53 protein-coding genes and 1 pseudogene (1 of these 54 cut by a window edge) are annotated in these 56,395 nt (G+C 66.5%); 19 read left to right on the top strand and 35 right to left on the bottom strand.

Annotated features, from left to right (window positions below):
• From BFD71_RS30550 to BFD71_RS30565, 4 genes are all read right to left on the bottom strand, one after another.
• The coding region (locus BFD71_RS30550; protein WP_069268045.1) for an electron transfer flavoprotein-ubiquinone oxidoreductase at window positions 1-1,526 on the bottom strand (1,526 nt) is incomplete at its 3' end.
• A gap of 47 nt (window positions 1,527-1,573) precedes the next feature.
• Window positions 1,574-3,364 carry an acyl-CoA dehydrogenase gene (locus BFD71_RS30555; RefSeq protein ID WP_069268046.1) on the bottom strand — a complete coding sequence of 597 codons (1,791 nt, stop codon included), beginning with the start codon at window positions 3,362-3,364 and terminating at the stop codon, window positions 1,574-1,576.
• Between the two features lie 242 nt (window positions 3,365-3,606).
• Window positions 3,607-4,611, bottom strand: coding sequence for an AraC family transcriptional regulator (locus BFD71_RS30560; RefSeq protein WP_069268047.1), 1,005 nt, complete (start codon window positions 4,609-4,611; stop codon window positions 3,607-3,609).
• 79 nt (window positions 4,612-4,690) lie between these two features.
• Complete coding sequence (locus tag BFD71_RS30565; protein WP_069268048.1) at window positions 4,691-6,685, bottom strand: acetoacetate--CoA ligase; 1,995 nt, start codon at window positions 6,683-6,685, stop codon at window positions 4,691-4,693.
• Between the two features lie 720 nt (window positions 6,686-7,405).
• Here BFD71_RS30565 and arcD point away from each other — a divergent pair.
• The 4 genes from arcD to arcC all read left to right on the top strand — a co-directional run bounded on the left by arcD (window position 7,406) and on the right by arcC (window position 12,152).
• The gene (gene arcD, locus BFD71_RS30570) at window positions 7,406-8,773 is read left to right on the top strand and encodes an arginine-ornithine antiporter (protein WP_069268125.1); all 1,368 of its coding nucleotides are present in this window, start codon (window positions 7,406-7,408) and stop codon (window positions 8,771-8,773) included.
• Window positions 8,774-8,786: 13 nt separating this feature from the next.
• Window positions 8,787-10,046: an arginine deiminase gene (gene arcA / locus BFD71_RS30575; protein WP_370684327.1), complete on the top strand. Its 1,260-nt coding sequence runs from the start codon at window positions 8,787-8,789 to the stop codon at window positions 10,044-10,046.
• Between the two features lie 59 nt (window positions 10,047-10,105).
• Window positions 10,106-11,116 (top strand): ornithine carbamoyltransferase, encoded by a 1,011-nt coding sequence (locus BFD71_RS30580; protein ID WP_069268049.1) that lies wholly within the window; start codon window positions 10,106-10,108, stop codon window positions 11,114-11,116.
• Between the two features lie 106 nt (window positions 11,117-11,222).
• Window positions 11,223-12,152, top strand: a complete 930-nt coding sequence (gene arcC / locus BFD71_RS30585; protein WP_069268050.1) for a carbamate kinase — start codon at window positions 11,223-11,225, stop codon at window positions 12,150-12,152.
• A 113-nt stretch (window positions 12,153-12,265) separates the two neighbouring features.
• On the opposite strand, the gene BFD71_RS30590 is transcribed toward arcC, so the two are convergent.
• The 5 genes from BFD71_RS30590 to BFD71_RS30610 form a co-directional block, all read right to left on the bottom strand.
• Window positions 12,266-12,520, bottom strand: a complete 255-nt coding sequence (locus tag BFD71_RS30590; protein WP_069268051.1) for a hypothetical protein — start codon at window positions 12,518-12,520, stop codon at window positions 12,266-12,268.
• Window positions 12,521-12,609: 89 nt separating this feature from the next.
• The gene (gene ppk2, locus BFD71_RS30595; protein WP_069268052.1) at window positions 12,610-13,431 is read right to left on the bottom strand and encodes a polyphosphate kinase 2; all 822 of its coding nucleotides are present in this window, start codon (window positions 13,429-13,431) and stop codon (window positions 12,610-12,612) included.
• 137 nt (window positions 13,432-13,568) lie between these two features.
• Complete coding sequence (locus tag BFD71_RS30600) at window positions 13,569-14,012, bottom strand: PRC-barrel domain-containing protein (protein WP_256094983.1); 444 nt, start codon at window positions 14,010-14,012, stop codon at window positions 13,569-13,571.
• A gap of 70 nt (window positions 14,013-14,082) precedes the next feature.
• On the bottom strand, window positions 14,083-14,655 hold the full coding sequence (locus BFD71_RS30605) for a cupin (RefSeq protein WP_069268054.1): 573 nt from the start codon (window positions 14,653-14,655) through the stop codon (window positions 14,083-14,085).
• A gap of 4 nt (window positions 14,656-14,659) precedes the next feature.
• Entirely contained in the window at window positions 14,660-14,992 is a 333-nt protein-coding gene (locus tag BFD71_RS30610; RefSeq protein ID WP_069268055.1) for a hypothetical protein, read from the bottom strand.
• Window positions 14,993-15,499: 507 nt separating this feature from the next.
• On the opposite strand from BFD71_RS30610, the pseudogene BFD71_RS30615 reads away from it, so the two are divergent.
• A pseudogene (locus tag BFD71_RS30615) lies at window positions 15,500-15,637 on the top strand (thioesterase); the annotation flags it as partial.
• A gap of 12 nt (window positions 15,638-15,649) precedes the next feature.
• Here the strand turns inward: BFD71_RS30615 and BFD71_RS30620 are convergent.
• The 3 genes from BFD71_RS30620 to BFD71_RS30630 all read right to left on the bottom strand — a co-directional run bounded on the left by BFD71_RS30620 (window position 15,650) and on the right by BFD71_RS30630 (window position 18,083).
• Window positions 15,650-15,967, bottom strand: coding sequence for a YnfA family protein (locus BFD71_RS30620; RefSeq protein ID WP_069268057.1), 318 nt, complete (start codon window positions 15,965-15,967; stop codon window positions 15,650-15,652).
• A 97-nt stretch (window positions 15,968-16,064) separates the two neighbouring features.
• Window positions 16,065-16,868 (bottom strand): phosphonoacetaldehyde hydrolase, encoded by an 804-nt coding sequence (gene phnX / locus BFD71_RS30625; RefSeq protein ID WP_069268058.1) that lies wholly within the window; start codon window positions 16,866-16,868, stop codon window positions 16,065-16,067.
• A gap of 54 nt (window positions 16,869-16,922) precedes the next feature.
• Window positions 16,923-18,083 (bottom strand): 2-aminoethylphosphonate--pyruvate transaminase, encoded by a 1,161-nt coding sequence (locus BFD71_RS30630; protein ID WP_083245558.1) that lies wholly within the window; start codon window positions 18,081-18,083, stop codon window positions 16,923-16,925.
• A gap of 137 nt (window positions 18,084-18,220) precedes the next feature.
• On the opposite strand from BFD71_RS30630, the gene BFD71_RS30635 reads away from it, so the two are divergent.
• The gene (locus BFD71_RS30635; protein ID WP_069268060.1) at window positions 18,221-19,078 is read left to right on the top strand and encodes a LysR substrate-binding domain-containing protein; all 858 of its coding nucleotides are present in this window, start codon (window positions 18,221-18,223) and stop codon (window positions 19,076-19,078) included.
• Between the two features lie 15 nt (window positions 19,079-19,093).
• On the opposite strand, the gene BFD71_RS30640 is transcribed toward BFD71_RS30635, so the two are convergent.
• Window positions 19,094-19,315, bottom strand: coding sequence for a hypothetical protein (locus BFD71_RS30640; RefSeq protein ID WP_069268061.1), 222 nt, complete (start codon window positions 19,313-19,315; stop codon window positions 19,094-19,096).
• A 268-nt stretch (window positions 19,316-19,583) separates the two neighbouring features.
• On the opposite strand from BFD71_RS30640, the gene BFD71_RS30645 reads away from it, so the two are divergent.
• Window positions 19,584-20,255, top strand: a complete 672-nt coding sequence (locus BFD71_RS30645; RefSeq protein WP_069268062.1) for a phosphoribosyltransferase — start codon at window positions 19,584-19,586, stop codon at window positions 20,253-20,255.
• Between the two features lie 34 nt (window positions 20,256-20,289).
• Here BFD71_RS30645 and BFD71_RS30650 read toward each other — a convergent pair whose 3' ends face one another.
• Window positions 20,290-20,586 (bottom strand): YciI-like protein, encoded by a 297-nt coding sequence (locus BFD71_RS30650; RefSeq protein WP_069268063.1) that lies wholly within the window; start codon window positions 20,584-20,586, stop codon window positions 20,290-20,292.
• A gap of 204 nt (window positions 20,587-20,790) precedes the next feature.
• Here BFD71_RS30650 and BFD71_RS30655 point away from each other — a divergent pair, with 204 nt between their 5' ends.
• The 3 genes from BFD71_RS30655 (at window position 20,791) to BFD71_RS30665 (ending at window position 22,581) form a co-directional block, all read left to right on the top strand.
• A complete protein-coding gene (locus BFD71_RS30655; RefSeq protein WP_069268064.1) occupies window positions 20,791-21,111 on the top strand; it encodes a PsiF family protein in 321 nt (106 codons plus the stop codon).
• 311 nt (window positions 21,112-21,422) lie between these two features.
• Window positions 21,423-21,866, top strand: a complete 444-nt coding sequence (locus BFD71_RS30660) for a hypothetical protein (protein ID WP_069268065.1) — start codon at window positions 21,423-21,425, stop codon at window positions 21,864-21,866.
• A gap of 127 nt (window positions 21,867-21,993) precedes the next feature.
• Window positions 21,994-22,581, top strand: coding sequence for a BPSL1445 family SYLF domain-containing lipoprotein (locus BFD71_RS30665; RefSeq protein WP_069268066.1), 588 nt, complete (start codon window positions 21,994-21,996; stop codon window positions 22,579-22,581).
• A 23-nt stretch (window positions 22,582-22,604) separates the two neighbouring features.
• Here the strand turns inward: BFD71_RS30665 and BFD71_RS30670 are convergent, their stop codons facing one another.
• The 10 genes from BFD71_RS30670 to mltG form a co-directional block, all read right to left on the bottom strand.
• Entirely contained in the window at window positions 22,605-23,672 is a 1,068-nt protein-coding gene (locus tag BFD71_RS30670; protein WP_069268067.1) for a glycosyltransferase family 4 protein, read from the bottom strand.
• Between the two features lie 190 nt (window positions 23,673-23,862).
• Window positions 23,863-25,029: an AAA family ATPase gene (locus tag BFD71_RS30675; protein ID WP_069268068.1), complete on the bottom strand. Its 1,167-nt coding sequence runs from the start codon at window positions 25,027-25,029 to the stop codon at window positions 23,863-23,865.
• Between the two features lie 103 nt (window positions 25,030-25,132).
• Window positions 25,133-26,539, bottom strand: a complete 1,407-nt coding sequence (gene otsA / locus BFD71_RS30680) for an alpha,alpha-trehalose-phosphate synthase (UDP-forming) (RefSeq protein WP_069268069.1) — start codon at window positions 26,537-26,539, stop codon at window positions 25,133-25,135.
• Between the two features lie 45 nt (window positions 26,540-26,584).
• Window positions 26,585-27,892, bottom strand: a complete 1,308-nt coding sequence (locus BFD71_RS30685) for a mechanosensitive ion channel family protein (protein WP_083245559.1) — start codon at window positions 27,890-27,892, stop codon at window positions 26,585-26,587.
• 205 nt (window positions 27,893-28,097) lie between these two features.
• Window positions 28,098-28,460, bottom strand: coding sequence for a Rap1a/Tai family immunity protein (locus BFD71_RS30690; RefSeq protein ID WP_069268070.1), 363 nt, complete (start codon window positions 28,458-28,460; stop codon window positions 28,098-28,100).
• A gap of 84 nt (window positions 28,461-28,544) precedes the next feature.
• Window positions 28,545-29,270: an ankyrin repeat domain-containing protein gene (locus tag BFD71_RS30695; RefSeq protein ID WP_069268071.1), complete on the bottom strand. Its 726-nt coding sequence runs from the start codon at window positions 29,268-29,270 to the stop codon at window positions 28,545-28,547.
• A gap of 67 nt (window positions 29,271-29,337) precedes the next feature.
• On the bottom strand, window positions 29,338-30,123 hold the full coding sequence (locus tag BFD71_RS30700) for a TatD family hydrolase (RefSeq protein WP_069268072.1): 786 nt from the start codon (window positions 30,121-30,123) through the stop codon (window positions 29,338-29,340).
• Between the two features lie 51 nt (window positions 30,124-30,174).
• Window positions 30,175-31,209 (bottom strand): DNA polymerase III subunit delta', encoded by a 1,035-nt coding sequence (locus BFD71_RS30705; protein WP_069268073.1) that lies wholly within the window; start codon window positions 31,207-31,209, stop codon window positions 30,175-30,177.
• Between the two features lie 87 nt (window positions 31,210-31,296).
• On the bottom strand, window positions 31,297-31,917 hold the full coding sequence (gene tmk, locus BFD71_RS30710) for a dTMP kinase (protein WP_069268074.1): 621 nt from the start codon (window positions 31,915-31,917) through the stop codon (window positions 31,297-31,299).
• On the bottom strand, window positions 31,918-32,928 hold the full coding sequence (gene mltG, locus BFD71_RS30715; RefSeq protein WP_069268075.1) for an endolytic transglycosylase MltG: 1,011 nt from the start codon (window positions 32,926-32,928) through the stop codon (window positions 31,918-31,920).
• Between the two features lie 77 nt (window positions 32,929-33,005).
• On the opposite strand from mltG, the gene ygfZ reads away from it, so the two are divergent.
• Window positions 33,006-34,025 (top strand): CAF17-like 4Fe-4S cluster assembly/insertion protein YgfZ, encoded by a 1,020-nt coding sequence (gene ygfZ / locus BFD71_RS30720; RefSeq protein WP_069268076.1) that lies wholly within the window; start codon window positions 33,006-33,008, stop codon window positions 34,023-34,025.
• A gap of 91 nt (window positions 34,026-34,116) precedes the next feature.
• Window positions 34,117-34,971 (top strand): NRDE family protein, encoded by an 855-nt coding sequence (locus tag BFD71_RS30725; RefSeq protein ID WP_069268077.1) that lies wholly within the window; start codon window positions 34,117-34,119, stop codon window positions 34,969-34,971.
• Between the two features lie 7 nt (window positions 34,972-34,978).
• Here the strand turns inward: BFD71_RS30725 and BFD71_RS42355 are convergent, their stop codons facing one another.
• From BFD71_RS42355 to BFD71_RS30765, 9 genes are all read right to left on the bottom strand, one after another.
• Complete coding sequence (locus tag BFD71_RS42355; protein WP_256094984.1) at window positions 34,979-35,110, bottom strand: hypothetical protein; 132 nt, start codon at window positions 35,108-35,110, stop codon at window positions 34,979-34,981.
• Window positions 35,111-35,118: 8 nt separating this feature from the next.
• On the bottom strand, window positions 35,119-36,000 hold the full coding sequence (locus BFD71_RS30730; protein ID WP_069268078.1) for an SDR family oxidoreductase: 882 nt from the start codon (window positions 35,998-36,000) through the stop codon (window positions 35,119-35,121).
• An 89-nt stretch (window positions 36,001-36,089) separates the two neighbouring features.
• Window positions 36,090-37,088: an NADP-dependent oxidoreductase gene (locus tag BFD71_RS30735; protein ID WP_069268079.1), complete on the bottom strand. Its 999-nt coding sequence runs from the start codon at window positions 37,086-37,088 to the stop codon at window positions 36,090-36,092.
• 110 nt (window positions 37,089-37,198) lie between these two features.
• Complete coding sequence (locus tag BFD71_RS30740; protein WP_083245560.1) at window positions 37,199-37,726, bottom strand: PaaI family thioesterase; 528 nt, start codon at window positions 37,724-37,726, stop codon at window positions 37,199-37,201.
• 8 nt (window positions 37,727-37,734) lie between these two features.
• On the bottom strand, window positions 37,735-38,037 hold the full coding sequence (locus BFD71_RS30745; RefSeq protein WP_069268127.1) for a Dabb family protein: 303 nt from the start codon (window positions 38,035-38,037) through the stop codon (window positions 37,735-37,737).
• A 176-nt stretch (window positions 38,038-38,213) separates the two neighbouring features.
• A complete protein-coding gene (locus tag BFD71_RS30750; RefSeq protein ID WP_069268080.1) occupies window positions 38,214-39,392 on the bottom strand; it encodes an acetyl-CoA C-acyltransferase in 1,179 nt (392 codons plus the stop codon).
• Window positions 39,393-39,445: 53 nt separating this feature from the next.
• A complete protein-coding gene (gene pncA, locus BFD71_RS30755; protein ID WP_069268081.1) occupies window positions 39,446-40,081 on the bottom strand; it encodes a bifunctional nicotinamidase/pyrazinamidase in 636 nt (211 codons plus the stop codon).
• Between the two features lie 46 nt (window positions 40,082-40,127).
• On the bottom strand, window positions 40,128-42,209 hold the full coding sequence (locus tag BFD71_RS30760) for a 3-hydroxyacyl-CoA dehydrogenase NAD-binding domain-containing protein (protein ID WP_069268082.1): 2,082 nt from the start codon (window positions 42,207-42,209) through the stop codon (window positions 40,128-40,130).
• A gap of 243 nt (window positions 42,210-42,452) precedes the next feature.
• Entirely contained in the window at window positions 42,453-44,141 is a 1,689-nt protein-coding gene (locus BFD71_RS30765) for a 3-(methylthio)propionyl-CoA ligase (RefSeq protein ID WP_069268083.1), read from the bottom strand.
• Between the two features lie 143 nt (window positions 44,142-44,284).
• On the opposite strand from BFD71_RS30765, the gene BFD71_RS30770 reads away from it, so the two are divergent.
• The 5 genes from BFD71_RS30770 to BFD71_RS30790 all read left to right on the top strand — a co-directional run bounded on the left by BFD71_RS30770 (window position 44,285) and on the right by BFD71_RS30790 (window position 48,133).
• Entirely contained in the window at window positions 44,285-45,883 is a 1,599-nt protein-coding gene (locus BFD71_RS30770) for a protein adenylyltransferase SelO (RefSeq protein ID WP_069268084.1), read from the top strand.
• Window positions 45,884-45,933: 50 nt separating this feature from the next.
• Entirely contained in the window at window positions 45,934-46,353 is a 420-nt protein-coding gene (gene msrB / locus BFD71_RS30775; protein ID WP_069268085.1) for a peptide-methionine (R)-S-oxide reductase MsrB, read from the top strand.
• A gap of 101 nt (window positions 46,354-46,454) precedes the next feature.
• A complete protein-coding gene (locus tag BFD71_RS30780) occupies window positions 46,455-46,988 on the top strand; it encodes a septation protein A (RefSeq protein WP_069268086.1) in 534 nt (177 codons plus the stop codon).
• Window positions 46,985-47,293, top strand: a complete 309-nt coding sequence (locus BFD71_RS30785) for a BolA family protein (protein WP_069268087.1) — start codon at window positions 46,985-46,987, stop codon at window positions 47,291-47,293. The genes BFD71_RS30780 and BFD71_RS30785 overlap by 4 nt, the downstream gene beginning before the upstream one ends.
• Before the next feature lie 60 nt (window positions 47,294-47,353).
• On the top strand, window positions 47,354-48,133 hold the full coding sequence (locus BFD71_RS30790; protein ID WP_069268088.1) for a peptidylprolyl isomerase: 780 nt from the start codon (window positions 47,354-47,356) through the stop codon (window positions 48,131-48,133).
• A 70-nt stretch (window positions 48,134-48,203) separates the two neighbouring features.
• Here the strand turns inward: BFD71_RS30790 and BFD71_RS30795 are convergent, their stop codons facing one another.
• Together BFD71_RS30795 and purL are read right to left on the bottom strand one after the other, a co-directional pair.
• Window positions 48,204-49,319 (bottom strand): Fic family protein, encoded by a 1,116-nt coding sequence (locus BFD71_RS30795; protein ID WP_069268089.1) that lies wholly within the window; start codon window positions 49,317-49,319, stop codon window positions 48,204-48,206.
• A 222-nt stretch (window positions 49,320-49,541) separates the two neighbouring features.
• On the bottom strand, window positions 49,542-53,618 hold the full coding sequence (purL, locus tag BFD71_RS30800; RefSeq protein ID WP_069268090.1) for a phosphoribosylformylglycinamidine synthase: 4,077 nt from the start codon (window positions 53,616-53,618) through the stop codon (window positions 49,542-49,544).
• A 342-nt stretch (window positions 53,619-53,960) separates the two neighbouring features.
• Here purL and BFD71_RS30805 point away from each other — a divergent pair, with 342 nt between their 5' ends.
• Together BFD71_RS30805 and BFD71_RS30810 are read left to right on the top strand one after the other, a co-directional pair.
• Window positions 53,961-55,256: an FAD-dependent oxidoreductase gene (locus BFD71_RS30805; protein ID WP_069268091.1), complete on the top strand. Its 1,296-nt coding sequence runs from the start codon at window positions 53,961-53,963 to the stop codon at window positions 55,254-55,256.
• 120 nt (window positions 55,257-55,376) lie between these two features.
• Window positions 55,377-56,395: the 5' portion of an NAD(P)H-hydrate dehydratase gene (locus BFD71_RS30810; RefSeq protein ID WP_069268128.1), read on the top strand. The gene runs 574 nt beyond the window's last position; 1,019 of the gene's 1,593 nt are visible here — the first part of the coding sequence; the start codon lies at window positions 55,377-55,379; the stop codon falls past the right edge of the window.

The raw sequence follows: 56,395 nt of genomic DNA on the forward strand, positions 1-56,395 counted from the left end.
AACTCGTACACCGCGGCCGGGCAGAAGCGCGCTTCGGGGCCCGCGTAGGTGCGCAGGTTCACGTTCACGGGCACGCTCGCGTCCTTGAGCGTGAGGTGCGCGGGCTGGTTCTCTTCGTGATTCGTGTTCGAGATGAACACCGAAGACAGACGATCGAACGTGAGCTTGCCATCGGGCTTCGGATACTCGATCGGCTTGCACTGCGAAGCGGGCTTGAGCATCTCGTGGTCGCGATGCTGGTGATGCAGCGTCCACGGCACGTTGCCGCCCAGCAGCTTCTGCTCGATGCCCACCATCAACGTGCCCAGGTACAGGCCCTTGCTCATCCACTGCTTGAAGTTGCGCGCCTTGTACAGTTCCGTGTGGAGCCACGACTGCTTGAACGCTTCCGGATAGGCCGCGAGTTCATCGCTCTGGCGGCCTGCCTGCACGGCTTCGAACGCCGCATCGGCGGCCAGCATGCCGGTCTTGATCGCCGCGTGGCTGCCCTTGATGCGCGAGGCGTTCAGGAAGCCCGCGTCGTCGCCCACGAGCGCGCCGCCCGGGAACACGAGCTTGGGCAGCGACATCAGGCCGCCCGCCGTGATCGCGCGCGCGCCATACGACACGCGCTTGCCGCCTTCGAGGTACTTGCGGATTTCCGGGTGCGTCTTGTAGCGCTGGAATTCCTCGAACGGCGAGAGATACGGGTTCTGGTACGCAAGACCGACGACAAAGCCCACCATCACCTGGTTGTTGTCGATGTGGTACAGGAACGAGCCGCCGTACGTGTCCGACTCGAGAGGCCAGCCGGCGGTGTGGATCACGAGGCCGGGCTGGTGCTTCGAGGGATCGATCTCCCACAGTTCCTTGATGCCGATGCCGTAGACCTGCGGATCCGAGTCCTTGCCCAGCTTGAACTTCTCGTTCAGCTGACGGCCCAGGTGCCCGCGGCAGCCTTCGCAGAACAGCGTGTACTTCGCGTGCAGCTCCATGCCGAGCTGGAAGTTTTCGGTGGGCTCGCCGTCCTTGCCGACACCCATGTTGCCGGTGGCGACGCCCTTGACCGAGCCGTCGTCGTTGTAGAGCACTTCGGCAGCGGGGAAGCCCGGGAAGATTTCCACGCCCAGGGCTTCGGCCTGCTGGCCCAGCCAGCGCGTGACGTTCGCGAGGCTGATGACGTAGTTGCCGTGGTTCTTGAAGTTGTCGGGCAGCGCCCAGTTCGGCACAGCCTTAGCCCCCGTTTCGGAAAGAAAAAGGAACTTGTCCTCGGTCACGGGCACGTTCAGCGGTGCGCCTTGCTCCTTCCAGTCTGGCATCAGCTCGTTCAGGGCACGCGGATCCATGACCGCGCCCGAGAGGATATGCGCCCCGATTTCCGAGCCTTTCTCCAGCACGCAGACGCCGATTTCAGTGCCTTTCTCCGCGGCCAGCTGCTTCAGGCGGATCGCAGCAGACAGCCCGGCAGGACCGCCACCGACGATCACCACGTCGTATTCCATCGACTCGCGTGGGCCGTACTGTGCGATCAAATCAATCGACGACATATCCTCCTCCTTCCTTCCTTGCTAACTGAGCGCTCTAAACCGCCCGATCAAAACTGCACTTCGCTCAGCGCGAGCACGCCCGCGTCGCCCTTCGCGGCCAGGATCGACGTCTCGAGGCCGCCTGCCTGCGCGAGAATGTGCTCGGCGTAGAACTGCGCGATCGCGATCTTCGCGCCGTAAAACCCGGCGTCGTTCGCGAGTTCGCGTTGCGCGACGAGCAGCGCACGCGCCATTTGCCAACCGCACAGCACGATGCCCGCGAGCTTGAGATACGGCACGCTGCCCGCGAACACCGCGTTCGGGTCGCGCTTGACGTTCGCAACCACGTAGTCGACGACATTCGCCAGTGCGCGCGCGCCCTTCTCGAGCTGCTCGCGCATCGATGCCGCGGCCGCGCCGCCGGCCCGGCCGAGTTCCTCAGCAGTCCGATCGATCTCGCCGAGCAGCGCCTTCGCAACCGCGCCGCCGTCGCGCACCGTCTTGCGGCCGACCAGGTCGTTCGCCTGGATCGCCGTCGTGCCTTCGTAGATGGCGAGAATGCGCGCATCGCGGTAGTACTGGGCCGCGCCCGTTTCCTCGATGAAGCCCATGCCGCCATGCACCTGGACGCCGAGGCTCGTCACCTCGTTGACCATCTCGGTGCTCCAGCCCTTCACGATCGGCACGAGGAATTCGTAGATCGCGAGATTGCGCGCGCGCACTTCAGGATCGGCGTGGTAGTGAGCATGATCGCTATAGGCGGCGGCGACATAGGCGAGCGCGCGTGCGCCCTCGGTCATCGCGCGCATCGAACCGAGCATGCGGCGCACGTCCGGATGATGGATGATGGTCGCCGACTGTTTGAGCGAGCCATCCACGGGGCGACTCTGCACACGCTCCTTCGCGTACGCCACGGCCTTCTGGTAGGCGCTCTCCGCCACGCCCACGCCCTGCATGCCCACGCCGAAGCGCGCGGCGTTCATCATGATGAACATGTATTCGAGGCCGCGATTCTCCTCGCCCACGAGGTAACCGATCGCACCGCCGTGGTCGCCGTATTGCAGCACGGCCGTCGGGCTCGCCTTGATGCCGAGCTTGTGTTCGATCGATACGCAATGCACGTCGTTGCGCGCGCCGGGCGAGCCGTCGTCGTTGACGAGGAACTTCGGCACGACGAAGAGCGAGATGCCTTTCACGCCTTCTGGCGCGTTGGGCGTGCGAGCCAGCACGAGGTGAACGATGTTCTCCGCCATGTCGTGCTCGCCCCACGTGATGAAGATCTTGGTGCCGAAGACCTTGTACGTGCCGTCACCCTGCGGTTCGGCGCGCGAACGCACCAGCGCGAGGTCGGAGCCGGCCTGCGGCTCGGTGAGGTTCATCGTGCCGGTCCACTCGCCGGAGATGAGCTTCGGCACGTAGCGCGCCTTCAGTTCGTCACTGCCCGCGGTGAGCAGCGCCTCGATGGCGCCGTCGGTGAGCAGCGGGCACAGCGCGAACGAAAGGTTCGCCGCGTTGAGCATTTCGATGCAAGGCGTCGCGATCAGCTTGGGCAGCGCCTGGCCGCCGAATTCGGTCGGATGCTGCAGACCCTGCCAGCCGCCCTCGACATACTGGCGGAACGCCCCTGCGAAGCCAGGCGTCGCCGTGACCTCGCCGTCGCGCCAGCTGCTGGGCACGCGATCGCCTTCCACGTTCAGCGGCGCGATGACTTCGCCGGAGAGCTTCGCGCACTCGTCGAGCACGGCCTGCGCAGTGTCGAAACCAGCGTCTTCGAAACCCGGCAGGGTTGCGACTGCGTCGATGCCGGCCAGCTCTTTCAGCACGAACAGCATGTCCTTGACGGGGGCGTTGTAGCTCATGATCGGTCCTTCCAGTCACTCAGGGGTCAAAATGGATGCGCCGCCGGGCCAGGATCACCAGGGACACCTGGGTGGCCACCTTGCGGCAGTACAGGACGGATCGTAGCGTCAATCGGTCGCCAAACCAATGTCCAAACCGGACCACATGGTGACAATTCTGGCCACGTTATCGGCTGCTGTGCCCCGCCAACATGGCTGGGCGACCCGACTTTGCGCCGGGCGACGCTCAGGCGCCCAGCCGCTCAGCCTCGGCGGCGGTAGGTGCCGGGCGTGCTGCCCGTCCAGTGCCGAAAGGCGCGATGAAAGGCGCTGGGGTCGTCGAAACCCAGATCGCCGCCGATGGCCGCGATCGTGTCCTGGGTGTCGGTGAGGCGCTGGATCGCCACGTCGCGGCGCAGTTCGTCCTTGAGCGCCTGGAACGTGGTTTCCTCTGCGGCGAGGCGCCGGCAGAGTGTACGCACCGAGCAGTGCAGGCTGTCGGCCGCCGCTTCGATGGTAGGCAGATCGGGCAGTTGCGCGGCCAGGTACTGGCGCACGTTGTGGCTCACCAGCTGCTCGCTGAAGGTCTCGAAGATCCAGTCGCCGGGCGAGCGCGCGAGAAACGCGCGCAGGTTGCGCTTGCTCTGCCGGATCGGCATGTCGAGATAGGCCGCGCTGAAGCGCATCAGCGTGGCCTCGCGGCCAAAGCGCACGGGCCCCGGGAAGAAGTAGCGGTGATCGAGTGCGTGCGGCGGCTGCGCGCAGGCGAAATCGACTTGCAGCAGCGGGATCCGCTGTCCGATCAGCCAGGACGACACGCCGTGCGCAAGCTTGAGCGTCAGCTCCTGCCCGAGCGGCCCGATCGCGCCGTACGCCGGATTGGCGCGTAATGCCACCTGGGCCACGAGCCCCTGGCGGCGCGATTCGAGCCGGAAGTCGTCGAGCACGATGTGGAAAAACTGGTCGAAGCGATGCAGCGCCGTTTCGAGGTTGCGCGCATCGAGCAGGCTCAGGCAGAGAAACTTGAGCGTGCCGCTGCGCAGCGGCCGGCTGAAGATGCCGGGCATCTCGTCGTCGAGTTCGATGGCGAGCGTCTGGTAGAGCGTGGAGAACTGCTCTTCCGTCACGCGGCCGCCCGGCTTGGCGAGCAGTTCGAGCGCGATGCCCGCCTCGTTGAGATAGCGGCGGATCACGCTGGGCTCGGCGCCCGCGCCGGCGAGAAAGCCGTTGACGAGCGAGATGGGAACGGTGGCGCTAGGCGATGGCATGCATTGACGATGAAAGGCCGCGGAAACGGACAGACATCGGCGTCGGCCCGCGCGCCATTTTAAATCGGCGCGGCCGAAATTACGCGGCCGGGCCCCTCGCCCGCGCGAATGCATCGAACCACGCGAGACTTTCCGGGTTGGCCATGGTGTCCGGATTGGCCACCTTCTCGAGCGGCTGGCCGAGCAGAAGCCGCTTGATCGGCACCTCCATCTTCTTGCCTGACAGCGTGCGCGGAACGGCCTGAACCTGATGGATCTCATCGGGCACATGGCGCGCCGAGAGTGCCTCGCGCACGCGTGCGCGAATGCGCTGCGCGAGCGCGTCGCCCAGATCGACACCCGGGCGCAATACCACGAAGAGCGGCATCGACGAGCTGCGCCCCAGGTACTCGAGATCGACCACGAGGCTGTCGAGCACTTCGGGCACCGACTCCACCGCGCGATACAGCTCGCTCGTGCCCATGCGGATGCCGTGGCGGTTGATGGTGGCGTCCGAGCGACCGTAGATGACCGCGCCGCCGCGGGGCGTGATGCGCAGCCAGTCGCCGTGGCGCCAGATACCGGGAAACATGTCGAAGTAGCTTTCGCGGTAGCGCCGGTTCGCGTCGTCGCGCCAGAAGCAAAGCGGCATCGAAGGCATGGGCGCAGTGCACACGAGTTCGCCGACTTCGTCGATGCGCGCGTGCCCGGCTTCATCGAACGCCTCGACGCGCGCGCCCAGGCACCGGCACTGCATTTCGCCGAGATAGACCGGCAAGGTCGGCACGCCGGCGAGGAAGCAACCCGCGAAATCGGTGCCGCCGGAAATCGCGTCGATCCAGACGGGCCCTACCTGCTCGAGTATCCACGTGTACGCTTCGGGCGGCAGCGGCGAGCCGGTCGAACCGACCGCGCGCAGGCGCGACAGATCGGCCGCGGCACGCGGCTCGACACCGGCCTTCAGGCACCCCTGGAAATATGCCGCCCCCGCGCCGAAGAACGTCACGCCCGTCTCGCCCACGAAGCGCCACAGCGCCTGCGCGTCGGGATACGTGGGGTTGCCGTCGTAGAGGCAGAGCGTCGCGCCCGCGAGCAGGCCGCCCACCTGGCAGTTCCACATGATCCAGTTCGTGCTGGCGTACCAGTGGAACCGGTCGCCCGGGCTCAGGTCGAGATGCAGCGCGGTGAGCTTTACGTGCTCCACCACGATGCCGCCGTGCGAATGCACGATGGCCTTGGGCATGCCCGTCGTGCCCGACGAATAGACGATCCATAGCGGATGATCGAACGATACGTGTTCGATTTCGAGCGGGACGTTTCCAGCGATCGCATCGCGCCATGCCGTGGCCTGCGGGTACGCCTTCACGTCGGCGTCCGGGTCGAGCTGCGGGACGAATACGAGACGCGCCACGCTCGGCAGCTCGCGCAGCAGATGGTGAATCAGCTCGCGCCGGTCGTGTGGCTTGCCGCCGTAGCGGTAGCCGTCTACGGCGAAGAGCACCTTCGGCTCGATCTGCCGGAAGCGGTCGAGCACCGCGAGCGGCCCCATGTCGGGCGAGCACACCGACCAGATCGCGCCCACGCTCGCGGTGGCGAGAAATGCCACGACCGTCTCGGGCGTGTTCGGCATGAAGGCCGCCACACGGTCGCCGCGCGTCACGCCCATGCGCCGCAGCGTGGCCGCGCAGGCCGCGACCTGACGGCGCAGCTCCGACCAGCTCAATTCGCGCGTGCGGCCCGCCATGAGGCCGCTCTCGCTGCGCGAAAGGATCGCCGGCCGCGCGTCGCTCGCGAGCTGAAAGGCACGCTCGACGTAGTTCAACTCGACACCGGGAAACCAGCGTGCACCGGGCATCGCCGCATCGGCGAGCGCCACGCCGCGCGGCTCGCGCGAGGGAATCTGCGCCCAGTCCCACAGCGCGCACCAGAAAGCGTCGATGTCCTCGACTGACCAACGCCAGAGCGAGTCGTAGTCGTCGAACGCGAGACCGCGCGCCTCGCCGAGCCACTTCATGAACCGCGTTATGCGGGCGGACTCGACCTGCTGCGGTGCCGGCGTCCAGGCCGGAGCGGATGCGGGAACGGTTTCGTTCATCTCGTTGCGTGGGCTCGTGTGGCTTCGTTTGACCTAATGGTGCCGGAGCCGGTGCGCGTCGAACAATTCAGGGAAACCAGTGGAAGGTTTCCTATCGCGTTTGCTGGCAATGATGTCCGATAACGTCGCGCCTAATGACACATCAACTTGTAATTATTTCCAATAATTCGAATAAAAGAGGTGATTGAACACTTACGCGCGATCAATATTTTGCCTCCCGATTTAATCTAAGATTAATCGAAATTCACATGCGAGTTGTCCTGCACATATAGATCGAACCGCGAATTTACCCTGCGCCGCGCAATGCCTGTCTGCCGGCAAAGTCCGGCAAACGGCCCCATTCCGTACGCAATTGGCATAAGGCCCGTCATAAAACTGCAATCCACTGACGCCTTTAATTTGCCTAATTCCCGTCGAACCGCCTCTTCCTATCGGACCAAGGTCTTATTGTCATTTTGCGCGCCCCCTATCAGATTGAGCGCGTAGCGGCACGGGTTCCGCTCTCGCGGCATGCGATCCGCGCTGCAGATTCAGGCACCAGCATGTTGATGGGCTCGCGCGCAGCGCGAGATCTGCAACCCAGCCGGCTCGTACAGGAGATCGCGCATGTCCGAATCGACGTCTTCGTCTCACCCCGCGGCCAAGCCCGACAGCGCCGCCACGCCAGCCTCTGCCAACAAGTTGCGCCTTGGCGCGCTCACCGCCCTCGTCGTGGGCTCGATGGTGGGCGGCGGTATCTTTTCCCTGCCGCAAAACATGGCGGCCAGCGCCGACGCCGGCGCGGTGCTGATCGGCTGGGCGATCACCGCGGTCGGCATGCTCATGCTCGCGTTCGTGTTCCAGTCGCTGGCCATCCGCAAACCCGAACTCGACGGCGGGGTCTACGCCTTCGCGAAAGCCGGCTTCGGCGACTACATGGGCTTCGGCTCGGCCTGGGGCTACTGGATCAGCGCGTGGCTCGGCAACGTCGGCTACTTCGTTCTCCTGTTCAGCACGCTCGGCTACTTCTTCCCGGTGTTCGGCGAGGGCAACACGCCGATCTCCATCGTCTGCGCCTCGGTGCTGCTCTGGGCGCTGCACTTTCTCGTGCTGCGGGGCATCAAGGAGGCCGCGATCGTCAACCAGATCACCACGGTCGCGAAGCTGGTGCCGCTGTGCCTCTTCATCATCATCTGCGTGTTTGCGTTCCGCTCCAGCACCTTCACGGCCGACTTCTGGGGACAAATGAATCCCAAGCTCGGCAGCGTGACGAACCAGGTCCGCGGCATGATGCTCGTGACCGTGTGGGTGTTCATCGGCATTGAAGGCGCGAGCATCTTCTCTGCGCGGGCGGAAAAGCGCAGCGATGTCGGCAAGGCCACGGTCATCGGTTTCGTCGGCGTGCTGCTCCTGCTCGTGCTCGTGAACGTGCTGTCGCTCGGCGTACTCACGCAGCCGAAACTCGCGGCACTGCAGAATCCTTCGATGGCCGGCGTGCTCGAAAACGTGGTCGGCCACTGGGGCGCGATTCTGATCAGCGTGGGCCTCGTCGTGTCGCTTGCGGGCGCACTGCTCTCGTGGGTGCTGCTGTGCGCAGAAATCATCTTTTCGGCCGCGCGCGACCACACGATGCCTAACTTCCTGCGCAAGGAAAACGCGAAGCACGTGCCGGCCAACGCGTTGTGGCTCACGAACGGCATGGTGCAGATCTTCCTCGTCATCACGCTGTTTTCGAAGGGCACGTATCTCTCGCTCATCTATCTCGCTACCTCGATGATCCTGCTGCCCTACTTCTGGTCGGCAGCCTACGCATTCCTGCTCGCGCTGCGCGGCGAAACGTATGAGGCCGACAGCGGCGAGCGCAACAAGGACCTCGTCATCGCGGGCGTCGCCGTAATCTACGCGGTCTGGCTCATTTACGCCGGCGGCCTCAAATACGTGCTGCTCTCCGCGTTGCTCTACGCGCCGGGCATCGTCCTGTTCGCACGCGCAAAACGCGAGGTCGGCCAGCCCGTATTCACCACCATCGAGAAGTTCGTTTTCGCCGCTGTGCTGATTGGCGCATTGCTGGCGGCTTTCGGCCTGTACAAGGGCTTTCTCACCCTTTGATTCGAGGAGTCTCATGATGAGTACGGACACTGTCGCCTTCGGCGTCAATTCGGAGGCAGGCAAGCTGCGCAAGGTCATGGTGTGCGCGCCGGGTCTCGCGCATCAACGCCTCACCCCCAGCAACTGCGACGAGCTGCTCTACGACGACGTGATCTGGGTCAGCCAGGCGAAGCGCGACCACTTCGACTTCGTCACGAAAATGCGGGAGCGCGGCGTAGACGTCCTCGAAATGCACAATCTGCTCACGGAAACGGTGCAACACCCCGAAGGGCTCAAATACATCCTCGATCGCAAGGTTCGCCCCGAGACCGTGGGCGTGTCGCTCGCCGGCGAGGTGCGCAGCTGGCTCGAAGGGCTCGAGCCGCGCAAGACCGCGGAATTCCTCATCGGCGGCGTGGTCGCCGAAGATATTCCGGATACCGAACAAAGCAAGATCCTCAAGGAATTTCGCCGCTATCTGGGCTATTCGAGCTTCGTTCTCGCGCCGCTGCCCAACAGCACCTTCACGCGCGACACGACCTGCTGGATCTACGGCGGCGTCTCGCTCAACCCGATGTACTGGCCGGCGCGCAGGCAGGAAACGCTGCTCACCACGGCCATCTACCGCTATCACCCCGAGTTCGCGGGCAAGGACTTCCAGGTGTGGTACGGCGACCCCGACGAGGACCATGGCGCGGCCACGCTCGAAGGCGGCGACGTGATGCCGATCGGCAATGGCGTCGTGCTGATCGGCATGGGCGAGCGCACGAGCCGCCAGGCGATCGGCCGTCTCGCGCAGAACATCTTCGCCAAGGGCGGCGCCGAGCGCATTGTCGTGGCGGGCCTGCCCAAGTCGCGCGCGGCCATGCACCTCGACACGGTGTTCAGCTTCTGCGACCGCGACCTCGTGACGATCTTCCCGGAGGTGGTCAACGAGATCGTGCCGTTCTCGATTCGCCCCGACGACAAGAGTCCCTCGAAGCTCGACCTGCGCCGCGAGGAGAAGCCCTTCGTGGACGTCGTGGCAGAAGCGCTGGGCTTGAAGAGTCTGCGCATCGTCGAGACCGGCGGCAACGCGTTCGCGGCCGAACGCGAGCAATGGGACGACGGCAACAACGTGGTGTGCGTCGAGCCCGGCGTCGTGATTGGCTACGACCGCAACACCTATACGAATACGCTGCTGCGCAAGGCCGGCGTGGAGGTCATCACGATCACGGCGAGCGAACTGGGCCGCGGGCGCGGCGGCGGCCACTGCATGACTTGCCCGATCGTGCGCGACGCCGTCGATCTCTGAGCGCCGCCCCTATTCGCATTCCCACTGCATTCCCACTGCATTCGCAACGGAGAAACGACATGGCTTTCAACCTGCGCAACCGCAGCCTGCTTAGTCTCATGCACCACAGCACCCGCGAGCTGCGTTATCTGCTCGACCTCTCGCGCGACCTCAAGCGCGCCAAATACACGGGGACCGAGCAGCAGCACCTCAAGGGCGTCAACATTGCGCTGATCTTCGAGAAGACCTCCACACGCACGCGCTGCGCGTTCGAAGTCGCGGCCTACGACCAGGGCGCGAACGTCACCTATATCGATCCGACCTCGTCGCAGATCGGCCACAAGGAAAGCATGAAGGACACGGCGCGCGTGCTGGGCCGCATGTACGATGCGATCGAGTATCGCGGCTTCAAACAGGATATCGTCGAGGAACTCGCGAAGTTCGCCGGCGTGCCGGTATTCAACGGTCTGACCGACGAATACCACCCCACGCAGATGCTCGCCGACGTGCTCACCATGCGCGAGCATTCGGACAAGCCGCTCACGCAGATCAGCTACGCGTATCTGGGCGACGCCCGCAACAACATGGGCAACTCGCTGCTGCTGATTGGCGCGAAACTCGGCATGGACGTGCGCATCGCGGCGCCGAAGTCGCTCTGGCCGCACGACGATCTCGTGGCGGACTGCAAGAAGTTCGCCGAGGAAAGCGGCGCGCGCATGCTGCTCACCGAAGACCCCAAGGAAGCCGTCAAGGGCGTGGATTTCGTGCACACCGACGTGTGGGTCTCGATGGGCGAGCCCATGGAAGCCTGGGGCGAACGGATCAAGGTGCTGCTGCCCTACCAGGTGAACATGGCGCTCATGAAGGCGAGCGGCAGCGCACAAACGCGCTTCATGCATTGCCTGCCTGCCTTCCACAACAGCGAGACCAAGGTCGGCAAGCAGATCGCTGACAAGTATCCCGAGTTGAAGAACGGCGTCGAGGTCACCGAGGAAGTATTCGAATCGCCGCTGAATCTGGCCTTCGAGCAGGCGGAAAACCGCATGCACACGATCAAGGCGATTCTCGTTTCGACGCTCGCCGACATTTGAGCCGTACCGCTCGACGGCGCGCGTGCGCCGCGCGGCCGGGTTGCAAACCCGGTAATGCGGTGCATGCGCCCCGCTTCACCGACACGCATCACCTTGGGAGTCAGACATGCGAATCGTGATTGCGCTTGGCGGCAACGCGCTGCTGCGTCGCGGCGAGCCGATGACGGCAGAGAACCAGCGCGAGAACGTGCGCCTCGCGGCCACCCAGATCGCGCAGATCGCGCAGGGCAACGAACTGGTGATCGCCCACGGCAACGGGCCGCAGGTCGGCCTGCTCGCGCTGCAGGGCGAGGCCTACAAGGACGTGCCCGGCTACCCGCTCGACGTGCTCGGCGCGCAGACCGAGGGCATGATCGGCTACATGATCGAGCAGGAACTCGGCAATCTCCTGCCGTACGAGGTGCCGTTCGCGACCATCCTCACCCAGGTCGAAGTGGACGCGAACGATCCTGCGTTCCAGCATCCGAGCAAGCCGATCGGCCCGGTCTATACGAAGGAGCAGGCGCAGAAGCTCGCCGCGGAGCGCGGCTGGGCCATCGCCCCGGACGGTGACAAGTTCCGCCGTGTCGTGGCGAGCCCGCGGCCGAAACACATCTTCGAGATCCGCCCCGTGAAATGGCTGCTGGAGCGCGGCACGATCGTGATTTGCGCGGGCGGCGGCGGCATTCCGACGCTCTACGGCGAAGGCCACAAGCTGGGCGGCGTGGAGGCGGTGATCGACAAGGATCTATGCTCCGCCCTGCTCGCGCAGGAGCTGGAGGCCGATATGCTCATCATCGCGACCGACGTGAACGCCACGTACGTCGACTGGAGCCAGCCGTCACAAAAGGCGATTGCGAGCGCGCATCCCGACGAACTGGAGAAGCTGGGCTTCGCGGCCGGGTCGATGGGTCCGAAGGTCATGGCGGCCGCGGAGTTCGCGCGCAACACCGGCAAGGATGCGGTGATCGGCGCGCTGGCCGATATCGTGGCGATCACCCAGGGCAAGGCGGGTACGCGCGTGAGCACGCAGCGGCCGGGTTTGATCTTCTATTGAGGCTGGCCTTTACGGTTCGCGGGCGGCCGCCTCGAAACGGTGCCTGAAAATGCAGGGCGCGCACCGCAGCTGGCGTAGCCGCGGTGCGCGCCCTGTTGTGTAGTTGCGTGCGCCTATTCCTCGCGTGCGGGCGGCATGACCTGTGCGCTGATGGTGTGCTCGCGCCAGAACAGGTTGTTAATGTGTCCCTGCAAGCGGCGCAACCCCTCCTCGCTCGCGGCGTGGAAGGTGAGCAGCGCGCCGGGACGGCCCGCTCCCTCGATGCGCTGAATCGCGTCGTACGGCGGGAAACCGTAGCGCTCCAGAAACTCGTTGATTTCGGCGTCGGTGACGTGTTCGTCGATATTACCCAACAGCAGCTCGGCCATGGTCTACCCCTCGTGAGCGTTCAATCGTGATGATAGTGTGGTTTTATCCGGCGCGACGACAAGCTGCGCCGGGTCGGACGCGATGCCGCTCAGTACTTCTCCTGCACGTAACGGTAACGATAGTCCGGGTCGCGGTAGCCTTGTGCCTTCTGGCGCTCGGGCAGCGTGACCTTCTCGCGCGGCAGCGCCTTGTACGGAATGGTGTTCAGGATATGGCTGATGACATTCAGACGCGCGCGCTTCTTGTCATCGGATCGGACAACGAACCATGGGGATTCCGGCGTATCCGTCATGTCGAACATCTCGTCGCGCGCGCGTGAATAGTCGTACCAGCGGCTATACGACAGCAGGTCCATGGGCGAAAGCTTCCAGATCTTGCGCGGGTCGTTGATGCGCCCTTCGAGGCGCCGCGTCTGCTCTTGCTGGCTCACTTCGAGCCAGAACTTGATGAGGATCGTGCCCGAGTCGATGATGGCGCGTTCGATGAGCGGCACGCCGCGCAGGAATTCCGTGGCCTGTTCCGGCGTGCAAAAGCCCATCACGCGCTCGACGCCCGCACGGTTGTACCAGCTCCGGTCGAACACCACGATTTCGCCCGCGGCGGGCAGCAGCGGCAGGTAGCGCTGGAAGTACATCTGCGACTTCTCGCGCTCCGTGGGCGCGGGCAGCGCGAATACGCGAAATACGCGCGGGCTGACCCGATCGGTGAGCGCCTTGATCGTGCCGCCCTTGCCTGCGCCGTCGCGGCCTTCGAACAGGATGCATACCCTGAGGCGCTTCTGGACCACCCACTCCTGCAAGCGAACGAGTTCGCCATGCAGGCGCTCGAGTTCCTTTTGATAGGCCTTTTCGCTGAGTTTTTCTGCCGGCGCGGCTGCGCTCGCGGCCTTGACTTCCTCTTTCTTCGCCATTGAATCGCTCCCCGCTTCAGACGCCTCACACGAGGCATCCATCCACTATGGTGGGTGAACGAGGGGCGCGCAATAGGACTTTGGACTCAGGCCCTGGCCGTCTTGACCTCCGGCAATCACGCTCACCTAAGAGCGCGTCATTCGTGCGCGTAGTTGAACTCGGGCATGGCCTTCAGCTGGTCCTTGTCGGCCTGCAGCACGATCTGCTTGCTGTCGATGCGCAGGTCGTTGAACGGCACGGCCACGAGATGCTTGCCCAGACCGAGGAAGCCGCCCACGGAGAGAATCGCGAAGGCGCCCTGGTTAGGCGACTCGAGCACGATGTCGTCGATCGCGCCGATCTTGCTGCCGCTATTGTCGTAGACGTCTGAGCCCACGAGCTTCGAGGCGCGAAATCCGGTGCCAGACTGCACCGTCGCCATGCGCTGCACGGCGATCGATTGCGGTGCGCCCTGCGCGAGCGCGGCAGACGGCACGCCCAGCGCACAGCCGAACGTGCACCCGAACGAGACGACGAGCGCACACGCGCGGCGACAAGCCAGGTCTCGCATATTCAGCGGGCGATTCGATTGTGTCGTCATGGTATCCCCCTATCCCTTGTGCGAATGCACGGCGAATACCGCCTGAAGGCAAGCGCTGTGCCTGGCGCGCTCACGCCTGCGCGAGCCAATGCTCGATCAACGGCCCCCGTTCGCCGTAAATGGGATCGCTTGCGGGATACGGCAGCGCCTGCATGGCGCGCAACTCCGCCGACGTCAGCGCGTCGCGGCGGATGTCCCACTGTTGCCCGCGCGGATAGCCGCCCGCTACGCGAAAGCCGCCGGCGAGCGACAGCAGGCAATGACCGGTGCCGGCCGGCAGCAGCAGCGCGTCGCCGGCATGCACGCGCAGCACGCGCCCGCCCGGGCCGCCGAGAATCAGCTCGGCGGTGCCGGCGAACACGCCCAGCACCTCGTGCGCCGTGGAATGGAAATGGTGATAGTCGAATACGCCGTCGAGCCATTGTACCGGCCAGCCGTTCGCCTCGAAGCGTTCGTTGAATGCCCGTGCAAGGTCATGGGCGCCTGGCGCCAGCGCGCGCCGATAGACGATGACGGGAAGCCGGGCGTTGTTCGGCACCCAGCCGTGCGCGGCGAGGACGAAAGTTTCGACGCCGCTTTCGCGTTGGGCCGGACGGCTTTCGCGCAGTTTGCGCGGAAAATGAAAGGCGCGATCTTCATGCATCGTCTTACTCCCTCGCAACGCTGCCGCCCGCGGCGGCCGACGCGCCCGCCGCGCCGTTTGCCGGCTTTTTCGCGTGATGCGGTTTGTGTTTCGAGGAATGTGTCGTTCGCGTCGCCTGTGCGCCCTTGCTGGCGGGCACGCCCTTCTCGACGCCCTGGGTCGGCGCCGGGTACACGCCGTTGGCCTTCGCCCCGCTCGACTCGGTGGCGGGCGCCGTGGTCGGCCGATCCGCGCCGGTGTTGTCCTGCGCGAGCGCCGCGCCCGCCGCTGCTCCTTCCAGGACGAGTGCCAGCGCGAGCGCGCCGGGCACGAAAACCTTCGTCGGTCGGGTGTGCATGGTGATCGGTCCTCCTTCAGTACGTTGCGAGCCCGGATGCGAGGACCCCGCACAGTCGAAGCGAGCTGACCGCGCCGGTCCCGGCTTGATAAGCAGCAACCCGCGTACCGGCCCCGGCAGGCCCCGGCGACCTGCGGGGCACGGCGTTTGCGCCGAGCCGGGCAAATCGATTCGCGCGAAGGCGAGGCCGAGGGGCTGCGACGCCCCCTCTGGCGCACGCTTCGTGTATCCCGGAGAGGTTTATGCGTTCGAATTTCCTGCCCGCCGCTCGTGTTGGCCGCGGCCCCGAGTCTCATCTGCCGACCGAGGAGCCCGACGATCCGCATCGTCCGCCACCTCCTCCAGTACCGGACAGCGAGCCGCCGCCCGTACCGGAAGGCGATCCTCCGCCTGAAGCGCCACCCGAGCGCCTGCGCTAGCGCGCTTGCGCCGCCATGGCGCGGCAGCGCTCAGCCGGTGGCTCGCAAGCGGCGCGACGGGGCGGCCTTCACCTCGGGCCATTCGTCCATCACGCGGCCGGCCGATGGCGCGCTCATCGCCATGGCGAGATCGGGCTTCGTGTTCTTCGACTACGAAGCGAAAAAGGTCGTGCCGATGCCGCAGGCCTTCCGCGACAAGTTTCCGCAAGTCAATACGCTCGGCTGAGCCTGGATTCGCTCAGCGCGGCTGGAACATGATGAGCGCCATGCCGGCTAGCGTGAAGCCGATGCCGGCCCAGTCCCAGGGGCTCGGCCTGATCGCCTGGACGGCCCAGAGCCAGAGAATCGCCACGCAGACATAGACGCCGCCGTAGGCCGCATAGGTGCGCCCGGCGGCCGTGGGATGGAGCGTGAGCAGCCACGCGAAGAGCGCGAGCGAGGCAGCGGCGGGCACGAGGAGCCACGCACTCGCGCCTTCGCGCAGCCAGCGATAAGGCAGATAGCAGCCGATGATCTCGGCGAGCGCGGTCACGACGAAAAGCGCAAACGTCTTCATGGGCGGCGGCTAGTGGCTGGGGCGCCCATGGTAACGCAGGCGGCGAGGCCGCCTGCGCGTTCTTCGCAACGTACCGCTCTGTTCCCTTCGGGTCGCCTCAGGGCCGCTCGCCGCGGGCCAGCCGCGCTTCGATCTCGTCCACCACGGGCAGCAGATCGGCGACGCTGTCGATCACGTAGTGCGCGCCCGCCGCACGCAGGCGTTCCGCGGCCGCGGCGCGGCGGCGCGCGAATTCTTCGGGCGCGAGCGCGCGAACTTCTTCCTCGGTCAGGCCGAACGCGTTGCCGCTCACCGCGACACCCACCGCCCACGTCCCGCCGTTGATGCCCTCCTCGATGCCGACTTCGGTGTCGTCCACCTTGATCGCGTCGCGCGCGAGCCACACGCCGAGCTGCGGCAGCGTGCGGTAGATCATGTATGGCGAAGGCCGGCCCTCGGGCGTGTCGCCCGTGCAAACGATGCTGTCCGGATCGAAACCCTGAGCCTTCGCGCCCGGCACGATCTGGTCGATGATTTCGCGCGTGTAGCCCGTGGTCGAGCCGATGCGTACGCCGTCGGCACGCAGCGCGGCGGTCACGGCCGCTACACCCGGAATCACGTCGCTGTACTGCGCGGCCACGGCGACGTTCTTCGGCACGAAGACGTCGTACACGGCGTCGATATCGGCTTCGCCAGGCGCGTGGCCGTAGTGCGCTTCCCACGCCGCCGCGACGCGCGGCAGCGCCATCAGCGCCGCGATGTGCGGACGCTTGGCCATGCCCATCGGCCCGCGCGCCTCGTCGATCGTGATCGGCACGCCGAACTGCTCGAAGGTCTCGACGAATGCGCCCATCGGCGCGCGCGAACCGTAGTCGACCACGGTGCCCGCCCAGTCGAAAATTACTGCCTTGACGTGTTTCATTTCATGCGTCCTGCTAAGAAATCGATGATGTGGAGTCTTGACGATCTGTGCGTATTACGCGGCGAGCGCTTCGCGTGCGCCGAGGTCGACCGGCGCGGGCGCAGCGCTTGCCACGCCGAGCGTGCGCAGCGCTTCGCCGCACGCGGCCACGACGCGGCGCATGACGGTCTCGTCGAGTGCGCCGATGCAGCCGACGCGAAAGCTCTCCACGCTCGTCAGCTTGCCCGGATAGATGATGAAACCCTGCGCCTTCATCAGTTCGTAGAAGCGCGCGAAGTCGAATGCGGGATCGGCCGGCGAAAAGAACGTGACGATGATGGGCGAGCGCCAGGCTTCGGTCAGCAGCGGCTCGAAACCGAGCTCGCGCATGCCCTCGACGAGCACGTCGCGATTGCGCGCATAGCGTGCAAGGCGCCCCGGCTGACCACCTTCGAGCGCGTGCAGACGCAGCGCCTCGATGAACGCGGCCACCGCGTGCGTGGGCGGCGTGAAGCGCCACTGGCCGGTGCGGTTCATGACGTCCCACTGGTCGTAGATATCGAGCGCGAGCGAGTGGCTCACGCCCTTTGCGTTGTTCAGGACTTCCTTCTTTGCGATCACGAAGCCGAAGCCCGGCACGCCCTCGATGCACTTGTTGGCCGAGGAGACGAACGCGTCGCAAGGCAGCGTGCGCACGTCGAGCGGCACCGCGCCGAACGCGCTCATCGAGTCGACCAGGAGGCGCCGCCCCTGGCGGGCCGTCACGGCCGCGATCTCCTCGATCGGGTTCAGAATGCCCGAGCTGGTCTCGCAGTGGACGACGACGACATGCGTGATGTCCGGGTTCGCGATCAGCAGCTGTTCGACGTCTTTGGCGCGCGGCGGCAGGTAGTCGCCGGTGTCGTGCACGGTGTGCTCGCGACCCAGGTAGCGCAGCGTCGTGGCGATGCGCTTGCCATACGCGCCGTTGGCGAGCACGAGCGCGTGGCCATTGCGCGGCACGAAACTGCCGAGCATCGCCTCGACGCAATAACTGCCGCTGCCCTGCAACGGCACGCAGTCGTATTCACCCTGCTCGTCGCCCGCGATCTGCAGCAGCGCGGCGCGCAATTGCGCGGTCATGGCTCGGAAGTCGGCGTCCCACGAGCCCCAGTCGCGCTGCATCGCGGCCTTGGTCGAGGCTGCGGTCGTAAGCGGTCCGGGGGTCAGGAGATACGGCTCGGCGGGGGTGGTCATGCGGGCTCCAGTGGGCGTCGGGACAGTCGATCCCGACACGTTAGCGCAGCGCCGTCCATCGGTAAAATCGATATAATCGATGTCGATATAAGTTGAACTTATCCCCAGTTTTTCTCCTGTCGCCGGAGTGCTTCGACATGCAATACGCGCAATTGCGGGCTTTTCACGCGGTCGCCGAACACGGTGGGTTCTCACGCGCCGCGCAGGCGCTCTCGCTCACGCAGCCGGCCGTATCGGACCATGTGCGGCGGCTCGAACAGGATTTCGGGGTCAAACTCTTCGAACGCGGCCCTCGCGGTGTGGAACTCACCGAACTCGGGCGACGACTCTTCGCGGTGACGCGTCAGATGGTGGGGTGTGAGCGCGACGCGCGGCGGCTTCTCGAAGCGGCAGGCGCGCTCGAATCGGGCGAACTCGCCCTCGCCGCCGACGCGCCCGACCTCGCCATCAAGCTGATCGGCGCGTTCAGGCGGCGCTATCCGGGGGTGGTGATCAAGCTCTCGATCGCGAACGCGACGGAATGCATGCGCCGCGTCCTCGCGAGCGAAGCCGACGCCGCGATCACGGCCGCGCGTCAGGTTCACAGCCGGCTGCAGGCCCGCGTGCTGCGCGAGGAACCGCTGGTCGCGGTCGTGCCCGCCGAAAGCCCCGCCGCGAAAAAGCGCCGCATGACGTACGAGGAACTCGTGCGCGAGCCCATGGTGTTTCGCGAAACGCATTCGGTCACGCAGCAGTTGCTCGAAGCCGAACTCGTGCGCAAAGGACTGCAGGTCCAGCCCGTGCTCTACGTGGATGGCCGCGAGGCCTTGCAAACGGCCATTGCGCAGGGCGTGGGCGTGGGCGTGATCGCGCATGCGGAATTTGGCGAGTCGCGGCGCATTCGCATGCTGCCGCTCGTGGACTGCCAGGTTCGCATGGTCGAATCGCTTACGCGCCTCGCCGACACGACCTCGTCGAATCTGCTCGACGCGCTCTTTGCCATTCCGCTCGATTGAGCGGCGGGAGGGCCGTCAGGACACCACGATAGCGGTGCCGACGGCATGGAGCAGATCGCGCAGCGTTTCGGCCTGCTCCATGCGCGCGCCGTGGCGCAGGTGAATCCGCAGCGCCCGGCCCGCGATGCCGTCGACCGGGCGCGCGAGCCACAGCTCGACGGCGAGCCCGAGGCCGTCGGGGGCATCGGGCACGACCGGTTCGACGACGCGCGGCTTGAAGGAGGCGGATTCGGACATGGCGAGACCTCGTCGGTGGCGGGATCGACTTCATCGTAGCGAGGCGGCACGCCCGCGCCAAACGAGAAATCCGCGTATGCAAATGAGCGCCGCCCCGCAATGGATCGCGCGGGCAGTGGCATGCCCGACCGCTCGCATTGCGCGCCGCTTCGTGGAAGCCGGCGGGGTGCCTTTTTTACCAGCAGCGTGTGGCCGCGAGTGGCAAACTGGACGCATCGTTGCGCGGCCCTTGGCCCCTCTGCCTGCAACGAGATGGGAGGACCTCTTCATGGAACGCCCCTTTACCGATCGCCGCGAGGCGGGCCGTTCGCTCGCCGGCCCGCTCTCGGCCTACGCGGGCAGACGCGACGTCATCGTGCTCGCGCTCCCGCGCGGCGGCGTGCCCGTAGCCTATGAAGTCGCGAAGGCGCTGCAGGTGCCGCTCGATGTCTTGCCCGTGTGCAAGCTCGGCCTGCCCTGGCAGCCGGAACTCGCCATGGGCGCGCTGTCGTCGAACGGCGCGCAGTACGTGGACAGTGCGCTCGTACGCAGCGCCGGCGTGAGCGAGGCCCAGTTGCAGAGCGCCATGGCGCTCGCACGCATCGAGCTTGGCCGGCGCGAGGCGCGCTATCGCGGCGAGCGTGCTCCGCTTGCGGTGGCGGGCCGTGTGGCGGTCATCGTCGACGACGGCATGGCCACGGGCGCGTCGCTCAAGGCAGCGGCGCTCGCGCTCGCCACGCTTGGCCCCGCGCGCATCGTCGCAGCGCTGCCGGTCGCGCCCTCGGGCTCGCGGGACCGGCTCGGCAAGACGGTGGACGAATTCGTCTGTGCGCGCATGCCCGAGGCGTTCTACAGCGTCGGCCAGTTCTATCTCGACTTCGATCAGGTCAGCGACGACACCGTGCGCGAGCTGTTGGCTCAAGCTGCGGCGAACGACGCGCGCGGCGACGCGCAGAGCTAAGCCGCGCCGGTTGCGCCGCCGCTGCACTTGCGCCTTATTTCACCGGATTCGACGCCGCTTCGCCCACCACCGTTTGCCAGGGCCGCACGCGCCAATGCTTCACGAGCCCCGAAAGCACGTACGGGTCGGCGCGCGCGAACGCTTCGGCCGCGGCCGGACTGTCGCCCTGGAAAAGCAGCAGCGCGTTGTCGACGGGATCGGCAACCGCACCCGCCAGGAGCAACTCGCCGCGTTCGACAGCCGCCCATGCCAGCTTCAGATGCGCGCTGCGGTGTTCGGGGCGGCGTTCGAGGTAGTCGTCTGCGAGTTCGTACATCAAGAGGTAATGCATGCGCGTTCTCCGTGTCGTTGCGGCCACGCCGGACTGGGTCGACGGCCGATAGCGAACATTGTGCAGCAGCGCGCGCGTCAACCGAACACATCGCTACGTCGTTTTAATGGCAGCTTTGCCATAATGGCGGCGCGCGCGAGGCGCACCGGCCTTTATGGCTGGCCGCACGTCAACTGAGAACGTCCAAAGTCAAGGGAGTGAACGATGAAGATCCAATCCGTCATTGCTGCAATCGTGCTGGGCGGCGTGCTGGCCGCGCCGGCGTTCGCACAGACCGCCGCACCCGCTTCCGCGCCGGCGGCGAACAGCCAGCAGAACAAGATGAAGGCATGCAACGCCCAGGCCGGCGACAAGAAAGGCGACGACCGCAAGGCATTCATGAAGCAGTGCCTTTCGACTGCCGGCGCTCCGGCTCCGACGATGACCCAGCAAGAGCGCATGAAGGCGTGCAACGCCCAGGCCGGCGACAAGAAGGGCGACGACCGCAAGGCATTCATGAAGACCTGCCTCTCGACGAAGAGCTGAACGAAGCGGGTTCGGGAACGCTCCCGCACCCGCTTGCACTCGCAGGATCCGCGCGCCGCAGCCTTTGCTGCGGCGCGTTTTTTTATGCGCTGTTTTTGTGCGTTGCAGCGCCCGTGTCCTCGGTTGTGCGAATCATCGTCGACGGATGCGAAATCGCGCAGGTTTGCGCGGATTTGCGTCATCACCCGCATTCGGACGTGCCGTTTTTCTCCTATGATGGCTGCAGCGGCGGCCCCTCCCCGCGAAATCACACATTAGCCATCGGGCTGCCGCGTTGACGTTGATGCCAATGGCATCGAACGGAGGCGCAGATGGCATGGAGACACAAGAACCGCTGGTTTCGCCGCTGGCTCATGGTGATCACCTTCTGGCTCGTGCCGGTGATGATCGTCGCGGTGCGCGAGGTTCAGGACGAGATGGCGTATAACCGCGCGGATCTGCAGCGCGCGCTGACCTCCTGGACCTTCACCGACGCCGAGCGCGACGCCGGCGCCCCGCTGCGCTGCCACGGCACGCCCGAAACCGCGCGTGCAGCCGGCTGCCCCGCCGCGGTGCTCGCGGCGAACGCACAGCGGCAGCAGGAAGCGCGCGACGAATACGCCGTGCGGCGCACGACGCTCGCAGGCTACCTGTGGCACGCGTTCGTCGGCTACTGGGTCGTGCCCGCTGCGGTGCTGCTCGCGATCGGCGTGCTCATCGGCGGGGTGAAGCGCGCCTTGCGTCGGCCCACGGCCAAGCCCGTGCCGGAGCGCTAGCGCGTTTCGTGCATGCCCCAGCGCACAGCGGTGTGCTGCGCAGCCTCAAAGAGCGGGTCGGGACGTTCGGGTATAACGACGGGACGCCGTGACATCGCGGCGCCCGGCAACTAGAACGGAGAACAAGATGAACGCATCTCGCATGCTTTTGAAGGCTTCTGTCGCAATCGCCGTCGGCGTCGCGACACTCTCGGGCTGCACCACCACCGGCAGCCAGGCCCCCAGCCCCGCGACCAATGCGTCGCGCGCAGACTCGATCAACTCCGACGTCGACGCCACCCTGTCGCGCCTCTATCAGACGGTGCCGGGCTCGCGCGAACTGGTCGGCAAGGCTCGCGGCATTCTGGTGTTCCCGCGCGTGATCCAGGCGGGCATCGGCGTCGGCGGCGAACACGGCGACGGCGCGCTGCGCGTGGGGGGCAGCACGGTTGGCTTTTACAGCACGTCGTCGGCGTCGGTTGGCGCAACGCTCGGCGTGCAGTCGAAGTCCGTCATCTATCTCTTCATGACGGAAGACGCGCTGGCGAAATTCCGCAATTCGAGCGGCTGGTCGGCAGGCGGCGACGCGTCGGTCGCGCTCGTGAAGGTCGGCGCGAACGGCTCGATCGACACCACCACGGCCACCCAGCCCGTGCAGGTCTTCGTGCTCACCAACAGCGGGCTGATCGGCGACCTCTCGCTCGGCGGCACGAAGATCACGAAACTCGAGCTCTAGGCGCCCCGCGAACGTCCGTGCGCTCAGCTCGCGGACGTATCGATCACCTTGAAGCGCGAACGCTTGTTCGCGCGAATCACCGCCTCGTACGCCTGCACGTACTCCTGCGCCATGCGGTGCGAGGTGAAACGCTCTTCGAAGCGGCGCCGCACGCCGGCGCGCGGAACGCGCGCGATGCGGTTCACCGCCGCCACGGCGCCGATCTCGTCCTCGACGATAAAGCCCGTCACGCCCTCTTCCACCACCTCCGGTACGGCGCCGCGATTGAACGCGATCACGGGCGTGCCGCACGCCATCGCCTCGATCATCACGAGGCCAAACGGCTCCGGCCAGTCGATCGGGAACAGCAGCGCATGGGCGCCGGAGAGGAATTCGGCCTTCTGGCTGTCGTTGATCTCGCCCACGTACTCGACGTGCGGCAGCGCTAGCAACGGCTTGATGTCGCGCTCGAAATACTCGCGGTCGGCTTCGTCGACCTTCGCGGCGATCCGGATGAGCAGCCCGCAGCGCCCGGCAATGCGTATCGCCGTGTCGACGCGTTTTTCCGGCGAAATACGGCCGAGAAACGCAAGATAGCGCTGCTCCACAGGCTGCGGCGTGTAGAGCGTCTCGGGCAGGCCGTGGTAAACCGTGCGCAGCCAGCGCGCTTGCGGCATCGGCTGGCGCTGTGCATTGGAGATCGAGATGACGGGCGCGGTGTTGAACGTATCGAAGACCGGCTGCTGCTCGGGCAGGTCGAGACGGCCGTGCAGCGTCGTCACGAACGGCGTTTCCTGGCGCTTGAACACCGAAAACGAGTAGTAGTCCATATGGAAATGCAACACGTCGAACTGGTCGGCCTGGCGGCGCACCATTTCCATGAGGAGCATGTGCGGTGCGATACGGTCGCGGATGCCGGGGTCGAGCCGCAGCGCTCGTGGCCACACGGGCTCGAGCTTCGCGCTCGTGAGCGAATCGCCGCTCGCGAACAGCGTGACGTCGTGCCCGAGTTCGACCAGCGCTTCAGTGATATACGACACGGCGCGCTCGGTGCCGCCATAGAGCTTCGGCGGGACCGATTCGGTCAGCGGGGCGATCTGCGCAATTCTCATCGTGTGTCTCCAGGAAACGGGGCCGCGTTGCCCGTTCTTGCGGTGCCGGTCATTCTAAGCCAGGTCCGGGCGGCCATCGGCGACGCAGCAGTTATCCCATTATTCGGCAAGCCGGGCTCGCGCGCCGCCAGTCTTTCAATTTCTATACGGTGTTACAAGCCGAAACAACCCCTGCGTTTGCCCTACCGGCCTATCTGGCGGGCCATTTCCAGGCCGGCACGTCGAGCGTGTCGGGGTCGGCGAACCCGGTTGCGCCGAGGCGCCGTTCGAGCACGACCGACTGGCTGCCGGCCTCGCGCTCCAGCGCCGCCACGAGCCGCGCCGCGTGCGAGACGACGATGATCTGCGAGTGCCGCGACGCCCGCGCGATGAGCCGCGCGAGCGACGGCAGTAGGTCCGGATGCAGGCTCGTCTCGGGCTCGTCGAGCACCAGCAGGCCCGGCGGCCGCGGGCTCAGCAGCGCCGCCGCGAGCAGCAGATAGCGCAAGGTGCCGTCCGAGAGCTCCGCGCCACGCAGCGACCGCAATAGCCCCTCCTGGCGCAGCGCTACCTCGAAGCGCCCTTCGTGATTCACGACTTCGACGCGCGCGCCCGGAAAGGCGTCGCCGATGGCGGTATCGAGCGCCTCGCCGTCGCCGATCTCGCGGATCGTCTGCAGCGCGGCGGCGAGGTTGGCGCCGTCGTCGGCGAGCACCGGCGAATGCGTGCCGATCTGCACCTGGCGCGCGCTCGCGTGCTCGTCGGTGCGGAAGTGGTCGTAGAAACGCCACGAGCGAATCTGCTCGCGCACGGCGATCATTTCGGGTGCGCTGCGCGGGTCGGCGTACTCGGTCATCATGCTGTCGAAGCTCGCCACGGGCTGCGCGAGCGTCGTCCATTCGCCCGCGGCGTCGCGGATGCGGATCATCGGCCCCTGGCGATCCACGAGCAACGCCGAGGGCCGCAGGATCGGCCCGCTCCAGATGCATTCGCGCTTGATCACCGGGTCGAGCGAAAACTGCGAAGTGGACGAAGGCAGCGGCAATCCCAGATCGATCGCGTAACCGAAGGCGTCGCCCGCGAAGCCCAGGCGCAGGCTCACCGCATCCTTGCGCACCGTGCCCTGCACCGCGTATTCCCCAGCGGTGACGGCGCGCGAGAAGCGCTCGGGGCCCGCCCACAGCGTGGATTGCAGGCCGCCCTCGCGCGCCAGCGACGGGATCACGCCGCCGCGGGCGGTGAGCGCGAGCAGACGCAACGCGCGATAGAGATTCGACTTGCCACTGCCGTTCGGACCGGTCACGACGTTGAGCGCACCGAGCGGCACGATGAACTCGCGCAGCGAGCGGTAGTTGGCGATGGCGAGCGTAGTCAGCATGAAGGTGCGCGGGGTGGCGTGGCAGTCGCACTGCGGATGCGTGGATCAGCCACGCATCATACGCAATCGTGCCGGCGCGCGAACCGCCTGTGCCCCGTATCGTTCAGCGCGGCTGGGGCACCGCCGCGAGGTCGCGCAGGAAGGTGTCTCGCCACACGCCGAGGTCGTTGCGTCTGAGCGCCTCCATGTTGGTCTGGTAGCGCGCCTGGCGCTCTTCGAGCGGCATCGAGAGCGCGCGTTCCAGCGCTTCCGACATACCGGTCGCATCATGAGGATTCACGAGCAATGCGCCCGTGAGTTCGGCCGCCGCGCCTGCGAAGATCGACAGCACGAGCACGCCCGGATCGCCGGGATTCTGCGCGGCCACGTATTCCTTGGCGACGAGATTCATGCCGTCGTGCAGCGGCGTCACATAGCCGATCTGCGACTCGCGAAAGAGCGACATCAGTTTCCAGCGGTCGTACTGCTGGCTCAGATAGCGGATCGGCGTGTAATCGAGGCCAGAGTAGCGGCCGTTGATGCGCCCGGCTTCCCGCTCCAGTTCCTCGCGTATCACCTTGTAGCTCGCGACATCCGAGCGTGTGGGCGGCGCGATCTGCACGAGCGTGACCTTGCCGCGCCATTCGGGCGACGTTTCCAGCAACTGCTCGAACGCATGGAAACGCTCGACGAGCCCCTTCGAATAGTCGAGCCGGTCCACGCTCATGATGAGCTTGCGCCCTTCGAGACTCTGCTTGAGGTCGAGCACGTGCTGGCGGCTTTCGTAGCGCGCGGCCTGCTCGGCGATCTCGTCCGGAAACACGCCGATGCGGTAGACCCCCGTGCGCAGCTTGCGGCCATACGCCTCGACCTCGCCGTGCTCCGGATTCTCTGCGCGCTCGCGAACCTTGCCGCGCGCCTCGCGCGCGATGTAGTCGTGGAATGCCTGCTGGTCGTTCTGCGTCTGGAAGCCCAGCAGGTCGTAACAGCACAGCGACCTGACGAGTTCGTCGTGCGGCGGAATGGTCTGCAGCACCTGCGGCGAAGGAAACGGAATATGCAAAAAGAAGCCGATGCGGTTGCGTACGCCTTCCGAGCGCAGCGCCTCGGCGAACGGAATCAGGTGGTAGTCGTGCACCCAGATGTTGTCGTCCGGGTGGATCAGCTTCATGAGCTTGTGCGCGAGCCACGCGTTCACGCGGCGATAGCCCGCGTATTCGTCGCGCTCGTAGCGCGCGAGGTCGTTGCGGTAGTGGAACACCGGCCAGAGCGTGGCGTTCGAGAATCCGCGGTAGTACTGATCGTAGTCCTTGCGCGTGAGGCCGACGGTCGCAAAGGTGACGTGGCCTTCTTCGACGAGCGTCGGCCCCGCGTTCGCCACCGTCTCGCTCACCACGTCGCCGCTCCAGCCGAACCACACGCCGCCCGCGTCCTTCAGCGCGCCGAATACGCCGACCGCGAGGCCGCCTGCCGAGCCCTTGGTCTCCGTCGGCGTCGCCACGCGGTTCGAGACGACTATCAGTCTGCCCATCTTGCTGTTCCTCCTCCTTTCCCTCTCGACCGCTGACAGCGGTTATCAACCATTATCGCGGCGGCTTTCGGTCGCCGGCTCGCGGGCGTCGGTGGCTTGCGCTGCCTCAGCCCCCTTAGCCGCTTCGGATGCCGGCCGCGCCGGGCGGTGCGTCTCCAGCTCCTCGCCGTCTCCCGGCACGCGCGTGCCCGTCACGGGATCCGCCTCCGTATGGGCCGCCGTGCTCGCCGCCGCCTGCCGCGCGGGGCGGCGCACGAAGGACGGCAGTTCCCCGGTGCTGCTTTCGAGCTCCGCCGAAACTTCAGCGCGCGCACGCGGCAGGAACTGCGGATAGTGCTCGTTGACGAAATCGAGCAGCCCTTCGCGCACGCGGCAGCGCAAATCGAAGTTCAGGCCGGAGTCGCGCGAACTCACCAGCACGCGCACCTGCATCGCGCGCTCGTTGGCGTCGGTGACCTGTAAAACCTGCACACGGCGGTCCCATTCGGGCGCACCGTCGACGATGCGCGCGAGCGCCTCGCGCAGCGGCGCGAGCGGCATGCGGTAGTCGAGCCACAGAAACACCGTGCCGATGATCTGCGAGCTGCTGCGCGTCCAGTTCGCGAACGGATTCTCGATGAACCATTGCAGCGGCACGATGAGCCGCCGCTGGTCCCAGATCCGCACCGAAACATAGGTGCCGGTAATTTCCTCGATGCGCCCCCACTCGCCCTGGATCACGACCACGTCGTCGAGCCGGATCGGCTGCGAGAGCGCGATCTGCAAACCGGCAATCAGATTCCCTAGCACGGGGCGTGCCGCGATACCGGCGACGAGACCGGCAACCCCGGCCGAAGCCAGCAGGCTCGCGCCGATCTGCCTCACGTTCGGGAAGGTCATGAGCGCCGCGCCCACGCCCACGATGATGATCAGCACCATCACCGTACGCGCGAGCACGCGGGCCTGGGTGTGGATGCGGCGGGCCTGGAGGTTGTCGGCGATGTCGAGCGGATGGGCGGCGATGATGGCCTCGCCGATCGCCGCCGCGCAGCGCACCGAAAGCCAGGTGATCGCGGCGATCAGCGCGAACGCGCACAGCTCGCGCAGGCCGCTGATGTGCCGGAGCGTGTCGGGCGCCTGCCACCAGACGAATTCGATCGCGAGGATCGCGAGCACGACGAGCGCCGGTTTGCGGATATAGCGCAGGAACACGCTGACCCGCGGATACGGGCGCGCGATGCGCAGCAAGACGCGGCCGCCGACCCAGTGCAGGCCGAACGCGAAAACGAGCGCGAGCGCGCTCACGAGCAACGTGCCGAGCCAGTCGTGCAGCGGCGCGTCGGTGAAATGGGAGAGATCGTCGAGTGTCGGCATCTGCGGCCAGTTCCTCCTGAGCATCCTGAGCAAAGGGCGACTCTTGGAAACGGCACGGGCGCAGGCCCGCGGACGGCCTCGGCGAGGGTGAACGCTGGCCCCGCTGCGGCCTCGATGATGAACGGCGCGGCGGCGGTCGGTGCCGCGCCGTGTTTGCAGCTATATCTAACTACGGACTACGGGTTACGACTTGAACCCGCCGGCTTCAACTCCCGCTGCCGGTCTTGCAGGGAAACGCCTTGCCCAGCCCGAGCGAAATGGCAGTACTGGCGTTGTAGCCGGCCACGTTCGGGTTGTCGGCGATGTACTTGCGCACCGCGTCGGTGAGTTGCGCCGAGCGCGCATCGGGCGGCAGGCAGAAGTATTGACCCACGCGCGGCCCGGTAGTGCCGCCGATGGCGTCGATGGTGTTGAAGATGCCGTCCGCGGCACCTTCGATATAGGCAGCGCATGCACTGCGCGAAGCCACGTCGGTCTTCGTGCAGAGCCGGTTGAGGTCGCTTGCCGTGAATGCGAAAGCGGAGAGCGGCAACGCCATCGCGCCCGCACAGATCAGAACCCGCAGCATGGTTCTCCTTGAGTTGTCATGGGGAGCGGCGCATCGAGCGCCGCCGGGCGGCCGCGTTGGTGCAGTGCGGCCGTCTTAGCCCCATTATTTTGCACTGTTTTGCGGCGCTGCCGGGCTCGCCGTGGAGAGGCCAGCCTGCGTCATGCGCGCCGTGAGGTCCTTGATCGCATCCGGCGCCTTGTACTGGCGCGCGAAATCGAGCGCCGTCATGCCGATCTGGTTCTTCGCGCCAAGCGTCGCGCCGTGCTCGAGCAGCATCTGGAGCGTCGTGAGATGGTCGCCGCGTGCGGCCATCATGAGCGGCGTCGTGCCGTTGGGCGACAGCGCGTTGACGTCGGCCGAATAGCCGATCAGGAGCTTCGCGACGTCGTCGTTGCCGTTCGCGGCGGCGTAGTGCAGCGGCGTCCAGCCCTTCTTGTTGACCTCGGCACCCTTGGTAATGAGGAGCTTCACGAAGTCCACGTCGCCGTTGAGCGCGGCGAGCATCAGCGCGTTTTCGCCTGCGCGGTCTTCAGCGGCGATGTTCGTCTTCGGGTTGTCGAGCAGCACGGCCCCGACCTTGTCGGACTTCTCGCGCGCGGCCAGCACGAGGAGCGGCATGCCCTGGTCGTCGGTGGCATTCGGGTCCATGCCTTGAGCGAGCGCCTTTTGCACGCCCTTGTCGTCGTCGAACTTGACGCTCTTGATGAGCGAGTCGATCGGAGCGGCATGCGCCGCGGCGCCGAACAGGGTGGCGGCGACGCCGAGCACGAGCGCGGCGGCAGTACGGCGGACAGGGTTGGCGGCGTGCGGAAGCGGTTTCGAGTTCATGTCAAGCCTTAACGTTATCTGCTATCTCGTTGATATTTAAAATCATTGACAGCACGCGGTTCGCGATTCAGGCCTGCGGCTGGATCTTGAAGAGCCGGAAAAAGTTCTGCGTGGTGACAGCGCCAAGTTCGGCGTCCGGCAATCCGCGTTGCTGCGCAATGAATCTTCCGACATGGCTCACGTACGCAGGTTCATTGGGTTTGCCACGAAATGGCACCGGCGCGAGGTACGGCGAATCGGTTTCGATCAAAAGACGCTCGATCGGCACACTGCGCGACACTTCCTGCACATCGGTCGCGCTCTTGAACGTCACGATGCCCGAAAGCGAGATGTAAAAATTCTGCGCGAGTGCGCGCTCGGCAATCGCCCACGGCTCCGTGAAGCAATGCATTACGCCACCCGGTTCGCCCGCGCGCTCCTCTTCCATGATGCGCAGGGTGTCGTCCGAAGCGGCTCGCGTATGGACGATGAGCGGCTTGCCCGTGGCGTGCGCCGCGCGAATGTGCGTGCGAAAGCGCTCGCGCTGCCATTCCATGTCGGCGATCGTGCGCTCGCCCAGGCGATAGTAATCGAGCCCCGTTTCACCGATCGCCACCACTTTCGGGTGCGCAGCCAGTTCGACCAGCTCGGCCACGGTCGGCTCGCGCATGTGCTCGTGGTCGGGATGCACACCGACCGACGCGTAGACGTTCTCGTAACGGCTCGCGATGTCGAGCACCGAAGGCAGCGTCTCGAGGTCCACCGACACGCACAGCGCGTGCGTGACGGCGTTCGCGCGCATGTTCTCGAGCACCTGCGGGAGGCGGTCGCCGAGGCCCTCGAAGTTGATGTGGCAATGCGAATCGACAAACATGGATGGTCCTGCGATGGAAGATTCGGGCCTGATCGGGTACGTCAGCGCCCGTCAGGCGAACAGTTCACGATAGCCGAGAAAGAGTTCCTCGAACACGAGGCGCGCATTCAGCGGATGGTTTTCCACGGCGCGCTGGCGCGTGACCGTCTTCAGGTAGCGCGCCAGCGCCGCGGCGTCGAGCTTCGCGGCGCAGCGCGCGAGGCCGCCGGCGGCCTGCGGAAAGTAGCGCGGGCGCCCCGCTGTGCGTTCGGCGAGCAGGTCGTAGACCCAGCGCTGCAGCCAGCCGAGCACGAGCGGCACCGGCAGCTTCTGCAGCGTCTCGCCGCACGCAAAGGCGTCGCAGGCGGGGCCCGCCGCGAGCTGGGCCAGGGTCCAGTCGCGCAGCGTGCGGTTTTCGTCGTGCGCGAGCGCGAGCGCCGCGAGGGGCGCGCCGCCGGCTTCGGCGAGCAGCGCCGGCGCGTCGTCCACGCCCTGCTGCGCGAGCCAGGCCGCAGCGGCTTGGGGCGCCGGCGTGCCCATGGGCCACTGGCGGCAGCGGCTGATGATGGTCGGCAGCAGGCGGTCGATGCGCGCCGAGACCACGAGGAACACCACGCCCGCGGGCGGCTCTTCGAGCGTCTTCAGCAGCGCGTTCGCGGCGGCGACGTTGAGCGCCTCGGCCGGATACAGGACGACCACGCGCAGGCCGCCGCGATGCGAGCCCACGCCCGTGAAGTCGAGCAGCGCCCGCACTTGCTCGATGCGGATTTCCTTGCTCGGCGCGCGGCCCTTCTTGCCCTCTTCGCCGTCGGCCTTTTCGGCTTTGGCCTCGTCGTCGCCGGCCTGGCCGATTTCGCCCGCCAATGCCTCGGGCACGACGATGCGGTAATCCGGATGATTGCCTTGGACGAACCAGTTGCAGGCCGCACAGGCGCCGCATGGCTCGCCATTGGCCTGCGGCGCTTCGCAGAGCAGCCCCTTCGCGAGATGCTGCGCGAACTGGAGCTTGCCGATGCCCGCCTGGCCATGCAGCAGGAGCGCGTGCGGCCAGTGGCTGCGCAGTTGCTGCAGGCGTTGCCAGTCGTCGGTTTGCCAGGGATAGATCATCTTCTGAATCAATCTGTTAAGCGGTCTTCTGCAGAATTCACATGAAGATCGCGCAGCCCTATAAGAGCGCCAAATATCGCCTTGAAATCAAAGCGCTGCGATCACTTGCTCGAGTTTTTTGCGAATCGCGTCGATGCCCTGCGACGAATCGACGATCGCAAAACGATACGGCGCCTCTTCCGCGCGGCGCAGGTATTCGGTGCGCGTGCGCTTGAAGAACGCATCGGACTCGCTTTCGAAGCGATCGGGTTCGCGCGCCGCGCCGCGCCGCTCGCTCGCCGTATCGGGCGGCAGATCGAACAGCACCGTCAGGTCCGGCTGGAAACCGCCCTGCACCCAGCGCTCCAGTGTTTCGAGCTTGTCGCGCGGCAGCCCGCGGCCGCCGCCCTGGTAGGCGAAGGTGGCGTCGCTGAAACGGTCGGACAGGACCCAGTCGCCGCGCGCGAGCGCGGGCTCGATCACCTTGGCGAGGTGCTCGCGGCGCGCCGCGAACATCAGGAGCGCCTCGGTTTCGAGGTCCATCGGCTGATGCAGCACGAGTTCCCGGATCGACTCGCCCAGCGGCGTGCCGCCGGGTTCGCGCGTCATGACGACCGTACGGCCCGTCGGCGCGAGTTTCTGGGCGAGTTGATCGCAAAACCAGGCGAGATGCGTGGTCTTGCCCGCGCCGTCGATGCCCTCGAACGTGATGAATCGGCCCCGCGCCATTTAATTTCCCCGGATGTATTTGTCGACGGCCTTGTTGTGGTCGACAAGATTGTCAGAAAAGACGCTGCTGCCGTCGCCGCGCGCCACGAAGTACAGCGCAGCCGTCGATGCCGGATTGAGCGCCGCCTGGATCGCCGCGACGCCGGGCAGCGCAATGGGCGTTGGCGGCAACCCAAGGCGCAGGTAGGTATTGTAAAGAGTGTCCGACTGCAGATCGCGCTTGCGCAAATGCCCCGCGTAGTTGTCGCCCAGACCGTAGATCACGGCGGGATCGGTCTGCAGCGGCATGCCCACTTTCAGGCGATTCGAAAACACGGCCGCCACGAGCGCGCGGTCGGCGGCGCGGCCCGTCTCCTTTTCGACGAGGGACGCGAGCGTCAACGCCTCGTAGGGCGACTTGAGCGGCAAGCCGGGGGCGCGCGCGGTCCATGCTTCGTTCAGACGCGTCTGCATCAGGTGATACGCGCGTCGATAGACATCGAGATCGCTCGAGCCCTTGTCGAACAGATAGGTGTCGGGGAAAAACAACCCCTCGCCGCTGCCGTTCGGCGCCGGCGGCGCGCCGATCGCGGCGAGCAGCTCGGCGTCGCTCATGCCGGCCGTGTCGTGGCGCAGTGCTGGGTTCGCGTCGAGTTCGGCGCGCATATGCTTGAACGTCCAGCCCTCGATGATGGTGGCGACGGACTCGTTCACGTCGCCGAGCGCCATTTTCTGCAGCACCTCATAGGGCGTGATGCCCGCCTTGAATTCGTAGTTGCCCGATTTGAGCTGGCTCTGCAAACCGAGCACGCGCGTCATGAGCACGAAAAGTTGCGTCTGCACGGGCACGCCGCCGCGCCGCAATTGCAGCGTGACACTGCGCACGGTGCTGTGCGGCTTGATGGTGACGTCGAGCTGTGGGGCGGCCAGTTCGAGCGGCGTGGTGGCCCAGCGCCACACGCCGCCTGCCGCGGCGGCGCCAATCACGACTAGCGCGGCGCCGGCAACAAGGCATTTCTTCAGAAGGGACATGGAAACACGACTCAGGGGGACCTCATATAATAACTGCTTGCCTTCGCTAAAGTCAGGATTGACTGTTCCCCGAATCCATGAACTCACCGCTCGATCCCGCTTCCACGCTTTCCGCTCCTGAATCCACGGCCGACTTCGACGCCGTTCTGAAAGGCGGCGCCTACGCGATCCTGCCGCAGTTCGGCGTGATCGACGCCAATGGCGACGACGCCGCGACCTTCCTGCACAGCCAGCTCACCAACGACGTCCAGCATCTCAACGTGGCCGGCGCGCGCCTCGCGGGCTACTGCTCGCCCAAGGGCCGTCTGCTCGCCTCGTTCCTCACCTGGAAGACCGGCGACACGATCCGTCTCCTGATCTCGAAGGACGTACAGGCGCCGGTGCAAAAACGCCTGTCGATGTTCGTGCTGCGGGCCAAGGCCAAGCTCACCGACGACAGCGACAAGCTGCTCGTAGTGGGGCTCGCTGGCGACGTGCGCGGCGCGCTCGCGAGCGTGTTCGACGCGCTGCCCGACGGCGTGCACGTGAAGGTGGACGACCCCGCAGGCACGCTGATCCGTGTGCCCGACGCGGCCGGCGTGCTGCGTTACCTGTGGGTCGGCCCGAAGCAAGCGGTGCAGGAGCGCCTCGCGAAGCTCGAGGGTTTGGTCGAGCGCGTGTCGCCGGCGGTGTGGGACTGGCTCGACATTCGCGCGGGCGAGCCGCGCATCACGCAGGCCGTGAGCGAGCAGTTCGTGCCACAGATGGTCAACTACGACGTGCTGGGCGGCGTGAACTTCCGCAAGGGCTGCTACCCCGGCCAGGAAATCGTCGCGCGCAGCCAGTATCGCGGCACGATCAAGCGCCGCACCGCGCTCGCCAATGTGGCCGCGAATCTGGACGCCGCGCATGCGGGGGCCGAGCTTTTCCATTCGGACGACCCGAGCCAGCCGTGCGGCATGGTCGTGAACGCCGCCGCCGCGCCCGAGGGCGGCGTCGATCTGCTCGCCGAGATCAAGCTTGCCGCACTCGAAACGGGCAGCGTGCATCTCGGCGCCGCGGACGGCCCCGCGCTGCGCCTGTTGCCGCTGCCGTACGCGTTGCCGGCCGAAATTTGACGCTGCGCACCGCGTCCATTGCACGTGAGGCGCCCGGCGCCTCACGTTGCCTGGGCATGGCCCCAGACCCGACCCTGCAGGGGCCAGTTCCATGTGCCTGATCGTGTTCGACTGGCGTCCGCGCGCGCGCGCCGGCGCGCTTTTCACGCTCGCGGCCAACCGCGACGAGTTCCTGCGCCGCACCGCCGACCCGCTGCACTGGTGGAACGCCTCGGACGACGTCACGTCCCCGGGCAGTTCGGCAACGGGCGTGCTGGCGGGCCGCGATCTCGTCGGCGGCGGCACGTGGCTGGGCATGACGCGCCGCGGCCGCTTCGCCGCGCTCACGAACTATCGCGCGCCGAACGACATGCGCCCCGACGCGCCCACGCGCGGCACGCTCGTCTCGCGCTGGCTCACCGGCGCGCAAGGTCTGCCCGATACGCCGCTCGGCTATCTCGACGAGATTGCGCGCTCGGGCGATCTCTATAACGGCTTCAATCTGATCGTCGGCGACTGGACGCGGCGCGAGCTGGCGTGGTACTGCAATCGCGCGGACCGCGCGCCGGCCTTGCTGCCCGAAGGCACGCACGGCATTTCCAATGCCGTGCTCGACACGCCGTGGCCCAAGCTCGTACGCAAGCGCGCAGAACTCGCACAGCTCGCGACGGGCGACGCGCAAGTCCCACTCGCGCGGCTCGTAGACATGATGCGCGACCCGCAGGTCGCGCCCGACCGCGAGTTGCCCGCCACGGGCATTTCGCTCGAACGCGAACGTGCGCTTTCCGCGGCATTCATCGAAACGCCCGACTACGGCACACGCGGCACCACGGCGCTGCGCGTCACGCTGCGCGGCACCCTGCTGGATGTGGAAGCGCTAGAGCGCAGCGACGACGACGGCGCGCATCGCGTCGTCCGCCCGGGCGCCTTCGAGCGCCACGAAACCTATACCGTCGAAAGAGGCTGAGCGCGTTTCAGTCGCCCGTGCCGTACGCGACGCGCGGCGCGTGCGCGGCCTGCTGCTGTGCGCGCCGCGCCTCGTCGATGAACGCGCCCATCTTGATGAACTCGTGGATCGTGCCGTCGTAACGCACGAGCGTGACCACCGCCGCGTTTATTGCGGCGCTTTCTTGACTTCAGGTTTGAGCGAGAGCGGATCGGTCGGGTTGCGCAATGTTTCGATGTCCTCATGACGCAGCTTCACCGAAGGAAGAATCTGCGGATGCGTGAGGATATAAAAGTGCCCGTCCCGCACGGCGTCGAAGGTCGCCTTCGCGACGTCGTCGGGCGTGAGCTTGCCGGAGCGCACCGCGCGCTGCAACTGCAGATCGGCGGCTTGCTGCGAGCGCGTGGGTGGTTCTTCGTTGCGAAGATCGTCAGGGCGGGCGCGCTCGGCGTTCGCGATGCCGGTCGACACGAAGGCCGGACACAGCAACGAGCAACTCACCTTGTCGGTCACGTTCTTCAGGTCGTGATAAAGCGTCTCGGTGAGCGAGACCACGGCATGCTTCGACGCGTTGTACACGCCCATGGCGGGCGGCGAAAGCAACCCCGCCACCGACGCCGTGTTGACGATATGCGCGCGCTCGCCCTGCGCGAGCATGGCTGGCGTGAAGCTGCGCACGCCATTGGCCACGCCCATTACGTTCACACCGAACACCCAGTCCCAGTCCTTCGCGGTGCTTTCCCACACGAAGCCGCCGGTGCCGACGCCCGCGTTGTTGAAGAGCAGATGGACCTTGCCATACGCGTCGAGCGCGGCCTTAGCGAGTGCGTCGACCTGCGCGGCATCGCGCACGTCGGTGCGCACGTCGATGGCCTGCGCGCCGCCTTCGCGCAAGGCATTGACGGTTTCGTCGAGCAGCGTCTGATCGACATCGGCGAGCACGAGCTTCATGCCGAGCGCTGCGGCCTGTTGCGCGAACGCGCGGCCAAAGCCGCTTGCCGCGCCCGTGATGACAGCCACGCGGCCGTCGAACTCAAACGGTTCGGACATTGCGAATCCTGCGGTGAAGGTTGCGGTGAACACTGCGCACGGAAAAGCGAAGCGCCCCTTCCCGGGCGCTTGCGCTCACACTCAGATAGTTAGATCAACTTGACGAGCTGCTTGCCGAAGTTGTGGCCTTTGAGCATGCCGAGGAACGCGCCGGGCGCGTTCTCGAGCCCCTCGGCCACGGTCTCACGATACGCGAGCTGCTGCTTCGCGACCAGCGTACCCAGTTCAGCGAGCGCCTGCGGCCACACTTCCATGTGCTCGCTCACGATGAAGCCCTGCGCAAGCAGGCGCTGCGTGAGCAGCAGTTGCGGATACTTGAGCGGCATCGGCTCGCCGTCGTAGCCGGCGATCATCCCGCACAGCGCGATGCGGCCGAACGCGTTCATGCGCGCGAGCGTAGCGTCGAGCACCGCGCCGCCGACGTTCTCGAAGTAGCCGTCCACGCCGTCCGGCGTCGCGGCCTTGAGATCCTGATAGAGATTGCCGGCCTTGTAGTCGACGCATGCGTCGAAGCCGAGCGTCTCCACGACATAGCGGCATTTGTCCGCGCCGCCCGCGATACCCACTGCGCGGCAGCCCGCGCGCTTCGCAAGCTGGCCGACCACGCTGCCCACCGCGCCGCTCGCCGCGCTCACGACGACGGTTTGCCCCGCCTTCGGCTCGATGATGCGATTCAGGCCGTACCACGCGGTGACGCCCGGCATGCCGACCGGCCCGAGGTACGCGGAAAGCGGCACATGCGTCGTATCGACGACATGCAGGTCACTGCCGTTCGAGGTGCCGAACTCCTGCCAGCCGAACATGCCCACGACCTTGTCGCCGACCTTGAACTTCGGGTTGCGCGATTCGACCACCTCGCCCACCGTGCCGCCGATCATCACCGAGTCGAGCGGCTGCGGCGCTGCGTACGACTTACTGTCGTTCATGCGCCCGCGCATGTACGGATCGAGCGAGAGATAGTGGTTGCGCACGCGCAGCTGGCCCTCTTCGAGCGGTGCGAGCGGCGTTTTGACGAGGCGGAAGTTATCGACGCTCGCGGCGCCTTCCGGGCGCGAAGCGAGCAGGATCTGGCGATTGGTCTGGGTCATGGCATCCGTGTTGCTTCGTTGGGCGCGGCGAGGCGTTGCACGCCTGCCGCGCGAGAGAACAGCACCCGGGTGCGCACGAGCAAAGCCCTCGCACGCGCCCGATTGCGCGTTTAACCGTCGCTCGGCCCCGGCCGCGCGCTGGGGTCGCTGCGCAGACGCTGACGCGTCACGTCACGGCCCACCGCAAGCCGGCGCATGTACTTGAAGGTGCCGAGCGCCTTGGCGACGAAATGGCCTTCGCTGTCGCGAATCTCGCCTTCGCAATAGGCCATGGTAGTGGAACGGTGCAGCACGCGGCCGGTGGCGCGCAATTCGCCGCGCCCCGGCTGCATGAAGTTCACTTTCATTTCGACGGTGACGACGCCCACGCCGTCGGCGGCGACGCTGCGCGCGGCCATGGCGAGCGCGATGTCGGCGAGCGTCATCGTGACGCCGCCGTGCGCGACGTCCCATGTATTCAGATGCCGCTCGGCGAGCGGCAGCACGACTTCGCTCGCGCCGTCACGCGCGCTCACGAGTTGCGCGCCGAGGTGCTCGACGAAGGGACTCTCGATGATCGTGAGCGATGGTTGCGGTTCTTGAGCGTCTTCGCTTTTTGGCGCGCCGCCGCCCTGCGATTGATCTGCGGTACCGGTCATGATGCGCGTTAGACCACGTAATCCACGCACTGACGCGACTCGACCACGAGCTTCGCGAACTGCTTCACGACGAGATGCTCGGGGTGGTCCTGATAGCCGTCGAGCGCGGCCTGGTCGGCGAAGTCGGAGACGAGCACGAGGTCGAATGTGGAAGCGAGGCCCGGCTCGGCCACACCGACTTCGAGGTGCAGCGTGCCCGGCACGAGATCGCGGCAGCCTTCGAGCAGCGCCTTGAACTTCACGACGTTCTCGGCGCGCGTCGCGCCTTCGGCCGACTCCTTGAGCTTCCACATCACGATATGACGAATCACGAACTCACCTCTTTCAGTCTGCATGGGAACAGGCGCCGCACCGTGCGCGCGCCGATAGCCGTCATGATACCCGCAGCGGCACGGGTGCGAGAGCGGCTCGGCACGCGGAAAGCCGCGGGAAAGCGGTGGTGTGGCCGAGGCGGCGGCAGACTCTCGCGAGTCCGCCGCACCGTGCATCACACGACCTCGAAGAGGCCGGCAGCGCCCTGCCCGCCGCCGATGCACATCGTCACCACGACGAACTTCGCGCCGCGGCGCTTGCCTTCGATGAGCGCGTGGCCCGTGAGGCGCGCGCCCGATACGCCATACGGGTGACCGACGGCAATTGCGCCGCCGTTCACGTTCAGACGGTCGGCGGGAATGCCGAGCTTGTCGCGGCAGTACAGCACCTGCACTGCGAACGCTTCGTTCAGTTCCCACAGGCCGATGTCCTCGACCTTCAGTCCCGTCTGCTTGAGCAGCTTGGGCACGGCGAACACGGGACCGATGCCCATCTCGTCCGGTTCGCAGCCCGCCACGGCGAAGCCGCGGAAAATGCCGAGCGGCTGCAGGCCTTCGCGTTCCGCGACTTTCGCGTTCATCACGACGCAGGCGCTCGCACCGTCCGAGAACTGGCTCGCGTTGCCGGCCGTAATAACGCCGCCCGGCATCGCCGTGCGGATCTTCGCAACGCCCTCGAGCGTGGTGTCGGCGCGAATGCCTTCGTCGGCGGCGATCGTCACTTCCTTCGTGACGAGCTGCCCCGTGGCCTTGTCGGCGACACCGGCGAGGACCGTCATCGGCACGATTTCGTCGTTGAAGAGACCGGCTGCCTGCGCGGCCGCCGCGCGCAGCTGCGACTGCACGCCGTACTCGTCCTGGCGATCCTTCGAGATTTCATAGCGCTTCGCGACGTTCTCGGCCGTTTGCAGCATGCTCCAGTAGATTTCGGGCTTGTGCTGGTTGAGCCAGCCTTCGGCCACCATGTGGCGGTTCATCTCGTTCTGCACGCACGAGATCGATTCCACACCGCCCGCGACGAACACGTCGCCCTCGCCCACGATCACGCGTTGCGCGGCAAGCGCGATCGTCTGGAGTCCAGATGAACAGAAGCGGTTCACCGTCATGCCCGGCACGCTCACGGGCAGGCCCGCACGCAGCGCGATCTGGCGCGCGATATTCGCGCCCGTGGCGCCCTCGGGGTTCGCGCAGCCCATGATCACGTCTTCCACGCGCGCGGGGTCGATCTTCGCGCGCTCGACGGCGGCTTGCGTCACGTGCCCGCCGAGCGTGGCGCCGTGCGTCATGTTGAAGGCGCCCTTCCAGGATTTGGCGAGGCCCGTGCGGGCGGTCGATACGATTACGGCGTCAGTCATGCGATGTCTCCCACTACGAATATTGAATCCACAGGATGTCTTTGATTGGACGTTCAGGCGGACAGTGCCAGCACCTCGGCCGACTGCGCGCGCTTCACACCGGCCGCGAGCAACTGCTGCCACGCGGCGGCAAGCGAGCCGTTCAGGTCGATGGCGCGCGAGGCGTCTTCGATCAGCACGGTTTCGAAGCCGGCAGCGCGCGCGTCGAGCGCGGACCACGCCACGCAGTAGTCGGTCGCGAGGCCGCAGCAGTACACGCGCTTCACGCCTACGTCGCGCAGATAACCCGCGAGGCCCGTCGGCGTCTTGCGGTCGGCTTCGAGAAACGCGGAGTAGCTGTCCACGTCGGCGTGATGGCCCTTGCGGATCACCGCGCGCGCGTGCGGCACGTCCAGGTCGCGATGCAGCGCCGCGCCTTCGGTGCCCTGCACGCAATGCACGGGCCACAGCACTTGCTCGCCGTAGGGCAGCGCCGTCGTCTCGAACGGCGCGCGCCCCGCGTGGTTGGCCGCAAATGAAACGTGCTGCGCCGGGTGCCAGTCCTGCGTGAGCACCACGTGGCTGAAGCCCTGCGCGAGCCGGTTCGCGACCGGCACGACTTCATCGCCACGCGCGACAGCAAGCGCGCCGCCGGGCATGAAGTCGTATTGCAGGTCGATCAGCAGGAGCACGTCGTCTGCGCTTCTCATGATGTTCGTCCGCCTGCTCGTCCGCTTTTGCGTCCGTAAGTGATGCTTAGTTGAACGTACCGCCACTGGCAGCCAGTTCGACGATCGAAGGCGCGACTTCCCACGCCTCGCCATTGCGCTGCTGCGCATAGCGGCGAATCGCGCGCTCGACGTTGTAGAGGCCGACCGTGTCGGCGTACAGCATCGGGCCGCCGCGCCACAGCGGGAAGCCGTAGCCCGTGAGATAGACCATGTCGATGTCCGACGCCTTCGAAGCGATGCCCTCTTCGAGAATCTTCGCGCCTTCGTTGACGAGCGAGAACACGAGACGCTCGACGATTTCCTCGTCGCTGATCTTGCGGCGCTCAACACCGGCTTCCTTCGAGTACGCGACGATCATCTCGTCGACGAGTTTCGAAGGCAGCGCGTTGCGCTCGCCCGCCTTGTAGTCGTACCAGCCCGCGCCGGTCTTCTGCCCGAAGCGGCCGGTCTCGCACAGACGATCGGCGATCTTCGAGTACTTCATGTCCGGGTGTTCCTGATAGCGGCGCTTGCGAATGGCCCAGCCGATATCGTTGCCGGCCAGATCGCTCATGCGGAACGGGCCCATCGCGAAGCCGAACTTTTCGACTGCCCGGTCCACTTGCGCGGGCAGTGCGCCTTCTTCGAGCATGTAGAGCGCCTGACGCACGTACTGCTCGATCATGCGGTTGCCGATGAAGCCGTCGCACACGCCCGACACCACGGCCGTCTTGCGGATCTTCTTCGCGACCTGCATGACGGTGGCGAGCACGTCTTTGGCCGTTTCCTTGCCGCGCACGACTTCGAGCAGCTTCATCACGTTGGCAGGACTAAAGAAGTGCAGACCCACCACGTCCTGCGGACGCTTCGTGAACGCCGCGATCTTGTCGACGTCGAGCGTCGAAGTGTTCGAGGCGAGGATCGCGCCAGCCTTGGCGAATTCGTCGAGGCGCTTGAACACCTGCTCCTTCACGCCGAGTTCTTCGAATACTGCCTCAATGATGAGATCGGCTTGCTTGAGGTCGTCGTAGGAGAGCGTCGGGCTGATGAGCGCCATGCGCGCCTCCAGCTTCTCCTGCGTGAGCTTGCCCTTCTTGACCTGCGCTTCGTAGTTCTTGCGGATCGTGGCGAGGCCGCGATCGAGCGCTTCCTGCTTCGTTTCCAGCAGCGTGACCGGCACGCCCGCGTTGAGGAAGTTCATCGTGATGCCGCCGCCCATCGTGCCCGCTCCGATCACGGCCACCTTCTGGAAGTCGCGCGTGGGCGTGCTCGACGGCACGTCGGGAATCTTGCTCGCGGCACGCTCGCCGAAGAACGCGTGGCGCAGCGCGCGGCTTTCCGGCGTCTGCACGAGTTCGAGGAAGCATTCGCGCTCAAAGGCGAGGCCCTTTTCGAAGCCCTGCTTCACACCCGCAGCAATGGCGTCGACGCACTTCACCGGCGCGGGATAGTTCTTCGCCATCGCGCCCACGGTGTTGCGCGAGAACTGCAGGAAGCCTTCGGCGTTCGCGTGTTCGATCTTGCGGTTGCGCACGAGCGGATGCGGGCCCGGCTTGTCGGCCGCCTTGCGCGCGAATGCGATTGCCTCTTCGAGCAGATCGCCTTGCGCCATGGCGTCGAAGAGCCCCGAATTCGCGAGCTTTTCGCTCATCACAGGCGCGCCCGTGACGATCATGTTGAGCGCGGCTTCCAGGCCGATCGCACGCGGCAGACGCTGCGTGCCGCCCGCGCCCGGCAGAATGCCGAGCTTCACCTCGGGCAGCGCGATCTGCGCGCCGGGAGCAGCGATACGGTAGTGCGCGCCGAGCGCGAGTTCGAGACCGCCGCCCATGGCCACGCTATGGATCGCGGCCACGACCGGCTTCGCGCTCTTTTCGACTTCCTTGATGACCGTGTGGAGCGTGGGCTCCTGCATCGCCTTGGGCGTGTTGAATTCGGTGATGTCCGCGCCGCCCGAGAACGCCTTGCCGGCGCCCGTGATCACGATGGCCGCAACGGCCGGATCGCTAGCGGCGCGCGCGAGGCCCTCGACAATGCCTGCGCGGGTCGAATGCCCGAGGCCATTGACGGGCGGATTATTGAGCGTGATGACGGCGACGCCGTCGCGAGTCGTGTAGTCCACTGCCATTTGCCTGCCTCCATGCTTGCGGGCCGCGATGTGCGTCGTCGGTTTCATTGTCCGACATTCCCGGTCAGCAGGCAGAATACCCAAAAAAGAACGTTCGTTCAATTTTTTGCTGCGCTGCGGACGCCAGGGTTTGTACTGAACCCACGAATCTGGCGGGTTGACCGGTAAAGTCGGAAGAAAAAAACGCAGCCAGATGGCTGCGCCGGAGAACCTTGCGCGGCTGCGCGGGCGGCTCGGGGTGGCTTATCCGCGCTTCGCGGCGTCTTGCGCCGGGTCGAGCGGACAGCCCTCCACGGCCAACGCAGTCGGTAGCACATAGGCGCGGAACTGCTCGCGCAGCTTGAGCTTTTGCAGCTTGCCCGTTGCCGTGTGCGGCAATTCGTCGACGAAGACGGCGTCGTCGGGCAGCCACCATTTCGCGACCTTGCCTTCGAAGTGCGCGAGCAGCTCTTCACGCGTCACCGCGGCGCCAGGCTTCTTCACCGCGACGATGAGCGGCCGCTCGGTCCAGCGCGGATGCGCGCAGGCAATGCACGCGGCCTCCGCGATGGCCGGATGCGCCACGGCGATGTTTTCCAGGTCGATCGAGCTGATCCACTCGCCGCCCGACTTGATCACGTCCTTGCTGCGGTCGGTGATGTGCAGGAAGCCGTCGGAGTCGATCGTGGCGACGTCGCCCGTGGGGAACCAGCCGTCCACGAGCGGCGAGCCGCTTTCCTGGCGGAAATAACGATCGATCACCCACGGCCCGCGCACGTGCAGGTCGCCGAACGTCACGCCATCCCACGGCAATTCCCGCCCGTCTTCGCCCACGATCTTCATGTCCACGCCGAAAATCACGCGCCCCTGCTTTTCGAGCAGCGCCTGCTGCGCTTCGCGCGGGCGCTCCGACTGCTCCCAGTTGAGCCTCGAGAGCGTGCCGAGAGGCGACATCTCCGTCATGCCCCACGCGTGGATGGTCTGCACGCCGTAGTCGTCCTCGAAGGCGCGCTGGATCGCCGGCGGGCAGGCCGAGCCGCCGACCACCGTGCGCTGCAGCTTGGTAAAACGCACGCCCGCTGCGCGCACATACGCCAGCAAGCCGAGCCAGACGGTGGGCACGCCGGCCGAGGCGGTGACGCCTTCCGCTTCCATGAGTTCATAGAGCGACTTGCCGTCGAGATCCTTGCCGGGCATCACGAGCTTCGCACCCGTGAGCGGCGCCGCATGCGGAATGCCCCATGCGTTCACATGGAACATCGGCACGACCGGCAGGATCGCATCGCGCGCGCAAAGCCCCATGGCGTCGGGCAGCGACGCGCCATAGGCATGCAGCACCGACGAGCGATGCGTGTACAGCGCGCCTTTCGGGTTGCCCGTGGTGCCGGACGTGTAGCAAAGGTTCGAGGCGCTGCGCTCGTCGAGTTCGGGCCACGCGAAGTGGCCGTCCTGCGCGGCGAGCAGCGTTTCGTAGCAGAGCACTTCCGTGCGCATTGCCGGCCGGTGCGACTCGTCGCACAACGCGATCCAGCCGCGCACGCTCGGGCATTGCGGCGCGAGCGTGTCGACGAGCGCGGCAAACGTGATGTCGAACAGCACGTAGCGGTCTTCGGCGTGATTGACGATCCACGCGATCTGCTCGGGAAAGAGCCGCGGATTGATGGTGTGGCACACGGCGCCGAATCCGGTCACACCGAAATAGGCTTCGAGGTGCCGGTAGCCGTTCCAGGCCAGCGTGCCGACGCGCTCGCCCGGCGCCACGCCCAGCGCAATGAGCGCCTGGGCAAGCTGCTTCGAGCGCACCTCGCATTCGCGGTAGGTGTAGCGGTGAATATCGCCCTCGATGCGGCGCGAGACGATCTGCGCGTTGCCATGGTGGCGCGCCGCATGCGCAATCAACGACGGGAGCGTGAGCGGCACATCCATCATCTGTCCCAGCAGCGGCGCAGTCATCGGTGGCGGTCTCCTCGCGTTTGATCGGCTTTGTCTGGCGTTGTCTTTGGCGCATCGGGCTGGCTCGCCGGCAAGCTTCGAACGTGCCCCAGCACGCCGGCGGGTGCGGACTTACAATATCGACTATTCAACAGGCCCTCAATATGTCGTTTTCACCAGGCACTCCCGACTCCCAAGGCGGCTCGTCCGCTACGCACCCGCCCGCCACCGGTCCGCTCGCCGACTTCGAACGCGCACTGATCGTGCCGCGCGACGACGCCTTCGCCGCGCTCGGCGCACGCTTTTTCACGCGGCTGCCCGGCGCGCCGCTGCCTGCGCCTTACGTTGTCGGCTTCTCGCAGGCCATGGCCGCGCAACTCGGGCTCGATCCGTCCGCCGTTGCCGACCCCGCGTTCGCCGGGTTCTTTAGCGGAAATTTCACGCGCGAGCGCTCGCCTTCGGCCATGTCTTACGCAACGGTCTACTCCGGCCACCAGTTCGGCGTATGGGCGGGCCAACTCGGCGACGGCCGCGCCCTCACGCTCGGCGAGGTCGAGCACGAGGGCAGGCGCAACGAGATCCAGCTCAAAGGCGCGGGCCGCACGCCCTACTCGCGCATGGGCGACGGCCGCGCGGTGCTGCGCTCGTCGATCCGCGAATTCCTGTGCTCGGAGGCCATGCATCATCTCGGCATTCCGACCACGCGCGCCCTCACGGTGACCGGCTCCGACCAGCCCGTGCGCCGCGAAGAAATGGAGACGGCCGCGGTCGTCACGCGCGTGTCGCCGAGCTTCGTGCGCTTCGGCCACTTCGAGCACTTCTATTCCCACGACGACGTGGACGCGCTGCGCGCGCTCGCCGACCACGTGATTGCGCGCTTCTATCCGCAACTGCGCGAAGCCGACGACCCGTACCTCGCCCTGCTCGACGAGGCGGTGCGCACCACGGCAGCGCTGATGGTCGAGTGGCAGGCCGTGGGCTTCTGCCATGGCGTGATGAATACCGACAACATGTCGATCCTCGGCCTCACGATCGATTACGGTCCGTTCGGCTTCATGGACGGCTTCGACGCCAACCACATCTGCAATCATTCGGATTCGCAGGGCCGCTACGCGTATCGCATGCAGCCGCAGATCGCGTACTGGAATCTCTTTTGCCTCGCGCAGGCGCTCGTGCCGCTGTTCGGCGCGCACTACGACATCGCCGACGAAAAGAAGCGCGGCGAGCGCGTGGTAGCCGACGCGCAAGGCGTGCTCGAACGCTTCAAGGGGCACTTCGCGCCTGCGCTCGAAGCGCGCATGCGCGCGAAGCTCGGCCTCGAACACGAGCGCGAAGGCGACGACGCGCTCGCGAACAAGCTGTTCGAAATCATGCATGCCAACCGTGCCGATTTCACGCTCACGTATCGCCATCTCGCGCGCGTCTCGAAGCATGACGCGAGTGGCGACACGCCGGTGCGCGATCTCTTTCTCGATCGCGCCGCCTTCGACGCGTGGGCTGCCGACTACCGCGCGCGCCTCGCGCACGAAACACGCGACGACGCTGCGCGCGCCGAGGCGATGAACCGCACGAATCCGAAATACGTGCTGCGCAATCACCTCGCGCAAACGGCGATCGAGCGCGCTGCACAGAAGGACTTCAGCGAAGTCGAGCGGCTCGCCAGGGTGCTCGAGCGACCATTCGACGAGCAGCCCGAAAACGCGTCGTACGCAGGGCTGCCGCCCGACTGGGCGAGTTCGCTCGAAGTCAGTTGCTCTTCGTGAGCGCGCCCCCATCTACGTGATCCTTGTTTCCCACCCGACAGGAACCCGACATGAGCCAGGACGACCACAACTCCCCCTCCTACCCCGGCTACCAGTCCGACGAGCAATGGCGCGAGCAGCTCGACGAAGGCCAGTATCAGGTCACGCGCCATGCGGCCACGGAGCGCGCCTTCACGGGCAAATACTGGGATCATTTCGATCGCGGTGTGTATGACTGTGTGTGTTGCGGCACGCCGCTCTTCGAGTCCGACACGAAATTCGACGCGGGTTGCGGCTGGCCGAGCTACTTCCGCCCGATCAACGGCGAGGTGATCGAAGAGAAAACCGACCGCACGCACGGCATGCTTCGCATCGAGGTGCGCTGCAAGAACTGCGGCGCGCACCTCGGCCACGTGTTCGAGGATGGTCCGGCCCCGACGGGCCTTCGGTATTGCATCAATTCGGCTGCGCTACAATTCGAGCCCAAGTGACGTTGCCAAGGCAGCCTCGCGCCCCGCGCGGGGCCCAATGCGGCCTTGACAACTTCGTGCCCTCTTTTGCCGGGCTCAATTCGTCAACTCTCAGGCCGATAATGAAATTCCTGTTTGATCTGTTCCCGATCATCCTCTTTTTCGTCGCCTTCAAGCTGTGGGGCATCTTCACGGCTACGGCCGTGGCGATTGGAGCTACGCTCGTGCAGATCGCTTGGGTCGCGTTCCGTCACCGCAAGGTCGACCCGATGCTGTGGCTTTCGCTGGGCATCGTCGTCGTGTTCGGCGGCGCCACGCTAATGCTGCACGACGAAACCTTCATCAAGTGGAAACCCACCGTGCTCTACTGGGCGTTCTCGGTCGTGCTGCTCGTCTCGCAGATGGCCTTCGGCAAGAACCTCATCGAAGCGATGATGGGCAAGCAGATCACCCTGCCGCCGCGCATCTGGACGCAACTGAACTTCGTCTGGTCGATCTTCTTCGCGCTGCTCGGCATTCTCAATCTCTTCGTGGCATTCCACTTCTCCACCGACGCGTGGGTCGACTTCAAGCTGTTCGGCGCGACCGGCATTCTCGTGGTGTTCATCGTCGGCCAGAGCCTGTGGCTTTCGCGTTACATGAAGGAAGAAGAATGAACGACGTCTTTCTCAACGCCAGCCCCGCCGAGCGCATGGCGCTCATCGAAACGCGCCTGACCGCGGCGCTCACCCCGGTTTCGATCGACGTACGCGACGACAGCGCGCAGCATGCCGGACACGCGGGCGCCGCTGCCGGCGGTCACTATCATGTCACGATCGTTGCGGGCGCATTCGCGGGGAAAGCCCGCGTGGCAAGGCATCGCATGGTGTATGATGCGCTGGCCGAGGCCATGCAGCGCGGCATCCACGCTCTCGCGATCACGGCGCTCACGCCCGAAGAAGCCGCGGCGCTGCCCCGCTAGCCCACGTTAGATTTCGACTTTTTTGTTCGCCATTTTGGTTCGCCCCGTTAGGACTTTCCGATGACCTTGAAGAAGACCCATCTCTGGGTGTTGCTGGCTGCCTGCGCGGCGGCTCCCGCCTTTGCGCAGAACATCGCCGTCGTGAACGGCACGCCGATTCCCAAAGCGCGCGCCGATGCGCTGGTCCAGCAGCTTGTCCAACAAGGCCAGCAGGATTCGCCGCAACTGCAAATGGCGGTGCGCGAGGAGCTCGTGAACCGCGAAATCCTCATGCAGGAAGCCATTCGCGAGGGCATTCCGAACAACCCGGACGTGAAGGCGCAAATCGCCGTGGCCCAGCAGACCGTCGTGCTGCGCGCGCTGATTCAGAACTTCGTGAAGAACAACCAGCCGACCGACGCCGAAGTCAAGGCGCGCTACGACCAGTTGACCAAGGATGCGGGCGGCAGCGAATACCATCTGCACCACATCCTCGTGGACAACGAGCAGCAGGCCAAGGACCTGATCGCGAAGATCAAGGCCGGCGCCAGCTTCGAAGACCTCGCGAAGCAGTACTCGAAGGACCCGGGCTCGGCCAAGAACGGCGGCGACCTCGACTGGTCCGATCCGAAGGCCTATGTGCCGGAATTCGCGGCTGCGGCCACGCATCTGCAGAAAGGCCAGATGACCGATACGCCGGTGCACACGCAGTTCGGCTGGCACATCATCCGCGTGGACGACATCCGCCCGGTCACGCCGCCGCCGCTCGAGCAGGTGCGCCCGCAGATCGTCCAGCAGATCCAGCAGGAAAAGCTGCAGGCGTTCGAAGAGAATCTGCGCAAGCAGGCGAAGATTCAGTAAGGCTGCACGCGGCTCCAAGTACTGCAAAAAACCCCGCGACCTTCGAAGGCGCGGGGTTTTTGTTTGCGGACTACGCGTTGAGCTCGTAGCTCGTGCTGCGCCCGCCACCCTCCGTCTTGCGCAACACGCCACGCGCCACCAGGTCGTTGATGTCACGCAAGGCCGTATCGGACGAGCATTTGGCAATAGCCGCCCACTTGCCGCTCGTGAGCTTGCCGTCGAAGCCGTCGAGCAAGCGGTTCAGGAGCTTGACCTGGCGCTCGTTGAAGGGCGTCGTGGCCCACTCGCGCCAGAAGCGCGCCTTGGCGAGCACCGCGTCCAGCGTAATTTGCGCCTGATCGACCGCGCGATGCAGCGCGTCGAAGAACCAGGCGAGCCAGAGCGTGACATCCATCGAGCCGCGCTGCGTGCGCTCCAGAATGTCGTAATACCCTTTGCGCTCCCGCTGGATCTGCGCGGAGAGGCTGTAAAAGCGCTGCGCACTGCCGTCTGCGCGCGCGAGCAGCAGGTCGCCGATGGCTCTTGCCACGCGGCCATTGCCGTCGTCGAACGGGTGCAGCGTGACGAACCACAAGTGGCCGAGGGCCGCCTTGATCAACGGCGGCTCTTGCGGCGGGCCGTTGAGCCAGTCGAGAAAGCGCTGCGTTTGGGCTTCCAGCCGGTTCGCGGGCGGCGCCTCGAAATGCACGCGTTGACGGCCGATCGGCCCCGAGATCACCTGCATGGGCCCGCTCGCATCGTCGCGCCATGCCCCGACGTTGATGCGCGACAGGCCCGCGTAGCCCGTGGGAAATAGCGCGGCGTGCCAGCCGAACAGGCGCTCGCGCGTAACCGGCGCGCGGCTGTTGGTGGTCGCGTCGAGCACCATCTCCACCACGCCTTCCACGTGGCGGTCCACCGGCGCGAGCGCCCCGATGTCCACGCCCATGCGACGCGCGATGGACGAACGCACGGAGGCGACGTCGAGCTGCTCGCCCTCGATCTCGCTGGTCTTGAGCACGTCCTCCGTCAGGGCCGCGAGGCTCGCCTGATCGCGCAGCGCGAGTCCCACATCGGCCAGTCTGCCCACCAACAGGCCCTGGGCGCGGCTGACCTCGGCCATGGGCTCGGCGAGCGCCGCCAGATCGAAGCGCCATTGAGGCCAGTCGCCCGCTTCCCAGATGTAGGTGTATTCGCCGCTATTCATGCGGCGATTATGAGACGTATTCGCCGCACGCGCAAGCCAATCACCGCAAAATGTGCGGCGATTAATGTCGATTTTCGCCGCAAGGTCCCGCCGGCCAACGCTCAAAAAGCACAAACCCCGGTCCGCACTCGCAATCGAGGCAGGACCGGGGTTTTCCGCCGGGGCGAGTTGTCCTGCTCCGGCGTCAACCGTCCGCGAAGTTCGCGTGGTTCGCGAGGCGCATTAGCCCACCCACTTGCGCGCGTTCTGGAACGCACGCATCCACGGGCTCGCCTCGCCCCAGGCTTCGGGGTGCCAGCTCATCGTCACCGTGCGCTGCACGCGCTCCGTGTGCGGCATCAGCACCGTGAAGCGGCCGTCGGGCGTCGTGACCGACGTGATGCCTTGCGGCGAGCCGTTCGGATTGAACGGGTAGGCCTCGGTTGCCTGGGCGCGATGGTCGACGTAGCGCATCGCCACCGCGACCTTCGCGATGTCGCCCTGCTGCGAGAAGTCCGCGAAACCTTCGCCGTGCGCGACCGCCACGGGAATGCGCGAGCCTTCCATGCCGTTGAAGAAGATCGACGGCGAGCCCTGCACTTCCACCAGCGAGAAGCGCGCTTCGAACTGCTCCGACTTGTTGCGCGTGAACTTCGGCCAGGCTTCGGCGCCCGGGATCATCGAGGCGAGGCTCGACATCATCTGGCAGCCGTTGCAGATGCCGAGCGCGAACGTGTCCTGACGGGCGAAGAAGGCCGCGAACATGTCCGCGAGCTTCGCGTTGAAGCGGATCGTCTTGGCCCAGCCTTCGCCCGCGCCCAGCACGTCGCCGTACGAGAAGCCGCCGCAGGCCACCGCACCCGCGAAGTCGGCGAGCGTGGCGCGGCCTTCGAGCAGGTCGCTCATGTGGACGTCGTGCGCGTCGAAACCGGCGCGGTCGAACGCGTAAGCGGTTTCGAGGTGCGAGTTCACGCCCTGCTCGCGCAGGATCGCCACACGCGGACGCGCACCCTTGCCGATGAACGGCGCGGCGACGTCCTCGGCCGGATCGAACGTGAGATGCGGCTGCATGCCTGGATCGGCGGCGTCGAGGAGCGCGTCGTATTCGGAATCGGCGCACGCGGGATTGTCGCGCAGACGCGCAATACGCCAGCTCACTTCGCTCCACACGCGTTGCAGCTCCGCACGCGGCGCTTCGTAGATGCGCTTCGCGTCACGGTAGATTTCGATCGAGTCGCGATTGTTCAGCGTGCCGATCACGTGCGAGCACACCGAGAGGCCATGCTGACGCAGCACGCCCATCACGACGTCGCGCTGCTGTGCCGGCACCTGGATCACGGCGCCCAGTTCTTCGGAGAAGAGCGCGCGCAGCGTGCGGTCTTCGCGGCGGCCGCTCGTTTGCTTCGCCCAGTCCTTGGCGTCGCCGTAGTCGGACTCGTGCTCGCTGTCGAGCGCGAGCATGTCCACGTTCAGCGACACGCCCGTGTGACCCGCGAAGGCCATTTCGCAGACCGTCGCCCACAGGCCGCCGTCCGAGCGGTCGTGGTACGCGAGCAGTTGCTCGTTCGCGTTCAGTTGCTGGATGGCCGTGAAGAACTGCTTGAGGTCTTCGGCGCTGTCCACGTCGGGCACCGCGTCGCCGACCTGCTGCGTGACCTGCGCGAAGATGCTGCCGCCCATGCGGTTCTTGCCGCGGCCCAGATCGATCGCGATCAGCACCGACTCGCCCGCCTCGTCGACGCGGCGCAGTTGCGGCGTGAGGTGGCGGCGCACGTCGTCGACCGGCGCGAACGCCGAGATGATGAGCGATACCGGCGCGACCACTTCCTTCGCCACGCCTGCTTCGTTCCACTTCGTGCGCATGGAAAGCGAATCCTTGCCCACCGGAATGCCGATGCCCAGCGCCGGGCACAGCTCCATGCCGATCGCCTTCACGGTGTCGTAGAGCGCCGCGTCCTCGCCCGGTGCGCCGCACGCGGCCATCCAGTTCGCGGAGAGCTTGAGCTTGTCGAGCGACAAAATGGGCGCGCTGGCGATGTTGGTGATCGCCTCGCCCACGGCCATGCGGCCCGATGCGGGCGCATCGATCACGGCGAGCGGCGTGCGCTCGGCCATCGTCATCGCTTCGCCCTTGTAGCCCGCGTAGTCGAGCGCGGTGATCGCGCAGTCGGCCACCGGCACCTGCCACGGGCCGACCATCTGGTCGCGCACCGTCGTGCCGCCCACCGAGCGGTCGCCGATGGTGATGAGGAACGACTTGCTGCCCACGGTCGGGTGGCGCAGCACGCTCTTCGCGACTTCGTCGAGCGAGACGCCCGTGACTTCGACCGGCGCGAGCGGCACGCTCGCGTGCTCGACGTTGCGGTGCATACGCGGTGGCTTGCCGAGCAGGATGTCCATCGGCATGTCGACGGGCTGGTGGCCGCCGTTGGCCGCGAGCGCCTGCTCGTCGGTGTCGATGAGCTTCAGGTCGCGCGCGTCGGTCGCGACGCCCACGACGGCGAACGGGCAGCGCTCACGCTCGCAGATCGCCTGGAATTCGGCCAGATCGGCGGGCGCGATCGCGAGAACGTAGCGTTCCTGCGACTCGTTCGACCAGATTTCGCGCGGCGAAAGGCCCGACTCTTCTAGCTGCACCTTGCGCAGCTCGAAGCGCGCGCCCTTGTCGGCGCCGTCGACGAGTTCCGGGAAGGCGTTGGAAAGGCCGCCCGCGCCCACGTCGTGAATGCTCAGGATCGGGTTGCGTTCGCCCAGCTGCCAGCACGAATTGATGACTTCCTGCGCGCGACGCTCGATTTCCGGGTTGCCGCGCTGAACCGAGTCGAAGTCGAGTTCGGCGGTATTGGTGCCGGTGGCCATCGAGCTGGCCGCGCCGCCGCCCATGCCGATGCGCATGCCCGGGCCGCCGATCTGGATCAGCAGCGTGCCGGCCGGCAGGTCGTGCTTGTGCGTGTGCTGCGCGCTGATGTTGCCGAGGCCGCCCGCGATCATGATCGGCTTGTGATAGCCGCGCACGGTGCCCGCCACGTTCTGCTCGTAGGTACGGAAATAGCCGCCGAGGTTCGGCCGGCCGAATTCGTTGTTGAACGCGGCGCCGCCGAGCGGGCCGTCGATCATGATCTGCAGCGGCGAAGCGATGCGGTCCGGGCGGCCATAGGCGCCCTGCGTGTCGGCGGGGTTGCGCAGCGCGAGCGGCACGGCCGCGTCACGCGCGTCTTCCCATGCTTCGCGCGCGTCGGGCAGATCGAGGTTCGAAACCGTAAAGCCCGTGAGACCGGCCTTTGGACGCGCGCCGCGGCCCGTCGCGCCTTCGTCGCGGATTTCGCCGCCCGAGCCCGTCGCCGCGCCCGCGAACGGCGAGATCGCCGTGGGGTGGTTGTGCGTCTCCACCTTCATCAGCGTGTGCGTGAGTTCGGTGTGGCGGCCGTACTGTTCGCCGAGCGTGCCGTCGGCGTGGTTCTTGCGCGGGAACCAGCGCTCCGCGACCGCGCCTTCCATGATCGACGAGTTATCCGAGTAGGCAACGATCGTGCCCTGCGGGCTGATCTTCTCGGTGTTGCGGATCATCGCGAAAAGCGACATATCCTGATCCTGGCCGTCGATCGTCCAGCTCGCGTTGAAGATCTTGTGGCGGCAGTGCTCGCTGTTGGCCTGCGCGAACATCATCAGCTCGACGTCGGTCGGGTTGCGCTCGAGCTTCTTGAAGTTGTCGACGAGATAGTCGATTTCATCGTCGGCGAGCGCGAGGCCCAGTTCGCCGTTGGCCGTTTCCAGCGCCGCACGGCCGTGGCCGAGCACGTCGACCGTCTGCATCGGGCGGGCCGGCAGTTCATCGAACAGATGCAGTGCCGCGTCGCGCGAAGGCGCCACGCTTTCCGTCATGCGGTCGTGCAGCGCCGCGGCGACGGCGGCGTGCGCCTCTTCCGGGAGCGTCTTCTTGCCGCCGAGCAGGCCCGACTTGAGCACCACGGTGTATTCGACGCCGCGCTCGATGCGGCGCACCTGCTCGAGGCCGCAATGGTGCGCGATGTCCGTGGCCTTGCTCGCCCACGGCGACACCGTGCCGAAGCGCGGCACGACGAGGAACGTGAGCGCGCTGCCGCGCTCCTGCGGGGCCGCGAACGGCGCGCCGTAGTGCATCAGCGCGTCGATCTTCGCGCTGTCGTCGGCAGAGAGCGGCTCGGCCGAATTGACGAAGTGCAGATACTGGCCGTGCACGCCGACGATGTTGGCGTCGATACGCTGAAGCGTCTCGAGCAGGCGGGTCTGACGGAAGTCGGAAAGGGCCGAAGCGCCGGGGAAACACGAGAAGTGGGCCATGGACTGGGGCGTTGCGTCGAGGTTGCGTCAGAGTTGCGTCGCGGCTTCGCCTCGCGCGAAACACGTCGCAAGGTGGCGATGCGTCGCGCGGGGGATGGCGACGGTCAGGCGAAGGGAGACCGCGATTATAACCCGGAAGGCCTGTCCTGACCGCCCCGGTGGCCGTGCGACACGCGTGTGGCAAGCCGGCCTCGCGCATGGCGACGCGGACGCTTTCGCTGCTATGATTGCGCGTTTCGTCTGATCGGCGCACCCGGGCATGGCTTCGGCGCGCCGCACGCCCCACCTTCGGCAGGACGCCCTCACCCGAGCGAGCGCCGCCTGCCTGCAGATCGTATCGTCATGGATGTCATCGTCATCGGCGGCGGAATCGCCGGCATCGCTACCGCCTGGCAGCTGCGCGCGGCCGGGCATCGCGTCTGCGTAATCGAACGCCACGCCACCGTTGCGCAAGGCGCGACCTATGGGCATAGCGGCATTGCGCTGCCCACGCCGCTCGACGTCTGGTTCGGCCCCACCTTCCTGCGCAATGGCCGTCAATCGTCCGGCGGCGTGATCAGCAAGACGGGCTGGCGCGGGCACGCGCACGGTTTCGTCAAGCGCCTCGCCACGCTGCACGGCTCCGAGGCGTTCGCCGGGCGCTATGCGCTGCTGCGCCCGCTCATCGACTCGGCGCAAGCGGCGCTCGCCGACATCGACGCGCGCTTCCAGCTCGACTACGAGCAGCGCGACGGCCTGCTCTACCTCGTGCGCGGCAACGACGAATGGTCGCTCACGCAACCGGCCCTCGAACTGCTGCGCCGCTTCGAGACGCCTCACCACGCGCTTTCGCCCGCGGAATGCGTGGCTTTCGACCATGCCATCCCCGCCGATCCGCCGTTTGCGGGCGGCGTGCATTTCGAAACCGGCCGGGTGGCCAACTGCCCGCTCTTCGTGAAGCTGCTCAAGCAGGTGCTCGACGCCCAAGGCGGCGTGCAGTTCGAGATGAGCCGCGAGGTCAATGCGATACGCCTGGAAGACCGGCGCGCAGCCGTGGAGCTGGCGCCGCCGGCGCACGAAGCGGGCCGCTCGCGCGACGTCGAGGTGATCTCGGGCGACGCCGTCGTGGTCGCCGCGGGCGTGCAAACGCCGCGCCTGCTTGCGCCGCTCGGCCTCAAGGTGCCGTTTTATCCGTTGCGCATGCACACGCTCAATTCGCCGGTGGCACACGAGGAATGCGTGCCGCAGACGACCATCGTCGACGCCGGCAAGCGCATCGCCATCGCGCGCATGAATCACCGGCTGCGCATATCGGGCGCCGCCGTGCTGCTGCGCGCACAGGAGGTCGATGACGCGCTGCCCGAGGGGCTCACCGAAGACGCCCTCGCGCTGCTCGGCGAGGCGTCGCGCGACTGGGCGCCGGGCGCCGCGCGCATTTCGGCGGCGCTCGCGTGGGAAGGCATGAAGCTGCTTTCCGCCGACGGCCTGCCGGCGGTCGGCAACGTGAGCCATCCGCGCCTGTACGTCAACGCGGGCCACGGGCCGGCAGGCTGGGCACTTTCGCTCGGCTCCGCGCGTCTCATCGCCCAGCAGATCTCCAACGCGGCGCCTGACCTGCCGGCCGATACCATCAAGGCGCTCTCGCCGGGCCGCGATTGAGCCGCGCACGCGTGTGCGGCATTGCCGCGCCGCCGCGCCAGTCCAGCCCGCGCCTGGGGCGTGCCGTCTGAAGGCATGCTCGGGTATCGTTGCGATGTCGCCTCCGAGGACCGCATCGCCATGACGCACGCTCTACATTCCTCCGGCGCCGGGCAACCGGTGCTCGTCTACCCGCACGATCGTGCGGTCCCGCTGCTTACCGTCGAACCGCTGCGCGAGGCCGAAGTCGCCGCGCAGTCAGCTCTGCCTGCCCACACGCTCATGGCGCGCGCAGGCGCCGCCGCCGCGCACTTCCTGAGCGAGCAACTCGCGCACGCGCCCTCGTCGGCGAGCGACAAGCCCGTCTGGTTCGCCGCCGGGCCCGGCAACAACGGTGGTGACGCGCTCGTCGTCGCCACGGAGCTGCATCGCGCGGGCGTCGCCGTGGAAGTCTGCATGCCCGTCGAGGTCAAGCCCGACGACGCGCGCTGGGCGCTCGCCGAGGCGCGTGCGGCGGGCGTGCCCATCGCCGCGTCGGTGCCCGGATCGTTCGATGCATACGGCTGGCTCGTCGACGGCATGTTCGGCATCGGCCTTGCGCGCGGGCTCGAGGGCGTGTTCGCCGAACTCGCCGTAACGCTCTCGGCACGCGCGCGCAGCCATGGCCACGTGCTCGCGCTCGACGTGCCGAGCGGCCTCGACAGCGACACAGGCAACGTCGTCGGCAGCGGTCCGGCGGTGCGCGCAACCCATACCGTGACCTTCATCGCCGCCAAGCCCGGACTGTACACGGGCGTTGGGCGCGACTACGCAGGCGCCGTCGCGGTCGCGCCGATCGGCATCGACACCGCAGGCACACCGGGCGCCGCACACCTGAACGCGCCCGCGCTCTTCGCCGCCGCGCTGCCCGCCCGCGACTTCGCCACTCACAAGGGCACGTTCGGCACGCTCGCCGTCGTCGGCGGCGATACCGGCATGTGCGGCGCGCCGATTCTCGCGGCGCGCGCGGCGCTCCTCACCGGCGCGGGCAAGGTTCACGTGGGCTTTCTCGGCAGCGACGCGCCGCCCTACGACGCCCCGCACCCCGAACTCATGCTGCACGCGGCGGCCAGGCTCTCGCTCGGCGCGATGGACGCCGTCGCGGCGGGCTGCGGCATGGG

Source organism: Paraburkholderia nodosa, from assembly GCF_001718195.1.
GTDB classification, from domain to species: Bacteria; Pseudomonadota; Gammaproteobacteria; order Burkholderiales; family Burkholderiaceae; genus Paraburkholderia; species Paraburkholderia nodosa_A.

Coding starts and splice junctions, on each gene's coding strand:
- BFD71_RS30555 (WP_069268046.1), bottom strand. CDS start 3,364: ATGAGCTACAACGCCCCCGTCAAGGACATGCTGTTCGTGCTGAAAGAG.
- BFD71_RS30560 (WP_069268047.1), bottom strand. CDS start 4,611: ATGCCATCGCCTAGCGCCACCGTTCCCATCTCGCTCGTCAACGGCTTT.
- BFD71_RS30565 (WP_069268048.1), bottom strand. CDS start 6,685: ATGAACGAAACCGTTCCCGCATCCGCTCCGGCCTGGACGCCGGCACCG.
- arcD (WP_069268125.1), top strand. CDS start 7,406: ATGGTGGGCGGCGGTATCTTTTCCCTGCCGCAAAACATGGCGGCCAGC.
- arcA (WP_370684327.1), top strand. CDS start 8,787: ATGATGAGTACGGACACTGTCGCCTTCGGCGTCAATTCGGAGGCAGGC.
- BFD71_RS30580 (WP_069268049.1), top strand. CDS start 10,106: ATGGCTTTCAACCTGCGCAACCGCAGCCTGCTTAGTCTCATGCACCAC.
- arcC (WP_069268050.1), top strand. CDS start 11,223: ATGCGAATCGTGATTGCGCTTGGCGGCAACGCGCTGCTGCGTCGCGGC.
- BFD71_RS30590 (WP_069268051.1), bottom strand. CDS start 12,520: ATGGCCGAGCTGCTGTTGGGTAATATCGACGAACACGTCACCGACGCC.
- ppk2 (WP_069268052.1), bottom strand. CDS start 13,431: ATGGCGAAGAAAGAGGAAGTCAAGGCCGCGAGCGCAGCCGCGCCGGCA.
- BFD71_RS30600 (WP_256094983.1), bottom strand. CDS start 14,012: ATGACGACACAATCGAATCGCCCGCTGAATATGCGAGACCTGGCTTGT.
- BFD71_RS30605 (WP_069268054.1), bottom strand. CDS start 14,655: ATGCATGAAGATCGCGCCTTTCATTTTCCGCGCAAACTGCGCGAAAGC.
- BFD71_RS30610 (WP_069268055.1), bottom strand. CDS start 14,992: ATGCACACCCGACCGACGAAGGTTTTCGTGCCCGGCGCGCTCGCGCTG.
- BFD71_RS30620 (WP_069268057.1), bottom strand. CDS start 15,967: ATGAAGACGTTTGCGCTTTTCGTCGTGACCGCGCTCGCCGAGATCATC.
- phnX (WP_069268058.1), bottom strand. CDS start 16,868: ATGAAACACGTCAAGGCAGTAATTTTCGACTGGGCGGGCACCGTGGTC.
- BFD71_RS30630 (WP_083245558.1), bottom strand. CDS start 18,083: ATGACCACCCCCGCCGAGCCGTATCTCCTGACCCCCGGACCGCTTACG.
- BFD71_RS30635 (WP_069268060.1), top strand. CDS start 18,221: ATGCAATACGCGCAATTGCGGGCTTTTCACGCGGTCGCCGAACACGGT.
- BFD71_RS30640 (WP_069268061.1), bottom strand. CDS start 19,315: ATGTCCGAATCCGCCTCCTTCAAGCCGCGCGTCGTCGAACCGGTCGTG.
- BFD71_RS30645 (WP_069268062.1), top strand. CDS start 19,584: ATGGAACGCCCCTTTACCGATCGCCGCGAGGCGGGCCGTTCGCTCGCC.
- BFD71_RS30650 (WP_069268063.1), bottom strand. CDS start 20,586: ATGCATTACCTCTTGATGTACGAACTCGCAGACGACTACCTCGAACGC.
- BFD71_RS30655 (WP_069268064.1), top strand. CDS start 20,791: ATGAAGATCCAATCCGTCATTGCTGCAATCGTGCTGGGCGGCGTGCTG.
- BFD71_RS30660 (WP_069268065.1), top strand. CDS start 21,423: ATGGCATGGAGACACAAGAACCGCTGGTTTCGCCGCTGGCTCATGGTG.
- BFD71_RS30665 (WP_069268066.1), top strand. CDS start 21,994: ATGAACGCATCTCGCATGCTTTTGAAGGCTTCTGTCGCAATCGCCGTC.
- BFD71_RS30670 (WP_069268067.1), bottom strand. CDS start 23,672: ATGAGAATTGCGCAGATCGCCCCGCTGACCGAATCGGTCCCGCCGAAG.
- BFD71_RS30675 (WP_069268068.1), bottom strand. CDS start 25,029: ATGCTGACTACGCTCGCCATCGCCAACTACCGCTCGCTGCGCGAGTTC.
- otsA (WP_069268069.1), bottom strand. CDS start 26,539: ATGGGCAGACTGATAGTCGTCTCGAACCGCGTGGCGACGCCGACGGAG.
- BFD71_RS30685 (WP_083245559.1), bottom strand. CDS start 27,892: ATGCCGACACTCGACGATCTCTCCCATTTCACCGACGCGCCGCTGCAC.
- BFD71_RS30690 (WP_069268070.1), bottom strand. CDS start 28,460: ATGCTGCGGGTTCTGATCTGTGCGGGCGCGATGGCGTTGCCGCTCTCC.
- BFD71_RS30695 (WP_069268071.1), bottom strand. CDS start 29,270: ATGAACTCGAAACCGCTTCCGCACGCCGCCAACCCTGTCCGCCGTACT.
- BFD71_RS30700 (WP_069268072.1), bottom strand. CDS start 30,123: ATGTTTGTCGATTCGCATTGCCACATCAACTTCGAGGGCCTCGGCGAC.
- BFD71_RS30705 (WP_069268073.1), bottom strand. CDS start 31,209: ATGATCTATCCCTGGCAAACCGACGACTGGCAACGCCTGCAGCAACTG.
- tmk (WP_069268074.1), bottom strand. CDS start 31,917: ATGGCGCGGGGCCGATTCATCACGTTCGAGGGCATCGACGGCGCGGGC.
- mltG (WP_069268075.1), bottom strand. CDS start 32,928: ATGTCCCTTCTGAAGAAATGCCTTGTTGCCGGCGCCGCGCTAGTCGTG.
- ygfZ (WP_069268076.1), top strand. CDS start 33,006: ATGAACTCACCGCTCGATCCCGCTTCCACGCTTTCCGCTCCTGAATCC.
- BFD71_RS30725 (WP_069268077.1), top strand. CDS start 34,117: ATGTGCCTGATCGTGTTCGACTGGCGTCCGCGCGCGCGCGCCGGCGCG.
- BFD71_RS30730 (WP_069268078.1), bottom strand. CDS start 36,000: ATGTCCGAACCGTTTGAGTTCGACGGCCGCGTGGCTGTCATCACGGGC.
- BFD71_RS30735 (WP_069268079.1), bottom strand. CDS start 37,088: ATGACCCAGACCAATCGCCAGATCCTGCTCGCTTCGCGCCCGGAAGGC.
- BFD71_RS30740 (WP_083245560.1), bottom strand. CDS start 37,726: ATGACCGGTACCGCAGATCAATCGCAGGGCGGCGGCGCGCCAAAAAGC.
- BFD71_RS30750 (WP_069268080.1), bottom strand. CDS start 39,392: ATGACTGACGCCGTAATCGTATCGACCGCCCGCACGGGCCTCGCCAAA.
- pncA (WP_069268081.1), bottom strand. CDS start 40,081: ATGAGAAGCGCAGACGACGTGCTCCTGCTGATCGACCTGCAATACGAC.
- BFD71_RS30760 (WP_069268082.1), bottom strand. CDS start 42,209: ATGGCAGTGGACTACACGACTCGCGACGGCGTCGCCGTCATCACGCTC.
- BFD71_RS30765 (WP_069268083.1), bottom strand. CDS start 44,141: ATGACTGCGCCGCTGCTGGGACAGATGATGGATGTGCCGCTCACGCTC.
- BFD71_RS30770 (WP_069268084.1), top strand. CDS start 44,285: ATGTCGTTTTCACCAGGCACTCCCGACTCCCAAGGCGGCTCGTCCGCT.
- msrB (WP_069268085.1), top strand. CDS start 45,934: ATGAGCCAGGACGACCACAACTCCCCCTCCTACCCCGGCTACCAGTCC.
- BFD71_RS30780 (WP_069268086.1), top strand. CDS start 46,455: ATGAAATTCCTGTTTGATCTGTTCCCGATCATCCTCTTTTTCGTCGCC.
- BFD71_RS30785 (WP_069268087.1), top strand. CDS start 46,985: ATGAACGACGTCTTTCTCAACGCCAGCCCCGCCGAGCGCATGGCGCTC.
- BFD71_RS30790 (WP_069268088.1), top strand. CDS start 47,354: ATGACCTTGAAGAAGACCCATCTCTGGGTGTTGCTGGCTGCCTGCGCG.
- BFD71_RS30795 (WP_069268089.1), bottom strand. CDS start 49,319: ATGAATAGCGGCGAATACACCTACATCTGGGAAGCGGGCGACTGGCCT.
- purL (WP_069268090.1), bottom strand. CDS start 53,618: ATGGCCCACTTCTCGTGTTTCCCCGGCGCTTCGGCCCTTTCCGACTTC.
- BFD71_RS30805 (WP_069268091.1), top strand. CDS start 53,961: ATGGATGTCATCGTCATCGGCGGCGGAATCGCCGGCATCGCTACCGCC.